The sequence below is a fragment of the Shewanella basaltis genome (assembly GCF_023283885.1).
In the GTDB taxonomy this organism is placed as follows: Bacteria; Pseudomonadota; Gammaproteobacteria; order Enterobacterales; family Shewanellaceae; genus Shewanella; species Shewanella basaltis.
On the sequence record NZ_JAKILA010000007.1, the window covers coordinates 57,672 to 115,342 of the forward strand.

General features: G+C 43.4%; 44 protein-coding genes, 1 tRNA gene and 1 riboswitch (2 of these 46 cut by a window edge). Of the genes, 26 read left to right on the top strand and 19 right to left on the bottom strand.

Annotated elements, in window-relative coordinates:
- The 3 genes from nhaC to purH form a co-directional block, all read right to left on the bottom strand.
- Nucleotides 1-651, bottom strand: partial view of a Na+/H+ antiporter NhaC gene (nhaC, locus tag L2703_RS07295; RefSeq protein WP_238103029.1) — the 5' end (the start) only. It extends 849 nt beyond the left edge of the window; 651 of the gene's 1,500 nt are visible here — the first part of the coding sequence; it begins with the start codon at nt 649-651; the stop codon falls past the left edge of the window.
- Between the two features lie 749 nt (nt 652-1,400).
- On the bottom strand, nt 1,401-2,702 hold the full coding sequence (gene purD / locus L2703_RS07300; RefSeq protein WP_248970458.1) for a phosphoribosylamine--glycine ligase: 1,302 nt from the start codon (nt 2,700-2,702) through the stop codon (nt 1,401-1,403).
- A gap of 86 nt (nt 2,703-2,788) precedes the next feature.
- Nucleotides 2,789-4,378: a bifunctional phosphoribosylaminoimidazolecarboxamide formyltransferase/IMP cyclohydrolase gene (gene purH, locus L2703_RS07305; RefSeq protein WP_248970459.1), complete on the bottom strand. Its 1,590-nt coding sequence runs from the start codon at nt 4,376-4,378 to the stop codon at nt 2,789-2,791.
- 316 nt (nt 4,379-4,694) lie between these two features.
- Between purH and zntR the strand changes: the two genes are divergently transcribed.
- From zntR to L2703_RS07320, 3 genes are all read left to right on the top strand, one after another.
- Complete coding sequence (gene zntR / locus L2703_RS07310) at nt 4,695-5,156, top strand: Zn(2+)-responsive transcriptional regulator (protein ID WP_248970460.1); 462 nt, start codon at nt 4,695-4,697, stop codon at nt 5,154-5,156.
- 2 nt (nt 5,157-5,158) lie between these two features.
- Nucleotides 5,159-6,637, top strand: a complete 1,479-nt coding sequence (locus tag L2703_RS07315) for an SO_0444 family Cu/Zn efflux transporter (protein ID WP_248970461.1) — start codon at nt 5,159-5,161, stop codon at nt 6,635-6,637.
- Nucleotides 6,638-7,069: 432 nt separating this feature from the next.
- Entirely contained in the window at nt 7,070-9,079 is a 2,010-nt protein-coding gene (locus tag L2703_RS07320; RefSeq protein ID WP_248970462.1) for a multiheme c-type cytochrome, read from the top strand.
- A 101-nt stretch (nt 9,080-9,180) separates the two neighbouring features.
- On the opposite strand, the gene L2703_RS07325 is transcribed toward L2703_RS07320, so the two are convergent.
- A complete protein-coding gene (locus L2703_RS07325; RefSeq protein WP_248970463.1) occupies nt 9,181-9,987 on the bottom strand; it encodes a S1/P1 nuclease in 807 nt (268 codons plus the stop codon).
- Nucleotides 9,988-10,239: 252 nt separating this feature from the next.
- On the opposite strand from L2703_RS07325, the gene L2703_RS07330 reads away from it, so the two are divergent.
- Nucleotides 10,240-13,413 (top strand): TonB-dependent receptor, encoded by a 3,174-nt coding sequence (locus L2703_RS07330; RefSeq protein ID WP_248970464.1) that lies wholly within the window; start codon nt 10,240-10,242, stop codon nt 13,411-13,413.
- A gap of 68 nt (nt 13,414-13,481) precedes the next feature.
- Here L2703_RS07330 and L2703_RS18990 read toward each other — a convergent pair whose 3' ends face one another.
- Both L2703_RS18990 and L2703_RS07335 read right to left on the bottom strand, forming a co-directional pair.
- Nucleotides 13,482-13,604, bottom strand: coding sequence for a hypothetical protein (locus L2703_RS18990; protein WP_283107832.1), 123 nt, complete (start codon nt 13,602-13,604; stop codon nt 13,482-13,484).
- Nucleotides 13,605-13,843: 239 nt separating this feature from the next.
- Complete coding sequence (locus tag L2703_RS07335; RefSeq protein ID WP_248970465.1) at nt 13,844-14,779, bottom strand: LysR family transcriptional regulator; 936 nt, start codon at nt 14,777-14,779, stop codon at nt 13,844-13,846.
- 96 nt (nt 14,780-14,875) lie between these two features.
- On the opposite strand from L2703_RS07335, the gene L2703_RS07340 reads away from it, so the two are divergent.
- The 4 genes from L2703_RS07340 to L2703_RS07355 are packed head-to-tail and all read left to right on the top strand — an operon-like array spanning nt 14,876 to nt 18,441.
- Nucleotides 14,876-15,970: an HlyD family secretion protein gene (locus L2703_RS07340; RefSeq protein WP_248970466.1), complete on the top strand. Its 1,095-nt coding sequence runs from the start codon at nt 14,876-14,878 to the stop codon at nt 15,968-15,970.
- A gap of 1 nt (nt 15,971) precedes the next feature.
- Nucleotides 15,972-17,603, top strand: a complete 1,632-nt coding sequence (locus L2703_RS07345) for a DHA2 family efflux MFS transporter permease subunit (RefSeq protein WP_248970467.1) — start codon at nt 15,972-15,974, stop codon at nt 17,601-17,603.
- A 44-nt stretch (nt 17,604-17,647) separates the two neighbouring features.
- A complete protein-coding gene (locus tag L2703_RS07350) occupies nt 17,648-18,109 on the top strand; it encodes a GNAT family N-acetyltransferase (protein ID WP_248970468.1) in 462 nt (153 codons plus the stop codon).
- A gap of 14 nt (nt 18,110-18,123) precedes the next feature.
- Entirely contained in the window at nt 18,124-18,441 is a 318-nt protein-coding gene (locus tag L2703_RS07355; RefSeq protein WP_248970469.1) for a putative quinol monooxygenase, read from the top strand.
- A gap of 102 nt (nt 18,442-18,543) precedes the next feature.
- Here L2703_RS07355 and L2703_RS07360 read toward each other — a convergent pair whose 3' ends face one another.
- Complete coding sequence (locus tag L2703_RS07360; RefSeq protein WP_248970470.1) at nt 18,544-19,569, bottom strand: porin; 1,026 nt, start codon at nt 19,567-19,569, stop codon at nt 18,544-18,546.
- Nucleotides 19,570-20,080: 511 nt separating this feature from the next.
- On the opposite strand from L2703_RS07360, the gene tcdA reads away from it, so the two are divergent.
- Both tcdA and L2703_RS07370 read left to right on the top strand, forming a co-directional pair.
- Nucleotides 20,081-20,878 carry a tRNA cyclic N6-threonylcarbamoyladenosine(37) synthase TcdA gene (gene tcdA / locus L2703_RS07365; protein WP_418357570.1) on the top strand — a complete coding sequence of 266 codons (798 nt, stop codon included), beginning with the start codon at nt 20,081-20,083 and terminating at the stop codon, nt 20,876-20,878.
- Nucleotides 20,879-21,635: 757 nt separating this feature from the next.
- On the top strand, nt 21,636-22,247 hold the full coding sequence (locus tag L2703_RS07370; protein WP_248970471.1) for a superinfection exclusion B family protein: 612 nt from the start codon (nt 21,636-21,638) through the stop codon (nt 22,245-22,247).
- 164 nt (nt 22,248-22,411) lie between these two features.
- On the opposite strand, the gene L2703_RS07375 is transcribed toward L2703_RS07370, so the two are convergent.
- Entirely contained in the window at nt 22,412-22,543 is a 132-nt protein-coding gene (locus L2703_RS07375; protein WP_188738389.1) for a DUF3149 domain-containing protein, read from the bottom strand.
- Between the two features lie 274 nt (nt 22,544-22,817).
- Between L2703_RS07375 and L2703_RS07380 the strand changes: the two genes are divergently transcribed.
- Nucleotides 22,818-22,904, top strand: a tRNA-Leu gene (locus L2703_RS07380).
- Between the two features lie 914 nt (nt 22,905-23,818).
- On the opposite strand, the gene L2703_RS07385 is transcribed toward L2703_RS07380, so the two are convergent.
- The 5 genes from L2703_RS07385 to L2703_RS07405 all read right to left on the bottom strand — a co-directional run bounded on the left by L2703_RS07385 (nt 23,819) and on the right by L2703_RS07405 (nt 29,761).
- On the bottom strand, nt 23,819-27,448 hold the full coding sequence (locus tag L2703_RS07385; RefSeq protein ID WP_248970472.1) for a S8 family serine peptidase: 3,630 nt from the start codon (nt 27,446-27,448) through the stop codon (nt 23,819-23,821).
- 232 nt (nt 27,449-27,680) lie between these two features.
- A complete protein-coding gene (gene asnC, locus L2703_RS07390; RefSeq protein WP_248970473.1) occupies nt 27,681-28,142 on the bottom strand; it encodes a transcriptional regulator AsnC in 462 nt (153 codons plus the stop codon).
- A gap of 111 nt (nt 28,143-28,253) precedes the next feature.
- On the bottom strand, nt 28,254-28,931 hold the full coding sequence (rluA, locus tag L2703_RS07395) for a bifunctional tRNA pseudouridine(32) synthase/23S rRNA pseudouridine(746) synthase RluA (RefSeq protein WP_248970474.1): 678 nt from the start codon (nt 28,929-28,931) through the stop codon (nt 28,254-28,256).
- 104 nt (nt 28,932-29,035) lie between these two features.
- On the bottom strand, nt 29,036-29,326 hold the full coding sequence (locus L2703_RS07400; protein ID WP_248970475.1) for a hypothetical protein: 291 nt from the start codon (nt 29,324-29,326) through the stop codon (nt 29,036-29,038).
- Nucleotides 29,327-29,341: 15 nt separating this feature from the next.
- Entirely contained in the window at nt 29,342-29,761 is a 420-nt protein-coding gene (locus L2703_RS07405; protein ID WP_248970476.1) for a hypothetical protein, read from the bottom strand.
- A gap of 317 nt (nt 29,762-30,078) precedes the next feature.
- On the opposite strand from L2703_RS07405, the gene L2703_RS07410 reads away from it, so the two are divergent.
- Together L2703_RS07410 and L2703_RS07415 are read left to right on the top strand one after the other, a co-directional pair.
- The gene (locus L2703_RS07410) at nt 30,079-31,068 is read left to right on the top strand and encodes a 2-hydroxyacid dehydrogenase (protein ID WP_248970477.1); all 990 of its coding nucleotides are present in this window, start codon (nt 30,079-30,081) and stop codon (nt 31,066-31,068) included.
- Between the two features lie 51 nt (nt 31,069-31,119).
- Nucleotides 31,120-31,857 carry a dienelactone hydrolase family protein gene (locus L2703_RS07415; RefSeq protein ID WP_248970478.1) on the top strand — a complete coding sequence of 246 codons (738 nt, stop codon included), beginning with the start codon at nt 31,120-31,122 and terminating at the stop codon, nt 31,855-31,857.
- Nucleotides 31,858-31,940: 83 nt separating this feature from the next.
- On the opposite strand, the gene L2703_RS07420 is transcribed toward L2703_RS07415, so the two are convergent.
- Complete coding sequence (locus L2703_RS07420; protein ID WP_248970479.1) at nt 31,941-32,480, bottom strand: mechanosensitive ion channel family protein; 540 nt, start codon at nt 32,478-32,480, stop codon at nt 31,941-31,943.
- Between the two features lie 131 nt (nt 32,481-32,611).
- Here L2703_RS07420 and L2703_RS07425 point away from each other — a divergent pair, with 131 nt between their 5' ends.
- The 9 genes from L2703_RS07425 (at nt 32,612) to L2703_RS07465 (ending at nt 46,416) form a co-directional block, all read left to right on the top strand.
- Entirely contained in the window at nt 32,612-33,355 is a 744-nt protein-coding gene (locus tag L2703_RS07425) for a spermidine synthase (RefSeq protein WP_248970480.1), read from the top strand.
- Between the two features lie 214 nt (nt 33,356-33,569).
- Nucleotides 33,570-34,139, top strand: coding sequence for an alkyl hydroperoxide reductase subunit C (gene ahpC, locus L2703_RS07430; RefSeq protein WP_248970481.1), 570 nt, complete (start codon nt 33,570-33,572; stop codon nt 34,137-34,139).
- A gap of 110 nt (nt 34,140-34,249) precedes the next feature.
- Nucleotides 34,250-35,815, top strand: a complete 1,566-nt coding sequence (ahpF, locus tag L2703_RS07435) for an alkyl hydroperoxide reductase subunit F (RefSeq protein ID WP_248970482.1) — start codon at nt 34,250-34,252, stop codon at nt 35,813-35,815.
- Between the two features lie 405 nt (nt 35,816-36,220).
- Nucleotides 36,221-37,840, top strand: coding sequence for a methyl-accepting chemotaxis protein (locus L2703_RS07440; RefSeq protein WP_248970483.1), 1,620 nt, complete (start codon nt 36,221-36,223; stop codon nt 37,838-37,840).
- A 528-nt stretch (nt 37,841-38,368) separates the two neighbouring features.
- The gene (locus tag L2703_RS07445) at nt 38,369-42,067 is read left to right on the top strand and encodes an ATP-binding protein (RefSeq protein ID WP_248970484.1); all 3,699 of its coding nucleotides are present in this window, start codon (nt 38,369-38,371) and stop codon (nt 42,065-42,067) included.
- On the top strand, nt 42,067-42,720 hold the full coding sequence (locus L2703_RS07450) for a condensin complex protein MksE (RefSeq protein WP_160054951.1): 654 nt from the start codon (nt 42,067-42,069) through the stop codon (nt 42,718-42,720). The genes L2703_RS07445 and L2703_RS07450 overlap by 1 nt, the downstream gene beginning before the upstream one ends.
- Nucleotides 42,717-43,937 (top strand): phosphoenolpyruvate carboxylase, encoded by a 1,221-nt coding sequence (locus L2703_RS07455; RefSeq protein ID WP_248970485.1) that lies wholly within the window; start codon nt 42,717-42,719, stop codon nt 43,935-43,937. The genes L2703_RS07450 and L2703_RS07455 overlap by 4 nt, the downstream gene beginning before the upstream one ends.
- The gene (locus L2703_RS07460; RefSeq protein WP_248970486.1) at nt 43,925-44,872 is read left to right on the top strand and encodes a DUF7281 domain-containing protein; all 948 of its coding nucleotides are present in this window, start codon (nt 43,925-43,927) and stop codon (nt 44,870-44,872) included. The genes L2703_RS07455 and L2703_RS07460 overlap by 13 nt, the downstream gene beginning before the upstream one ends.
- 284 nt (nt 44,873-45,156) lie before the next feature.
- The gene (locus L2703_RS07465; RefSeq protein ID WP_248970487.1) at nt 45,157-46,416 is read left to right on the top strand and encodes a dicarboxylate/amino acid:cation symporter; all 1,260 of its coding nucleotides are present in this window, start codon (nt 45,157-45,159) and stop codon (nt 46,414-46,416) included.
- 60 nt (nt 46,417-46,476) lie between these two features.
- On the opposite strand, the gene L2703_RS07470 is transcribed toward L2703_RS07465, so the two are convergent.
- The gene (locus L2703_RS07470) at nt 46,477-47,469 is read right to left on the bottom strand and encodes a class 1 fructose-bisphosphatase (RefSeq protein WP_248970488.1); all 993 of its coding nucleotides are present in this window, start codon (nt 47,467-47,469) and stop codon (nt 46,477-46,479) included.
- 174 nt (nt 47,470-47,643) lie between these two features.
- Here L2703_RS07470 and L2703_RS07475 point away from each other — a divergent pair, with 174 nt between their 5' ends.
- Nucleotides 47,644-49,938 (top strand): S9 family peptidase, encoded by a 2,295-nt coding sequence (locus L2703_RS07475; protein ID WP_428848651.1) that lies wholly within the window; start codon nt 47,644-47,646, stop codon nt 49,936-49,938.
- A 76-nt stretch (nt 49,939-50,014) separates the two neighbouring features.
- Here the strand turns inward: L2703_RS07475 and arcA are convergent, their stop codons facing one another.
- Nucleotides 50,015-50,731, bottom strand: a complete 717-nt coding sequence (gene arcA, locus L2703_RS07480) for a two-component system response regulator ArcA (protein ID WP_238106170.1) — start codon at nt 50,729-50,731, stop codon at nt 50,015-50,017.
- Between the two features lie 684 nt (nt 50,732-51,415).
- Between arcA and L2703_RS07485 the strand changes: the two genes are divergently transcribed.
- The 3 genes from L2703_RS07485 to L2703_RS07495 all read left to right on the top strand — a co-directional run bounded on the left by L2703_RS07485 (nt 51,416) and on the right by L2703_RS07495 (nt 54,944).
- Nucleotides 51,416-51,856 (top strand): DUF3293 domain-containing protein, encoded by a 441-nt coding sequence (locus tag L2703_RS07485; protein ID WP_248970489.1) that lies wholly within the window; start codon nt 51,416-51,418, stop codon nt 51,854-51,856.
- Nucleotides 51,857-52,142: 286 nt separating this feature from the next.
- Nucleotides 52,143-52,317: riboswitch (Lysine riboswitch) on the top strand.
- Nucleotides 52,318-52,451: 134 nt separating this feature from the next.
- Nucleotides 52,452-53,831, top strand: coding sequence for a lysine-sensitive aspartokinase 3 (gene lysC, locus L2703_RS07490; RefSeq protein WP_248970490.1), 1,380 nt, complete (start codon nt 52,452-52,454; stop codon nt 53,829-53,831).
- A 3-nt stretch (nt 53,832-53,834) separates the two neighbouring features.
- Nucleotides 53,835-54,944 carry a succinylglutamate desuccinylase/aspartoacylase family protein gene (locus L2703_RS07495; protein WP_248970491.1) on the top strand — a complete coding sequence of 370 codons (1,110 nt, stop codon included), beginning with the start codon at nt 53,835-53,837 and terminating at the stop codon, nt 54,942-54,944.
- A gap of 71 nt (nt 54,945-55,015) precedes the next feature.
- On the opposite strand, the gene L2703_RS07500 is transcribed toward L2703_RS07495, so the two are convergent.
- From L2703_RS07500 to L2703_RS07510, 3 genes are all read right to left on the bottom strand, one after another.
- Nucleotides 55,016-56,158: a site-2 protease family protein gene (locus tag L2703_RS07500; protein WP_248970492.1), complete on the bottom strand. Its 1,143-nt coding sequence runs from the start codon at nt 56,156-56,158 to the stop codon at nt 55,016-55,018.
- A gap of 89 nt (nt 56,159-56,247) precedes the next feature.
- Nucleotides 56,248-56,622, bottom strand: a complete 375-nt coding sequence (locus L2703_RS07505; RefSeq protein WP_248970493.1) for a DUF4144 domain-containing protein — start codon at nt 56,620-56,622, stop codon at nt 56,248-56,250.
- A gap of 33 nt (nt 56,623-56,655) precedes the next feature.
- Nucleotides 56,656-57,671 carry the 3' portion of a flagellar assembly protein A gene (locus L2703_RS07510; protein ID WP_248970494.1) on the bottom strand. 652 nt of this gene lie beyond the right edge of the window, so the window shows 1,016 of its 1,668 coding nt (coding positions 653-1,668); its start codon lies off the right edge, out of view; the stop codon is at nt 56,656-56,658.

Sequence of the window (57,671 nt, forward strand, 5' to 3'; positions counted from 1 at the left end):
GGCAATAATAATGCTGGGTACTGTGGTCCAGGTCATGTGGCGAATATGGCTAAAAATATCGGTACCAGCCACAGCAGGTGCAAGGTTGGTCGTGTCAGACATGGGCGACATTTTGTCGCCAAAATAGGCGCCACTGATAATAGCTCCCGCAGTAATGTTCACATCTAATCCCATGGCTGAGGATATCCCCACTAATGCGATACCGAGCGTACCGGCAACGGTCCAGGAGCTGCCAATACTTAACGCCACTACCGCGCACAATAAACAGCATGCGGTATAAAAATAATCGGGGTTCAGGATTTGCATGCCGTAGTAAATCATCGTGGGTACTGTGCCGGCTAAAATCCAGGTGCCAATGAGCGAGCCTACGCTGAACAAAATTAACAGCGCGCCAGTGGCAACCCCGATACTTTTAACAATTCCGCGCTCCATTTGGTTCCAGCTGTAGCCATTTTTAAAACCGATGACCATGGCGATACACGCCGCTAACACCAATGCTATTTGGTTGGCACCTGATGAACTGTCAGATGAAAACAAATATACCGCAGCACCAAGCATAATAATGAGCGCGAAAACGGGAATAAGTGCATCGAGTAGGGTGGGTTGCTTGTGGTTGGAGGGCGACGGTTTTGAAGACGCGGCTTGAGACATACGATTTCCTTTATCATTATTATTATGACCAATATCTCATTCTTGTGAGTTGGCTATTGCTATTTTAATCATTTGGTAACGAACCTGTAACAGGCACATCCTGACATAAAAATGCCTATTAAGTCGAATATTGTTATCGCATGGACGTAATTTGAATCACCGTTGCTAAATGGTGTGATATGACGCTGTGCTTGGTTAATTACTTACTTTGGCTAAATATGCGCTTATGCGTTTTTAATGTGTATAAATACCCATAGGCAGGTAGGCTGGTTAATTTATCCTGATGGACATCTTTACCTACATTGAATGTGATTTATGTTTGAACTCAACCTTTGGATTTGCGGTAAATGTTAATGACATACAGTGGAGGATTAATAGGGATTAGCTGCTGGAGTAGAAAATAACCACGTAAGTGAATTGTTTTCTTATTATGTCTAATTTTGTTAATCGAGCGTTAGTTAACCATTTTTACTGCGTTATCGACTTTATATAGCAGCACAACTCCTTCGTGCCTTTGCCATGCTGTTGTATATGTGATTAATGGCCAACAATTAAATTAGCATGCACCTCGTACAACATGGTCTTTGTGATCTTGGTTACGCAAGGTGTTGTCTTTGAGTTGGCTCATAATACAAGAGGTTTTTTGGGGGGCACATGGCATGAAAAAGAGTTGGCTGCCGTAAAATTAATACTCCCTTCGATGTTGCCACCGAAGGGAGTATTTTACGCTAACAATATAAGCGAATGGTTTACGCTTTGCCTTGCTCACGAGCAATGGCGCGGTAAGCAATATCGGTACGGAAGTAAACGTCATCCCAATGGATAGCATCTACTAATGCATAAGCTGCTTGTTGCGCTTCGGTGACGCTGTGACCTAGCGCGGTAGCACACAATACGCGGCCACCATTTGTGACCACATGGCCGTCTTTCATCTCGGTGCCAGCATGAAACACTTTACCGTTGACATCACCAAGGGTTAAGCCGTCAATCACATCGCCTTTGTTGTAGGCATCTGGGTAACCACCTGCAGCCATCACTACACCTACGGCTGCGCGCGAGTCAAACTCTGCACTGACCTTGTCTAATTCACCACGAGTAGCTGCCAGGCAAAGCTCAACAATGTCAGACTGTAAACGCATCATAATGGGCTGGGTTTCTGGGTCGCCAAAGCGGCAGTTGTATTCAAGCACTTTAGCGCTGCCATCAGGTGCAATCATTAAGCCTGCGTATAAAAAGCCAGTGTAAACATTGCCTTCGGCTGCCATACCATCAACGGTTGGGCGGATAACATTGGCAATCGTCCAGTCGTGTACGGCTTGAGTGACCACAGGCGCAGGTGAGTAAGCACCCATGCCGCCAGTATTAGGGCCTTGGTCGGCATTGTCGCGGGCTTTATGGTCCTGGCTGGTGGCCATAGCAAGAATGTTTTTGCCGTCAACCATTACGATAAAGCTGGCTTCTTCACCTGTTAAAAACTCTTCAATCACCACGCGAGAACCGGCATCACCAAATTTATTACCTGCCAGCATGTCGTCAATGGCGGCATCGGCTTGGGCTTGATCGGCGGCGATAATCACGCCTTTACCTGCAGCTAAACCGTCGGCTTTAATCACAACCGGAAAGCCTGTTTTAGCGGTTAATGTAGCCGCGTAAGCTTTAGCGGGTGCAATCTCGGTAAAGTTTGAGTAATTAGCTGTTGGAATATTGTGGCGGGCTAAAAAGTCTTTAGTGAAGGCTTTAGACGATTCAAGCTGTGCCGCGCCTTTTGTTGGGCCAAAAATAGGCAATCCAGCAGTATTAAAAGCATCGACAACGCCTAATGACAATGGCACTTCAGGGCCGACAATGGTTAATTCAATCTTGTTGTCTTGAGCAAATGTGACTAAATCAGCGATGGCTTCAACTTGAATGGCCACGTTTTGTAATTTTGGCTCTAAAGAGGTTCCAGCATTACCAGGTGCAACAAACACTTTTGTGACTTGAGCAGACTGAGCCGCTTTCCAGGCAAGCGCATGTTCACGACCGCCACCACCAATAATAAGTACCTGCATCTTTATTCACCTTTTTAATAAACTAAATAATATGATTCTTTAAACGAAAAAAGCAGCCAAAGAAGGCTGCTTGTTTCAAGTGGAGTTTAGTGGCGGAAGTGACGCATGCCAGTAAATACCATGGCCATACCGTGCTCATCTGCCGCGGCGATGATTTCTTCATCGCGAATTGAACCGCCCGGTTGGATGATACAACTAATGCCTGCCGCTGCTGCTGCGTCGATGCCATCACGGAATGGGAAGAAAGCATCAGATGCCATTACGGAGTTTTCAACCACTAAACCTTCATCGCTTGCTTTAATACCAGCAATTTTAGCGGAGTAAACGCGGCTCATTTGGCCTGCACCCACACCAATTGTCATGCCATCTTTGGCGTACACAATGGCGTTTGATTTAACAAACTTAGCCACTTTCCAGCAGAACATTAAGTCTTTTAATTCATCTGCTGTGGGTTGGCGCTTAGACACCACTTTAATGTCTTCTAGGTTAACCATGCCTTGATCGCGGTCTTGCACTAACAGGCCGCCATTAACACGCTTGTAATCTAGGGTGGTGGTTTTAGTGTTCCAGACGCCACACTCAAGTAAACGCACGTTGGCTTTGGTTGCAACAATGTCGCGTGCTGCTTGGCTGACCGTTGGCGCGATAATTACTTCAACAAACTGACGGTCTACAATCGCTTGGGCTGTTTGTGCATCTAACTCTTGGTTAAAGGCAATAATACCGCCAAAGGCTGATGTCGGGTCGGTTTTAAAGGCGCGGTCGTAGGCTTCTAGTAGGTTAGCGCCTAATGCCACACCGCAAGGGTTAGCGTGTTTAACGATAACGCAGGCTGGGCCTTCAAACTCTTTTACGCATTCAAGTGCGGCGTCAGTGTCGGCAATGTTGTTGTAAGACAAGGCTTTGCCTTGTAACTGAATCGCGCTGGCAACTGAGGCTTCATCAATTTGCGTATCAACATAAAAGGCGGCTTTTTGATGGCTGTTTTCACCGTAGCGCAAATCTTGCTTTTTGATGAGCTGAGTATTGAACGTACGTGGGAACGTTGAGTCGTCGTGGCACTCATCCTTGCTGTGTGCTGGCACCATAGTACCAAAGTAATTGGCGATCATGCCGTCGTAAGCCGCGGTATGTTCAAAGGCTGCAATGGCAAGATCAAAGCGAGTTTCTAGGGTAGTGCTACCGTTGTTGGCTTGCATCTCAGCAATCACGCGCCCGTAGTCTTTTGCGTTAACCACAATTGTGGTGTCTTTGTGGTTTTTGGCGGTTGAGCGCACCATGGTTGGACCGCCAATGTCGATGTTCTCTACAGCGTCGGCTAAGGTGCAACCTGGTTTTGCCACCGTTTCAGCAAATGGGTATAAGTTAACGGCCACTAAATCGATAGGGTTAATGGCGTTTTGTTCCATTACCACTTCGTCAATGCCGCGACGGGCTAAAATGCCGCCGTGAATTTTTGGATGTAAGGTTTTAACACGACCATCCATAATTTCTGGGTGACCTGTGTAGTCAGAAACTTCAATTACCGGGATATTATTGTCTGCAAGTAGCTTTGCAGTCCCACCCGTTGATAAGAGTTCAACACCTTGTGCATGCAGCGCTTGTGCAAACTCAAGGATTCCAGTTTTATCTGATACGCTTAATAGCGCGCGACGAATTGGTCTGACATTATTCATGTAGGTACAGGGTCCACTAGTTTGATTTTAAGGATCTTTCGTAAAGCAGAATTGGCTCAAGTCAGCTTTACCAAAGCCCCTCATGATGTTGCTTTAACACTTCTAGATAACAGTCTGATGATCAGGCGGGCGTATTTTATCGTAAACCGCTTGTATTGGGTGTTTTTTCTGCGTGATTTCACAATATTGAAATAAGAACAAAGAGAGCCAAAATATTCGTCAAATAACCCTTGACCTTAGATTAAACTCTAAGGTTTATACTAAGACTATATTCATAAGCGTTGGCCTGAATAAATGACAGAGTAAGGGGATTATTATGTATCGAATAGGTGAGCTATCTGCCTTATACGACATTAAAGCTGACACGTTACGGTTTTACGAAAAGCATGGCTTGTTGTCACCCTCTAGCCGTTCAGACTCAGGCTATCGATTATATAATCAAGACGATTCTGAAAGGTTGAAGTTTATCCTACGTGCCAAGGCGGTGGGGTTTTCGCTCAATGACATTGCCGATTTATTGTCTATAGAAGTGGATAAATCAAACCGTGCCTGTGCAGAGGTGAAAGGCTTAGTCGACAGTAAGCTTGAGCAGGTTGAAGCAAAACTGGCTGAGCTACAGCATTTTGCCGCGTCGTTAAAGAGTTTATCTAATACCTGTTGTGGTGGTCCTGATAGTGCTGAACATTGCTCGATACTTGAAGCACTTGAGTCGTCAGATCAACATATTATTGCTAAAAAAGAACAGCATCATTTCTCTCATTCAGGTCATAAGGACTAAATATGTTATTGACCAATTTTGTGCATTTATTTTTAGAGTCCGCCCCCTGGCTTTTGCTGGGTTTAGTATTAGCAGGGTTGTTAAAGGTGTTTGTGCCAATGGCATGGATGCAAAAGCAACTGGGTGGTCATGGGGTAAAAACGGTATTTAAAGCGGCATTATTAGGTGCGCCGTTACCTTTATGTTCGTGCGGGGTGATCCCTGCGGCGGTGGGCTTGCGCCGTGCCGGTGCGTCAAAAGCAGCCACGACCTCATTTTTGGTGTCGACACCAGAAACGGGCGTCGATTCGATTACCGTTTCTTACGTGCTACTCGGGCCGTTTATGGCCATAGTGCGCCCTATTGCAGCTATTACTAGCGCGATAGTGGCGGGGCTATTGGTCGGCCGTGATGACGATGATGGTGTGCCAGCAATGACTAAGCCTCAAGCTGACAACACGCCAACTGTAAAAGTGGAGTCGTCTTGCTGTGCAAGCAAAAAGAACGATCCATCAAGCTCGTCTGAAGCGACGTCAACTTTCCATAACGGCAAGGCTGATATTGTGCAGCATGCTGGGGTGAAAATGACCGCAGTTAAGGCCGAGTCTGTGTTAAGCCCTATGGCCTCTGCCAAGGTGTTGAGTGCTGGACCTGCGCCAGCGCAAAGCAGTTGTTGTGCAACTAACGCAGATGCACCATCTCAGTCTAAATCATCTGGGTCATCTTGTAGCATTAATGCAGCAGAGCCTAACAAACCAGACACGGTTAAATCCAGTTGTTGCAGTAGCCTTGCTGAGCCAAAAGTTGAGGCGCAAAGCAGTTGCTGTTCACCTAAGTCAGCGCCAACAAACAAAGATGAAGCGGTAAACGCAGAGCAAGAGAGTTGCTGCGCTTCAACTCAGGACATGGCAACTGAGTTAAAGCAAAACAGTGTATTTAGTCGAGTATTATCCGGCCTGCATTATGCGGCAACGGATTTAGTTAAAGACACTACGCTATGGTTGTTAGTCGGGTTATTTTTTGCCGCTTTAGTGCAAACTTACGTGCCAAGCGATTTTTTAGTGAAGTGGGGCGACGGCATTTTAGCCATGTTAGTGATGGTGCTAGTGTCTATCCCTATGTATATCTGTGCTACGGCTTCAACGCCGATTGCGGCAGGTTTACTGTTAGCGGGAGTGTCTCCTGGTGCGGTATTGGTGTTTATGATGGCAGGCCCTGCAACGAATATCGCAACACTGGGTGTTGTGACTAAAGAGTTAGGCAAGCGTGCGCTTTATGGCTATTTAGGCGGTGTTATTGGCGTCGCGTTAGCCTTTGGTGTTTTGGTTAATTATTTAGTCGACAGCTTTGGCTTTAAAGTAATGCCACAAATTGGTGAAGAGCATGCATTATTGCCCCAAGGAGTGGTTGCGGTGTCTGGCATTGTGCTGGCGATACTAATGGGTAAAGTGTTGTGGGATATGATCCCCAAAGGCAATAAAGAAAAAAGTTGTTGCTCATAATGGTTTATTAGCAAAATAAACAATGCTTAACCTAATCGATTAATACTTAAAAACCAGTGACAAACATCACTGGTTTTTCTATTTTATATGGTTAATGTTGTCTGTAATGGGCAGCAATTCACTTTGTATTGTCACTTTTATTGTCACTTTTATCGTCACTATGTTGGCCGAGTGGCGATACCCACATAACGATTAAATGCCCTCAAACTGAGGTACTAGTAATCATCACCAACCTTAAAAATAACTTAAAATAGAAACAATTTTTGACTATTATGACGCGCCTCAAAATTTAACAATTATTACACACACCTGCACTTTTTTTGCGCATTTATTGTGACCCCTCTCTCCATGTATCCCTTGGATTTACCCTACTATCACTATTGCGATATACCTATAAAGTGATAAGTCGTTTAAGCGACATTGGAGTGAATGATGAAAACAATAAAATTGTGCAAGATAGCGCTGTTAATTGCGCTTTCCATGGGGGTAATAGCCTGTGGTAGTGATGGTAAAGACGGCGCTGATGGCCTAGATGGTCAAGATGGCGCGCCAGGTTTACCAGGTGCAGACGCAACCGCTCCCACAGTGAGTACTTCAACGGCAACCAATATTGAGTTTATTAATCATATTGTTGCAGATGGTGTTGTTACTGTTGAATTTGGTGTAACCAACGAATCAGGTTATGCCATTACTGGTTTAACAGATGCATCGATTTACCTTGCAGCTAAAACCGAAAATGGTATGCAACGCAGCCGAGATGGTAGCGTGGGCGGAAATGCAACTGTGGGTGGTTCATCGCCAACAACGGGAGCATCGTTAACCTTACTTGATAATGGTAACTATCAATTAGTTGCGCCAATGGCTGGGGTGCAAGCTGACACTGAAGCATTAATTCGTTTGCAAGTTGGCGGCGGTGATATTGCCAAGTCACCGTATGTACTAGTTGCAAAACCTGAGATGATGCATACCTCAACAACAGAAACCTGTTATGCATGTCATGTTGATTATGCCGAGTCTGATCTCAAACATGCTGGCTATGTGGCGTTAAATACCGATGGCGAAGTCGACTTTGTGGGTGGTTGTATGGTGTGTCATAACAACGTACCGCGTGATGTCGCAGCAGACGGCGCCTCATTAAACACCGGTGGCTACGCTAAAAACACCATGCAAATGCTTGGACACATTAATCATCAAAACTTTGAAAAAGATTTTGAACCCGCTAACTGTTATACCTGTCATGCTGAGCCTGTAATGAACACCAGCCTTGCAGGTAACGGTTGTGCTGATTGTCATAACACGTCTAGCAGCTCTAGTTATGCCCAAGTCATTAGCAACAGTAATAGCAGTGAGTTTGATGCCAGAGCGTTCCACTTAAATAAAAGTGGCTTAGAAACCTTGCAAGCGATGCGCGTGAGTTACACCGCTGAAACCACAGCTCCGCAAAAAAATGATGCAGGCATTTGGTGTACCACTATGTCGTTATTTGACATTAGCAGTGGCACCAAGACTCAAGTGAATATTGGTGCGTTATACAACAAAGATGGCGATACAACAGGGGCAACCAATGTGGTTGGTAAGCCTATTGTGTATGCTGGTGCTTATTTACATGGTTACTACAACGAGTCTATTGTTGGTCGCTTTGCAGGCCATGGTAGCAATGAAATCAAAACGGATAATGCCGATGGCTCAAGAACGCACTGTTTCCCAACACCATCAAGTGGTTTTGATCAAGCAAGTATTATGGCAACGGCTCGCATTTCATTAAGCTACCCAGGTTGGGTGCAAAATGATGGCGAAACGTCTATGTCATTTACAGCCTATTCTGACGCTGTTGATCAAACAACAGGTGAGATTGTTAAGTATGAGCGTCGCTTAGCTGTGACCAACGATAGCTGTACAACGTGTCATAACAGCGAAACCAACTACCACAAAAATGGTGCTTATAATAATGGTGGTGTTGATTGTGTTGCTTGTCATAACAATGGGCAAGATCGTAGTGCGGCAAACTCAGCCCCTGGTTATGGCCCAATGGTACACAGTATGCACTGGGGTATTGGTAACTCGTTATCTGGCGCTAAAACAGATGCTGATGGCAATAATATCACCAACTCTGCCGCGGCATTAAATGCCATTAATTGTGTCTCTTGTCATGCTGATGGCATTGACTTGAATGCCATACCTAACCAGTACATACGTGCTAAAGCATTCAACAATGGTGACCAAACTAAGATGGCTAGCCCGATCACAGCAAACTGTTTTGCCTGTCATAACGGTGACCAAGCACTAAACCACATGGAGTTAAATGGTGGTGAAATTAGCGCAGAAAAAGGCTTAGGTAACGACGGTACTTGGTTTACTCAACCTACTGGCGAATCTTGTGCAACATGTCATGCGCAAGGTCGTTCATTTGGTATCGAGAAATACCATAAGTTTGAACGCTAATATGCACTATGGCGTTAGCCTTATTGACTAACGATACAGTGTAAATCACAACGGGGAACAATTGATCCCCGTTTTACTTTGTTAACTGTTTTAACGGATGATTAATGAAAGATAGCATTGAGTTTTTCAGCTAAGCGGATGCCTGCTTGTTGCAGTCTTTTTTCAACGATGGGCTTATTCATAAACACATAGTTAAAGCGCAAATCATCCTCACCTTGGTCATTTTTCTCTAAAATATAAGCTTGTTTTCGTAATTCTTTAGACTCTTGTGCCCACTCATAATAACTGTGCCCTGACCATTGCTGGCGCTCAGCCTGACTTATACGGCTCAAAAACTCACTGTATTCGGTGTAGCTTAATTGCTGTTGCTCGATAATTTTGCTGTCCCATACACTGTGCAAATTGGTTTCTTGGCCAAACCATTTAACGTTAATCGTGTTACCACCTTTATCGTGGCGATGACCCACATGTAAAGGCTGATGGATATCACCCACAAAATGCACATAAAAGGCCAGCGCTTGCCATTTATCTTTTTGGCTCGCTTTAGGATTTTTTAACACTTTTTCAAATCGTTGCAACCCTTCGATAATGTCGCCATCGGGATTGCGTGTTACTGACGGCCATGTTTCATCATCTGCAATTGAAATGTAATGCCAGGGCGCAGCGTGATGCCAGTTTTTATCGGAACGAATTTCATCTGCCCATGTAGACATTTGCGCTAGGCTTTCTCCATTTGTCAGCATATTAATCTGTTTTTTTGCGCTGTCGGTTAAATTGTTCTGAGCCAGATCACCAACAATACGATGCCCCAATTGGCCGAAAGCTAATGCAGGCGTTCCTGCGCCAAGTGTTGTTAGTAATGCAATGACTAATATAACGTTTTTGTGTATTGAGATTGAATTGTTCATGTGTAAATCCAATGTATTCCTTGAATGGGCAGTCACTGTAGGCTGTACAAATAAGACGCGAATATACAGTACAGATATGACACTTTTATGTATCAATTGTGTAAAAAATCAGTTGTATATTGATTGTTTTTTGACATTAAATTGCAATAAATTCTGCCTAAACTTCGCCCCTGCAGTTTTGGCTGCATTGACATACTAAGTCCAATTAATTGGACAAAACATTAAAATATAAGAATTATTCAGGGGTTTGATATGTTATTTAGTCACAAGATGAGCCGCTTAGCGTTAGCGACGTGTTTTGCTATGGGGGTTGCGTTACCCGCATCTGCAGCAGACACTGCGTCTGATATTCGTGGTCAAATTACAGGGCCAGCAGGAAATGCTGTTTCTGATGCCAAAGTCACCATTATTCACCAACCTACGGGCACAGTTACCGAGGTGCCTGTTACTGCTAACGGTCAATTTTCTGCCCGCGGATTACGTGTTGGTGGCCCATACATTATTAAAGTGGATTCTGACCAGTTTGCCGACACGGTTGAAGAAGATGTTTACTTACAACTGGGCGAAACCTTCCGCTTTAACCGTACTTTACAAGACGCAGCAGCAATGGAGCGTATTGGAGTTGTTGGCAGTGCAGGTTACTACCGCACCGCGGGCAGTAACAGCGACTTTGGTGAGCAAGACATTGCCAAAGCTCCTGGGGTGAGCCGTGATTTAAAAGATGTATTGCGTCAAAACCCAATGGCGGTTATCGGCACAGATGGTGTGTCAATGAGCGTGGCAGGTATGAACCCGCGTTTTAACACTTTTGTGGTTGATGGTATATCTCAAAATGATGATTTTGGTCTTAACTCAAATGGTTACCCAACCCAGCGCTCTCCAATTTCAATTGATGCAGTTGAAAGTGTCGCATTAAATGTGTCGCCTTACACCGCCAGAAACGGCGGCTTTACGGGGGCACAAATAAATGCGGTGACTAAGTCGGGTACTAATGATTTATCTGGTTCAGTTTTTTGGGAAACCACTAACGACAGCATGGCAGGTGACGGTAAAAACCAAGACACCGGTGAGAAAATTGAGCAAGATTTTGAAGACACGACCTTTGGCGGAACGCTGGGCTTTCCGTTAATTGAAGATACCTTGTTTTTCTTTGGTTCTTACGAAAATTTTGATGCGCCTCAGTCTGCTGAGTGGGGGCCTTCAGGTGCTGGTTATGCAAATGATTCTGACGTGACGGCGCAAGAGCTAGCACAAATTGAACAAATTGCTCAGACGGTTTACGGCCTAGATGACATTGGTGGTTATACCACGACTCCACAAGAAAAAGATGAAAAAATCTTAGCTAAAATTGACTGGAATATTAACGACCAGCACCGTGCGAGTTTTACTTACCAATCTACAGTCGGTAACTTAACTAATAATATGAGCTCAAGCTCATCGTCTTTAAAATTATCAAGCACTTGGTACGACAAAGAAGAAACATTAGAAACCTATGCTGCTAACTTATACAGCGATTGGAATGATGATTTTAGTACCGAAATTAAAGTCGCCTATAAAGATACCACCACAAAATCAAAAACTATTGATGATCTAGGCATTGGTATGGTGTCGGTTCAAACCTATGATCGTGCAAGTGATTATGTGATTTTTGGTACCGATAAATCCCGTCAGGCCAATGAATTAAATAATCAAAATCTTGAGCTACGTTTTGTGGGCGACTATTACCTTGGCGATCATGAAATTGGTTTTGGTGCTCAGTACAACAATGTTGAAGTGTTTAACTTGTTTGCTCAAAACGTGATGGGTAACTGGTCGTTTAATACCATTGAAGATTTTGAAAATGGCGACGTAGACCAGTTCTTTTATGCCAATGCTATGACCGGTAATCCTGACGATGTTGGCGCAGCGTTTAATATGGATACGTTGGCATTATTTGTTGAGGATGCCTGGGCTATTACCCCTGATCTTACGCTGACTTATGGCATGCGCTATGAAACTATTAGCATGTCTGACTCGCCAGCGCTGAACCAAAACTTCGTCGAACGCTATGGTTTTGCCAATAACGAAACCTTAGATGGCCAAGATATTTGGTTACCGCGAGTGGGTGTGAAATATGCGCTCACAGAAGACATGAGTTTACATGGCGGAGTCGGTCGTTATAGTGGTGGCTCACCGACGGTATGGATTTCAAACAGCTTTTCAAATGATGGCAACAGCCTGCTTAGCTACAACGATGGTTGGAACGCGGCATGGGGCACACCTGACTTTGCCAATGTGCCATCACAAGCACAAGCAGGTTTAGTGGGCGGTGATGGTAATGTGAATGCTATTGACCCTCACTTTGAATTACCATCAGATTGGCGTGCCAGCATTGGATTTGACAGCACATGGGATTTTGGTGCATTGGGTGATGACTGGTTTCTTGGTGCTGAATTTTTATATGTTAAAAAAGAAAACGACCTTGCTTGGGTAGATTTGGCTCGTCGCCAAGTCACTACCGATAATACTGGCCGTGTGGTTTATGAAACTTGGGACCCACTCGCTAACAATGGTGCTGGTGGTAACACTGAGCGTTATGACATTATGCTCACTAATGCAGACAAAGATGGTTCAAGTAAAACCCTTAGTTTGTCGTTAGCCAAAAACTGGGATATGGGCTTAAGCATGCGTGCGGGCTACGCTTATAACTCAGTTAAAGAAGGTAACCAAGGGTCGTCTTCAACTGCTACGTCAAATTACCAGTATACTCCAGTGCAATATGACCGCAATGGCACTACTTTGGGGACAGGTTATTATGAAACACCACACCGCTTTACGTTTAGCTTAGGTTATGACGTTGAGTTTGTGGCGGGCTATAACTCTAGCTTTAACCTCTTTTACGAAGCTCGTGAAGGTAACCCAATGACGTGGGTGCTAGGCTCTTATAAAGACGGTAACTTAGGTGATCAGTCAAGTTTTGCTAATGCATCATACTATCTGCCTTATATTCCAACTGGAGCCGATGATGCCAATGTTGAGTATGCAGATGGATTAACCTATGAAGCGCTTAAAGCAGCTCTTGATGATATTGGTCTGAGCCAATATGCCGGCGGGATTGCACCAAAAGGTACAGACAATCAACCTTGGATACACCAGCTTGATTTCCGCTTTACTCAGGAACTGCCGGGCTTTAGTGCTGATCACAAAGGTATCTTGTATTTTGATATTAAGAACGTACTTAATCTTGTAAATGATGATTGGGGCGTCGTTGAATACCAAAGCTATGGTACAGCCACACTAGTTGATCATGCTTACAATGCAACTACGGGGGTTTACACTTACTCGGTACCTTATGGCCAAGATGGGGTCGAAACTGATAACCAAAACAGTTACGACATCAATAAGTCTGCTTGGCAGTTAAAAATTGGTGTGAAATACCAATTTTAATGAGTGATAATAGATAAAAAAATACCGAGCGCATTGCTCGGTATTTTTTTGTCTCGCTCAGGCTGAGATTATTTGCCTTTTACAACAGACGTAGCAGGGGCTTTTTTTGCTTGTTTCACTGCTCGTTTTTCTTTTAACGTTAATTGCGGCTGTTTCTTTGATTCTTTAGCGTTATTACGTTCTTTGCTCATGTTATTTACTCCGTGTATGCGCTGGGCTTAGTTCACTCTGTAAAAATTTTAAACAATTATTTGAATCACAATTATGGGTCAGATATGCAAATATCGCGTTGAAATTAACGTCCTGTAGGTTGAAGGCTTAACTCGATACTAGCACCAAGTAGGCTAAAAATATCTATCACCCCGGTAGATTATTTAGCACTAAACCTAGATTACAAAAGTATAAAGATACATCGATAGCCCAGTGCTTTTTAGCGTAATTTACCTTCAATAAAATCTGGAATTTCCAATACGTTATCTCCCCAATTATCAATCAGGGCTTTATAAAGAAACTCAATAAAAACGAGGTATTTACGAGGCATGTACACTCGCTGTGGAAAACTTAATGTGACTTTGGTTTGAGCCATTGGAAAGTCTTCTAAAATTGGGGTAAGTCGCTGACTTGTAATGGCTTCTTGGGCAATAATATAGGGCACAGCTGTGATGCCTAATCCTTCAATAGCGGCTTCTCGCGCAAAGGTGACATTATTTACTTTAAGTTGTGCGGGCGGATCAAGGTCGAGCCATTGTTGGCCATCAAATATTCGCCACCCCCCATTGATATGCGCCGACTGTAATTTTATGGCGGTGTGCGCCATTAAATCTTGTGGGACTTTTGGCGTACCATAACGTTTAAGGTAACTGGGGCTGGCCATCAATTGTCTACTGGCAATCACCAGTGAGTAACTTTGTAGTTTAGGATCGTGGATCTCTGTAATTTGGAATAAAAAGTCTACGCCTTCTTCAATGACATCGACTTTACGGTTAGTTAATTCTGCATCAATTGTGATGTTTGGGTAAGCAGCAAGAAAGCGTGCAAATAGACGCCCAAGAAATAACTGCCCTAATTCGATTGGGCAGATGATTTTTAAATTGCCTTTAATGTCTTGCTGGCTAGCACTGAGTAAGTCTTCTGCACTTTGCAAATCTTGCAATATTTTGCTGATGCGATGGTAATAACTCGATCCTGCCTCGGTTAGCTTTAATGCCCGCGTAGTGCGAAATAATAGTTGTACGCCTACATTTGCTTCTAACTCGGCCACTTTACGGCTGACAGTTGCTTTGGTGATCCCAAGCGCGTTAGCCGCGCCAGTAAAACTACCTTGTTCTACCACTTGCGAGAAAATCTGAACACGATTGAGATCCATATTGTTACACCTGTGAAACAGTGGGTTGATTTTTAGCTATCTAATAAACTACACGAAACAGTAGTAAACTAGAAGATAATAAATTAGGAGTTCAGCATGTCGATTAATAAACGTTTTATCTTTGTGGCAAGTTTTATACTGGCGGTTGTTATCGCAGGCGTTTATTGGTGGTTACAAGTGCGCTTTGTTGAGTCTACCGATAATGCGTATGTAGAAACCGATATTTCAAGTATTAGCGTTAAAGTGCCTGGGTATATTGTGCAATCTGCCGTGAGCGACAACCAGCACGTTAATCAAGGTGATGTTCTTGCTCAATTAGAAGACAGCCAGTTTGTTGCACGTGTTGCTCAAAGCCAGGCTGTGCTTGCCAGTGCACAGGCTAATTTACAAACGTTAGCGGCGAAAGTTGATTTGCAACATGCGTTAATTAATCAGGCCAAAGCCGCCGTGGTGGCATCGCAATCAGAACGGCTAATTGCCAAGCAACAATTGGCGCGATCGCAAAAATTGAAAGTGAGTAATTACAGTTCGCAAAATGATGTTGATCAATTGCAAGCCAGTTTTGATTCGGCATCGGCACATGTTGATGAAGCACAGGCAGCGCTTGTGGCGAAACAACGTGAACTGTCGGTTTTTAATGCCCAACTATTACAGGCGCAAGCAGACGTAGATCAGGCGCAAGCGAGTGTTGAGTTAGCCAATATTCAATTAGCAGATACTCGAATTACCGCGCCGTTTCCTGGCATTATTGGTAAGCGTGGTGCTTTGGTGGGCCAGTACGTGCAACCGGGACAGGCACTGTTTAGCTTAGTGCCGGATGCTCAGGTATGGATAACGGCCAACTTTAAAGAAACTCAAATACAGCACATGCAACCAGGCCAAGCGGTTAAGGTTAAATTAGATGCCTATCCTGACCAAGAGTTTACAGGCTTTATTGACAGTTTAGCACCTGCTTCAGGCTCTCAATTTAGCTTGTTGCCTGCAGAAAATGCCACTGGCAATTTTACCAAAATTGTTCAGCGTATTCCGGTGCGGATCCGTCTTGATACCTCGAGCGATGCGGTAGGCTCTGCGCGAATTTTTCCGGGCCTTAGTGCTGTCGTAAAAGTCGATACTGCAAAGGCCAGTCGGTCTTCTGCTTTGGCTAAATCATCTGCAGGCCAAGCCACGACTGCCACCGCGAGCCGATAGTATGAGCCAGTCAGCTGTTGAGACAGACGCTTCTCATCTCTCTGCTGTGAGCAGTGCAAGCACCAAACCCACTGGTTATCAACGCGGCAGTAAGCGCTCTTGGATTGCTGTTGCAGGTGGGTTAATTGGGGCATTTATGGCGATTTTAGATATTCAAATCACCAATGCTTCGATGAAAGAGATCCAAGGCAGTTTAGGCGCAACACTAGAAGAAAGCAGTTGGATTGCGACCGCATATCTGGTGGCCGAAATGATTGCCATTCCGTTGTCGGGATGGCTCAGTACTGGCTTGTCAACTCGTCGATATTTGCTGTGGACCACAGCCGCATTTATTGTGGCGTCAATATTGTGTTCAATGTCTTGGAATCTTGAGTCGATGATTGCCTTTCGTGCTTTACAAGGCTTTTTTGGTGGCGCACTTATTCCTCTGGCATTTAGGTTAATCCTTGAGTTTTTACCCGATAACAAACGAGCCATGGGCATGGCATTGTTTGGTGTGACGGCAACGTTTGCCCCTTCTATTGGCCCAACTCTTGGGGGGTGGTTAACTGAGCAATTTAGCTGGCATTATTTATTTTATATCAATGTACCGCCTGGCATAGTCGTGATGATGATGTTGGCATACGGCCTAGAGCGAAAACCGATTATTTGGGACAAACTAAAAAACGCAGATTACTCCGGTATTGTCACCATGGCATTGGGTATGGGGTGTTTAGAGGTGGTGCTTGAAGAAGGAAATCGTAAAGACTGGTTTGGTTCGGACTTAATTCGTAACCTTGCCATCATTGCGGTGATCAATATTGGACTTTTTATCTGGATCCAATTACGCAAGTCTCAACCTTTAGTGAACATCAGGTTGCTGGGGCAGCGTGATTTTGCTTTATCGACCGTGGCGTATTTTTTATTGGGTATGGCGTTATTTGGCGCTATTTATTTAATTCCGTTGTACCTGTCGCAAATTCATGACTACACCCCGCTCGAAATTGGTGAAGTGATCATGTGGATGGGCTTCCCGCAGTTATTGGTGTTACCACTGGTGCCAAAATTAATGCAGCGTTTTGATCCGCGATATTTGGCAGGTATTGGCTTTGCTTTGTTCTCAATCAGTTATTACATGAACAGCCACATGACCGCTGATTATGCAGGTACACAAATGATTGCTTCACAAGTTGTTAGGGCCTTGGGTCAGCCTTTTATTCTCGTCCCTATTGGTATTTTAGCTACCATGCACCTACAGGCGCATGAAAACCCATCAGCATCGACAGTATTGAACGTTATGCGTAATTTAGGGGGAGCTTTTGGCATTGCCTTAGTGGCCACATTAAGTGATAACCTCGCCCGAGTTCACCTTGCACATATTAAAGAAACGTTACCCGCGGTAAGCGCACAAGCTTATCAACACATTAATGACACCAGTTTGTTATTACAAAGTGCAGGTTCAGACGCCGTTAGTGCAGGCAATCAGGCGTATGCGTTGTTGGCAAAAAGTATGACGCAACAGGCGTATATTCAAGCATATAACGATGTGTTTTTTATTATGTCGTGTTTGCTGTTTATCGCCGTAATTGCGGTGTTATTAATTAGAAAACCTGCCGAAAAAAGTGGTTCAGATCAGCCTAATGAAATGCATTAATCATGTTAGTATCATTTGAAAGTACAACAGATTAAGGTAGAAAAATGTCGTTAACGTGGTTAGATGTTGGCTTTTCAGAATTGTCTCTAGAACAGTTATATGGCGTGTTACAACTGCGAGTTGATGTATTTGTGGTTGAGCAAAATTGTCCTTATCCAGAGTTAGATGGTAAAGATAAAGGCTTGCAAACAAGGCACTTACTTGGCATCAACCCTCAAAAAGAGATTGTGGCTTACTGCCGGATACTTGCACCACAGATCAGTTATCCTCAAGCCAGTATTGGCCGGGTTGCTGTCGCTAAATCAGCGCGAGGTCAGGGTTTGGCAAATCAGTTGATGCAGCGTGCAATAGCCATTGCAAAACAGCGTTGGCCAGATGATCATATTCAAATTGGCGCACAAGATTACTTACGTCATTTTTATCAACAGCTTGGGTTTGTGGTTAATTCAGACGTGTATCTTGAAGACGGAATACCACACCTGGATATGTTGCTTACCTATTCATGATTTAAGGAAGATAGATGTCTGATTATTTGATCAATACTCAACAAATTGTTTGTGTTGCGCAGTTTGTTGCTAAAGAAGGTAAACGTGATGCTTTGGTTGCGGCATTAGCCAGCTTAGTGCCAGATACTCGTCGCGAATTGGGCTGTATTCGTTATGAGCTTAATGTGAGTGTGGATGATGAAAATAAAGTCGCCTTTGTAGAAAAGTTTGTCGACAGAGCGGCATTTGATAAACATTGTGCTAAAGATGCCATTGAGCACTATTTCCATCATGTGATGCCAGATCTGGTCGCGTCGCATCATGTCGAAGTATTTAATGAAGTGATTGCCTAAAGCGGCTTGACGTGAGTGATTAACAGAAATCACAATGCCAGTCTGTGTAGACTGGCATTGTTGTATTATCAATGATGCCAATATTTGCTGGCAGCAAGATGATTAGAAGTCGTAACGAGCACCTAGGGTAAAGATATTGTCATCTTCTAAATCGACAGTTGCAGTACCTACTTTATGGTCGCCTTCATACATTGCATAGTGGCCATAAATTAGCGTTGACTTAGAAATGCGGTAATCTGCACCCACAGTAATGTTTGTTACGCTAATATCAGTACCAGTCGCGTCTTTAATTGATTTGTAATATTTACCAAACCCTGCGTCATCTTGACCGTATTCGGCTTTTAAGTTCACGCCATTTAAGTCATATGAGACGTTAACGAAGAAAGAGTCACCTTCTTGATCAGTGGTTTGGCTTTCGGTGTTTTGATATAAACCACCGACTTTGAAATCGCCTAGTTTTACTTGAGCAACACCACGGTACGCATCAATACCACCAATGGTGTTATAAGCTGCTGCTAGGTAGTAGTTTTGCGCTTTAAGGCCTTTGTCACCTAAGGTTGCGCTTAATGCATATTGATCTTCGTCAGAGCCTTCGTAGTTGTCGTCCATTAAATACGTTGCATTTAATGTCAATAAACCGCCAATCGTTGGAGAATGGTACCAAATACCATCTGCTTTACGATCTTGGCCACCGATCATTCTGTCGATATCTGCGTTGAAGTTACCGAACAAGTCGATACCACCTTCAGACTGTTTAAATACAGTGTCATTACGGCCCACTAATACGGTACCAGCATTGGTTTTTAAACCAAGGAAAGTGTTACGTGATTTGAAGGTGACATCATCACCGCTGCTATCTTCGGTTTGAGTTGTGTTTTCAACTTGAAATTCCATTTGGTAAAGAATTTCAACACCGTCACTGATTTTTTCGCTACCTTTTACCCCTAGGTTCGAAAAGTTATTTTCTAGCACTGTACCTTCTTTACCATTTTGCGTCGTCGAACCTTTATCAGAGTTAGTGACTGATAGATCTAAACGACCATAGAAACTTGGGCCTTCAGCAAGTGTAGCAAAAGAAACTAGTGTAAGTACTGAGGCTACTGATGCAGAGATTAAGGTCTTTTTCATCTTTCATGCTCCCTAGAACGTAATGTTCTATATTCCATTTTTCATGGTTTTAGTTAGTGAAGTCGTTGCAGATACCATCCTGTAACAATCTGGTGCAGATTTTTACAGATTTAGCATCATCATAGTGTGGGCTAGATCAAATAAACTGGTCCTACTTGACATTTTGAGCAAAAATCTGTGACAACAGCGATAAATTATCAATTAATGTCATTTTTTTAGCAGATATACCTCTTAAGAGATGTTTCTATTTACGAACAAATAGACTAGCGACAAATCAAAAACAGTCGACATTGCTTTAGTTTAGTGCATGTTAATTTACTTGCTGAGATTATTGAATATTTGGATCACTAGACCTTAGTCTAGCAAGGCTAAAATTTGGTCTAATTGAAATGCCAATGCCTTCTTAGCCGCAAAATGGAGCTTGCTGGATTTTACTTAAACAAACGTTTAGCTTTGGCGCTAAATCGGCTAGAATCCCTGCGAAATTTAGTGGTTAATTGAGGCGTTATCTATGTTGTCTGAATCTTATACTCATCGTTTTGCGGGGGTGGGGCGTTTATATGGTCAAGCGGCATTGACGACTTTTTCACAAGCACATGTGGTGGTTGTGGGGATTGGCGGCGTTGGCACCTGGGTTGCTGAAGCATTGGCGCGCAGTGGCATTGGGCAAATCACCTTGATTGATTTAGATGATATTTGTGTAACCAATACTAATCGTCAAATTCATGCATTAACCTCAACCATTGGTCAGTCTAAAGTTGAGGTGATGGCAAAGCGGATTAACGAAATTAACCCTGAATGTGTGGTTAATGAAGTCGAAGATTTCGTCACCCTCGATAATTTGGACCAGTATTTTGTGCCTGCCACACAAGGCGGCACCATTGATTATGTTATCGACTGTATTGATGCCGTTAAGCAAAAGGCCGGATTAATTGCTTGGTGCAAGCGCAACAAAATTCCACTGGTGACCATCGGAGGCGCTGGAGGACAGACCGACCCAACCTTAATTCAAGTGACCGATTTGGCTAAAACCATTCAAGATCCTTTATTGGCTAAAGTGCGCAATATACTTCGTAAAGAATATCATTTTAGTAAAAACGTCCAACGTCGATTTGCCGTAGATGCGGTGTTTTCAACTCAGCATTTAGTCTATCCACAAGCCGATGGCAGTGTGTGCAATACCAAAGCGACGGCAGAAGGGAGTATGCGTATGGATTGTGCTTCTGGTTTTGGGGCGATCACTATGGTAACGGGCACTTTTGCGTTTGTGGCCGTGAGCCGAGTATTGTCTAAATTAGCCGCAAGGTAAACCTGCGGTTGCGATACTAATCAGCACCAAAAGGCGTTCATGCTTACTGGTTAACATCACTTATTACCTCGTTAGAAATGTTGATGTTAGCACAATTACCTCGCAGCAATTCCTGCCTGTACTAAGCGATTTTCCTACGCAAACTTTGATCGCTTATTTATCCTGATCGGTATAATACCATTGCGCGTTAGTAAGTGATCTCTCAGCGAGAATTTAAAAGGGCTTAAACAAGGCGAATGACTGAATGAATAGTTATTCTCTTTCGAAGTCATGCAACGCAGTGTAAGCCCTTTTAAAACTCGCCTGAAAGGAATGCCCCAGCCGCTTTTGCTTTACGTTCTCGCTATTTGAAAGGGAACAACCATTACTGCATAGCGACGCCTTAATCAAAAACCGCTGGACGCATTCTGAGTGGTCACTTATTAATGCGCAATGGTATAACTATAAGGACGTTTAATTATGGTGGTATATTGGCGAGTGCCACTTGTCGCTATTGACACTAAGTCCGCTTAGTGTTCATTTGCCTCTTTTTTTGTCGCACTTGAGTCAACGTCGTCATGTCACACTCCCCCCCTAGCTATTTACCCGTCACGTGATTAATACCATTTTGCTTGTGTACACGGGTAGATAATGATGAAAAGGTAAATATATTCTTAATAAAATGAGTTGGTTAGCCTTTTAGTAAATAGTTAAATTCATTGGCACTATTTTTGCTTTGTTTAAGTGATGTTCAAAAATCTGACACTGCGGGTAGGCTATGATGAAAATGAAAATAAGTTCGATGAATTTACTGAACGGCAAACGTGTGTTCGTAAGTGTAATGGCGTGGGGAGTTGTGACCTGTGCAGCCTTGCTCTTTGCACCTAAGGATATTTTGGCCAGTTTAGCGTTAGCAGATCTGGTTAGTCATTACGGCCAGTTTATTGGATTGGGTTTAATCATAGGTGTAGCGTATTTTCTCAGCCAGTTGTTTGCTTTTTTGGTTGATGAAGCGATTGTTCACTTACGTAAAAAGCGCACAGTTGAAACGATCGAGGCAAAAGTAAAGCTGCTTGATCCTGCGGAAAGGGCGTTATTACGGGAATTCTTTTTGCAAGGGCAAACTATTTTGACGCTGCCGCAAAATGAGCTAGCGGTGAGAAATTTAGTCAGTACTAATATTTTAGAAATGTTGGGGAATGAGCGTCATTACGCCATACAGGGGCCAACAGCCGACTACAAAATTTCAATGCAGGCGCGAGTTTATCTTAATCGTGAAGTGCTACGTTTACCTGCTGGTGAGCCTAGTCCTGAAGAGATGAGTTACCTTATTAAAACCAGACCACATTTTATTAATGGGCTGGTTCAAGCGAGAAAACACGCAGCGTAAAGCAATACCAATCAGCACAAAAATGTGATCATGCTTACTGGTTAACATTATTTATCATGATAGGTATAAAACAGATAACCATGGGGGCCAAGGCCCCCAAATGGTATTTTGCATGGACGTGTTTGGCTTACGTCAGCAGTAAAATCACAAGCGGTGAAGTGGAGTTACTTAACCGGAGCTGATTTTACAACAAACATCCACAGCAAATAAGAAATGATCCCAAATGTACTGAAAATAACAATCATTGATAGTAAGCCAATAGGGTTACCAAACATTAAATCTAACCAAAATGCCATAATTCTTATCCTCTGATATGTGAACTTACGATCATGTTAATAACAAAGGTCATTAAGGATAATGATCTCGATCAATTATCTGGGCGTAAGTTTTGTCGATGACTTCATTTTGCTAGATAGCTCACATAACGCTTGGTTGATATCGATTAGGTGGCACGGATGAGTTTTGAGCAATCAAGTGATTTTGATAGAAAATAATCGGTAAACCTCTTGCCATTATCAAATGCAAAGGTATAATCGCCAACACTTAATTGTGACAGTTAAGCGATGTTGTGCCAGTGTGGTGAAATTGGTAGACACACGGGATTCAAAATCCCGCGCCCTTAAAAGCGTGCCGGTTCGAGTCCGGCCACTGGTACCAATACTTTAAAACCGACTTAAGAGTCGGTTTTTTGTTTTTAAGGTATTGGCTAAAAGCTAAAAGCGAAGCGATAGAGAGATATTGAGCGCCTCACGGGATTCGCTTATTGCAAAAGATGCCGCGCCCTTAAAAGCGTGCCGGTTCGAGTCCGGCCACTGGTACCAATACTTTAAATCAGCCTAGTGCTGATTTTTTGTTTTTAGGGTATTGGCTAAAAGCTAAAAGCTAAAAGCTAAAAGCTAAAAGCGATAGAGGGCCATTGAACGGTCGACGGTATTATGCCTTGTCAATTAATGATATGACCAATCACAGCCACTTAAACCGTTCAGTTTGAAGTGTATTGTTACACAATTATGATGATTCTCTTTTTAAGGCTATGTCACAAAGCTCTTGACGGTCAGAGCGTCTCTAGCAAGGCAGGGGCGTGTGCCTTTTATGCTCTTAATTGCTGAGCTATATGCCCATAAACTCATTTTTGCCTATAACAAACAGCACTTTTAAGAAATGACAAAATAATCGGTTGGACCGGTATTTTAGAACGCTGAGTTTTTAGCGACTTAACCTCCATTTGTGCAGCAATGTTTGATCACTTATTTATTCTGATTAACCTGATCTCGGGATAAGGGATGAACTTATACTGTTTGAAATCAACACGTTACCCATTCTCACTTTCAAGCTTGTCATTTGTTCTGCTAACAAGGCGAATTGACGAGTCAATAGCTAGCCTATTGTAAGTCGATTCAACGCAATGAGCAGGGCAAAGGACTGTTTGAAAGGCATTTATTATCCCGAGCTCAGGTTGATTAATATCATCCTTCCTAGTTTCAATGATATTTTGCGCATAAAAAAACCAGCTACTGAATGTAGCTGGTTTTTGAGGTTAACCTAGCTCTACTAGGTTGCAAGCATTGCGATTAGTCTTTACGACGACGTAATGCTGCTAGTGGTAGTAATAGTGCAGTTAACCAACCCATAGAACCGCCAGAAGATTTCTCTTTTTCTTTTTCTGTTACCGTTACGATCATTGAGCCTTTTTCACTCTCTAAACGGGTATCAGAAGCAGTTACTGAGAACTTGATAATGTTGTATCCAGCAGGCGCAGTAAAGCTAATTTCAGAACCACCATTTTCAAAAGTAACAGCGGTGCCGCTAGTTTGTACCCAATTGTATGTTAGGGTATCTCCATCAGCGTCAGTACCGTTTGCTTTAACAGTAATGGTACTGCCTTCCTCACCAGATACATTGGTCGGTGCGACCATTGGCATGGTGTTGTTTATTGCTACTGAAACCGTTGCTGGTTCTGAACGATTACCCATAGTATCTAATGCAACAACTTGAGCTTCCATGGTTTCACTGGTTTGATCAATGACAGCCATGTCACTTAGGCTAACTTCACCTTTTGCATTAATTGCTAACATGCTTGAATTAGAGCTAATCACGATAAATTCTGAGACTGGGCTCGTTAACATGTCTGGATCAGTTGCCATGATTTGGCCTAAAACAGTTCCTGGTGCTGCGCCTTTATCGACAGTTAGCATCAAGTCTTCAACTGTAGGAGCAACGTTGCCTTCATCGGTAGTGTTTGCAACAACTGACATTGAACCACTATCAGAAAGTAACATGTAGCCTAGTGAATTGCTGCCCACTTCGGTAACTAGCATTGCGCTTTCGCCTGGTTTTAGTTCGGTAACAGCTTCGCCGTCAGCATCAACTAAACCGGCGGTCACGTCAGTACCATCAAGTAGCAATGTGGCTTCGACTTCATCTCCAGTGCCCGTAGATACCGGTGCCCAATCGTCTTCTTCAACACGGAAACGTACGCCAATAGAAGCACCTAAATCAGCAACAGTTAGCCCCATATCCTCAAAACAAGCTACAGTAGTGAGGAAGTCATTACCTGTCACATGGAAGGCTGGTTCTAATGTACCACTGCTAGTGCCATACGTTGTCACGAATGAGTATAGAGAACGTGGGTATGCATCATTAAACCATTGTAAATTTACAGTTTTTGATGTGTAGTCATAGGTGCCGTCATTGTCTAAGTCGTAGTCAACGTTATAGCTTGCTACAAGGCCATGTACAATTGGATCGCGCATTTGGAAGGTGTTGAAAATTCCAATTCCTTCACTACAACTTCCTGTCGCAGCTAATTCGCTTGATGCATTAAGTAAGTCATGACGTTTTGTCATGTCTTTAGGGCTAGTGGCCGTTAATGGTGCGCTAAATGGGTCGGTAATTGAGGTTGCACCCACGTTAGTGAATGTTTTTACAATACCGTCTGCCGTCACTTCAGTTGACACAGATGCCGCAGCAGCTGCTTTTGGCAGGATGTGATAGACAACATGTAACGCTTGTTCTTCACCCTCCATGAACTTAATTGCACCGTCATATTCTGACAATGTTAAGGCTTCAGAGGCTTCTGCTGCTTCACCATCAAGTTCATACGAAGATGTGAGCGTCCATTCAGGTAATTTTGTTGGATCAACAGTAATCGTTACGTCAAATGATTTGGTTTGGCCCGCAGGGATCATGATGCTTGTTGGCATTTCAAAAGAAACAGCACCAGATTCAATATCATCAGCAAAACGTTGCTCAGCCATTAATGTGTAAGTTTTCGCTTCAGCAGAGAAGTTTTTCACAGAAATAGTCTTAGTCATTGATGTTGTTTCAGTTAACGAAACAAGACCAAACGCTAAAGCAGCTTGCATGGTGTCTTTGTCGTATGCAGCAACAGGCAAGTTAATTGATTTCTCAATATCAACAAGACCTGCACCGATGTAACTAATTGGCGCTAGTGCAGCATCTTCATTTAATGATTTTGGCTCAACAGTTACATTTAGGTTTGCCGCATTCATCATAGTGGCTTTGATTTCAAGCGCACTGCGATTTGGTAATGCTTCTTTAATGATACTCATAGCGCCAGCGGTAATTGGGCTAGAGAAAGATGTACCACTGATTGGCGTTAAACCATCACCTAAGCCTGGGTGAGCAGTCATGATTGAAGTACCAGGCGCAGTAATCTCTGGCTTTAACGTACCCGCAATTGAAGGGCCACGTGATGTAAATGTTGCAATAGCACCAGCAGTTGTCACTTCAACAGAGGCAATAGAGAATTCTACATCACCTTCTGCAAGCGCTGCTTTAATGGCATCGCCTTCTTCTTTAGAAATCATCACGGATGGGATGGTCACAAGTGGATCACTACCGCCCATGCTAAATGCACCATCACCTGCTACGTTGTTAGCAATAATAACGAAAGAGGCACCCTTATTTTGAGCATTAAGTACTTTGGCTGTAAAGGCACAGCCACCACGGTCAATAATGACTGTTTTACCAGTGAAGTCAGTACCATCAGCAAAAGCAACACAACCATTTAAATTTTCAGTCGGTAGCACTAATGGCGCTGTCGTGTTGTTAAAGTCAAATGCATTGCTGGTGTTAAATCCCGCGCCGTATGCATCTAACTCCATGCCAGCAGCTGAAGCTGTGATTTTGCCAATAGGCGTAGTTGGGTGAGTCATTGCCCCAACAGATAATGCATTTACAGAGGTACTTGGTCCGCCGACGACAAATGGCGTGGCACCGTCGTTACCTGCTGAAATTACAAGGTTAACACCTAACTCAACCATTTCATCAATCAGCTCTTGCACTGCGCCACCAGCAGTATCACCAAAATCACCACCTAATGACATATTGACAGTATCAACACGGTCAGAAATGTCGCCATCACCATTTGGATCCATTGCAGCTTCTAACGCGTAAAGCTGAGCAAGACCGGGACAGCCAGAGTTACAAACTGAGTAAACATATAATTCGACATCTGGTGCAACACCAACAACAGAATGGCTCACATGGGTACCGTGGTTGGTGCTGACATCGATTGGGTTGGGATCATCGTTCATAAAGTCGTAACCACCTACAACTTTACCTTGTGGCCAGTTTGGCATTTCAGATTGTGCCGCAACCGCTGCTTGGTAATCTGCAACTTCGCCCGAGCCACCTAATGCCGCGTGAGTGTAATCAACGCCAGTGTCTAATACGGCAACTCTTTGACCTTTACCTGAGGCTACTCCCGCTTCGATTACCGCAGTGGCGCCAATGTAATCAGCACTGTCAGCAACATCTAATTCGTAATCGTAAATCGGTAAAATATCAGCAACATCAGAATTTTTCAGTAAAGCGGCTAATTGCTTTTTATCTGCTTTAACTAAAATAGAGTTCACTAATTTTGAGGTTTGACCTACCACTTCAATGTCTGCACCTAGGCTTTGAATTGCGTTAAGCACACGGGCCTGAGATGCTTGTACAGAAGTAGATGCTTGAGTAGATGAAACATTTGACAAGCGAGCTTGTTGCGATACTGACTGGGTATTAAGCTTAATCATCCAAGCAGTAACGGTTGATTGTTTGTCGGTTTTAGTTACTTGTAAACCAGCAAACTCATTATTTTTTTGGTTTGTTGTATTGTACTTATTTGCAGGCTCTGCATAGCAAGCGCCTGAAATGAGTGCTGCAGAAATGGCAATGGCTAGTTTTGTCTTCACAACGTCTTCCTTGTTATTAGACATCACTTAATAGTGAGGGATATCGCTTTAGCACGATGAAAATTAAGTGATGTTATTTATAATGCTTAACGGTTTATGTTGCATTCTGTGATGCATCAACAGCATTTGTAACACAAAAACTTAACACAAGTCACACGCTCAATTAAAAAAATAGAAATTAATTGTTAACATGTGTAACAGGAAGATGTTTAAAAGATATGAATGGGGCTGGTTAGGGTTTAACCGCCCTTACAATGGGGTTTTGCAGGCTAATTAATGTTTCTGTAGATTGGATTTCATCTATCGATTGAATACGGTTTATCAGTACATGTTGTAACCCATCAATAGATTGGCACATTACCTTTACAAAAACCGAGTAATTTCCGGTGGTATAATAGGCTTCGACAACCTCTTCTAGCGCATTGAGTTTTGCGATGGCTGCAGGGTAGTCGCCTGCACTTTTCAAGTTAATACCAATAAAACAACACACATCATAACCCAATGCTTTTGGATTAACGGTAATTTGTGCCCCGGTTATAATGCCAGCATGCTTCATTTTTTCAACACGAACGTGGATGGTACCTGCGCTAACGTTAAAACGTTTTGCCAGTTCAGCAAAGGGGGTACGTGCATCCTCCATTAGTGCAGTGAGGATTTGGTTGTCTAAATCGTCGCGTTGAAATGAGCTATCCACAGTATCGAGCCTACTAAATCAATAATTGGGCATAAATCTACGTCTTTCATTGCATAATAGCCAGTAAAATTAGTGACCATGTTAACAATGTTTAATTTTGATGTTATTGGGCTACTGTTCAGGTGTTGGCTCAATAAACTCTGCTGGCGATTCAAAATGTATTGGCTGCTCGGTATAAGGATGGCTAATGCTCAGTGCTGCAGCATGAAGTAACAATCTTGGTGACATACGTTTAGCCATTAGATCAGCATAAAAACCATCGCCTAAAATCGGGTGACCAAGTGCCATCATGTGTACCCGTAATTGATGTGAGCGTCCGGTAATGGGGGTTAGTTTCACCAATGTAGATTTTGCAGCATAACTGACGACTTCAACCAAGGTGGTAGACGGTTTACCTGCCTTGTGATCCACTTTTTGTTTAGGGCGGTTTGGCCAATCACAAATTAGCGGTAAATCAACTTGAGTGACTTGTTTGCTGACATGGCCAGCTACTCGTGCGTAATAGGTTTTGGTGGTTTCACGTTCTCTAAACTGCCTTTTAAGCTCACGCTCTGCACTGCGACGCAGCGCAACCACAATAATACCCGATGTGGCCATGTCGAGCCGATGGACTATTTGTGCATTAGGGTGTGCCGCCAACACGCGAGAATAGACACTGTCATGATAAATCGCTTCTCTGCCCGGTACGGACAATAACCCAGATGGCTTATCGACAACGATAATGTCTTTATCCTCATGAAGTATGTTAAGCCATGGCGTAGTCGGTGGGTTATATATAAAGTGAGCCATTTGGAGTCTCGTCAAGCCAGATATAATCGGGGGGTGCAGTTAATTCGTGGCAACGATACCGTTATGCCCCATGATCCGCAAGTGCTGCTTGTAATAATAAACGCTTAAGAAAAGGCATGGCCATTGACGTGCATAATCGTAAATGTCCATACAACAAAAGACAGCGGAATATGAACGAGTGCGTAAAAGCATTGGTCGAGTCGCTGCATGCCTTTTGACAGTAAAATAAGGTATAAATGCGCGCCAATAGCAACAGGGAAGAGCATAAACAATGGGTATAAAGCAAATGGGCTCGCATCAGCAAAAATGGCATGGCTCAAAATAGCCCAAAAAACCATAACCCCCGTTGTGATGGGCGGAAATGCAGTACGATATTGTTCTGGGTAAGGGAACATCCCATGTCCTTTTGGTTAACCTTTAATTTCTTTGCGACTCTGGATCACCTTGCGATGCACGATTGAATAATGGCGCAATCCCGCAGGACCATGAGATACAATAACAGATAATAAAATAATAAAGATGACTAATTCAGATTTACACTGACTTATTTGAATAAAAAAGCCAAGCAGTACAACCTTTAATAACGTCAACACTCCTTTTAATTGAATAAGCCAGCGCCAGTCGCGGATTATTTCCCAACTCATCAACAATACCCCAGAACAAATCGCGGCAACCCAGTAGTTAAACCATAACGACAGGTCTAGGCCAAACATGATGCCCCCACCACTGCCGACAACGCCAACAATATGAATGGCTCTGAGTGTTGTTTTAGTGATCCGCTCAACCCAAAACCGTCCTTCAGGTACTGGCGAATTATGTTTGTGTTTCATTGGTTGCCGTCTTAGTTGCAAAATATGACAATGTTAACAACTCTAGCAATTTAAAACAGTGATGTAAGAGCCAGTTTTGAGCTCTACTTTTTATGACCGAATCCCTTATCCGCTCGCTGAACTGAGCAGGTGTAATGAGTATCTTGATGTACTTGCGTTTTGATGTTGCAATCTGCAACGTCAGTTGGATCACAATTTGATGCTTATCTAATGTGAGATTGACGACAATAACTTTCAATTCACATACAATTCACTTATCAGTTGGACTGAGCCACTGGCTTAAACCACACCTCCACGACGAGTAAAACTGGATACTTATGAGAATTGGATTTTTTAGCGCAAAGCCTTATGACATCGTTCATTTCAATCGTACCAACCAACAGTTTGATGTTGATATTGAGTATTTTGATTATCGATTATGTATGCAAAACGTCAAACTCGCTGAAGGTTATGAAGTGGTTTGCGCCTTTGTGAACGACTCGCTATGCGAGGAAGTACTCGTTGAACTAGCAAAAGGAGGCACAAAAGTGATAGCCATGCGCTGTGCTGGCTTTAATAATGTTGATTTAGTGGCCGCTAAACGCTTAGGTATGCAAGTTGTAAATGTACCGGCATATTCTCCTGAGTCGGTTGCTGAGCACTCTGTTGCATTAATGTTGACATTAAATCGCAAAATCCATAAAGCCTACCAACGCACACGTGATGCCAATTTTGCATTAACGGGGTTAGTGGGTTTCAACATGTTTGGAAAAACAGTTGGCGTTATTGGCACGGGCAAAATCGGTGTCGCGACGATTAAGATTTTACTGGGTTTTGGTTGTAAGGTTATTGCATTCGACCCGTACCCGAATCAAGCGGTGATTGACCTTGGTGTTGAGTATGTTGACCTAGATACATTATATCCGCAGTGCGACATCATTAGTTTGCATTGCCCATTAACTAAAGATAACCATCATTTACTCAATAAAACCTCATTTCATAAAATGAAGCCAGGTGTCATGGTAATTAATACTAGCCGTGGTGGTTTGCTCAATGCATTCGATGCCATGGAGGCATTAAAAGAGGGTCATATCGGTTCACTTGGACTCGACGTTTACGAAAATGAGAAAGGGCTGTTCTTTGAAGACAAGTCGAGCGAGATTATTCAAGATGATGTATTCCGTCGTTTATCGGCGTGTCATAATGTGATTTTTACTGGTCACCAAGCATTTTTAACTGACGAAGCACTTAATGCGATAGCCACAACCACACTCACTAACGTAACCAAGTTAATGTCTGGTCAGGTTTGTGGTAACGAATTGTTTTAATATAGTGAATCAGGCATCCACATGGCCAACAATGAGTGAAAATTAAATAATATGATAACTAAAACTGAAGTGCATGATATTAAAACACCAACAGGCGTAATGCGCACCACCCTGTATCGCCCTGACAGTAAAGGTCAATTCGCAACGATTATTTTTTACTCAGAAATATTTCAACAAACGGCTCCTATTGCACGCTCAGCAGCCATTCTTGCTGGCCATGGTTTTGTGGTCCTCGTGCCAGAAGTGTTCCATGAATTAAATCCTATTGGCACTGTACTTGCGTACGATGACGCAGGTAAAGATAAGGGAAATGCTGACAAATGGGCTAAACCGCTTGAGCAGCACGACACAGATACTCAAGCATTGGTCGACTTTGCGCGATCGCAATCATTTTGCAGTGATAAAGTAGGCGCTATGGGGGTGTGTATTGGTGGTCATTTAGCCTATCGTGCAGCGTTAAATCCAGACATTAGCGGTGCTTTTTGTTTATACCCTACCGACATACATTCAAACACTTTACCTTGCCAAACTGGTAATGATTCACTGAGCCGCACAGGCGATATAAAGGGCGAGTTAGTGATGGTGTTTGGTAAACAAGACCCTCATGTGAGCAGTGAAGGGCGTAAACTGATTTACCAAAAACTTGAGCACGTTAATGCCAACTTTACCTGGCTAGAAGTTAATGCACAACATGCCTTTATGCGCGATGAAGGTGAGCGATATGATGCCGCATTAGCATTGCAAATGTATTTGCAGTCGGTGGCGTTTTTTCAGCGAGTGTTGAACTAGATCATCAATGGCTTTGACACAAATGAAAAAAGACGCATTCGTGTCTTTTTTCATTTGTGTCGGTAAACACTTACTGCGATGGGTCATTTACGCTTTGGGATCACTCGCCTTGTTACTGGCGGTTTTTTCATTGGTTCATCATTTGAGAGCTTAACCACCCCTTTTTGTAGCAATAAGCTATTAGGGTAAGTCATTACATCACCTGAATCGCGTTTAAGCAAAATATGAAACAGTGCTATTTCGACAATCACCCCAGACATGTCTTCATCTTTTTCAACAATGCGGATACGATCGCCTATACGATAAGGGAAAACAAAAAATATCAGTACACCAGCGGTGATGTTACTCAAAATTGACCATTGTGCAAATAAGGCCACACCTAGCACAGCAAACGCCGACGACACAAAAAGAGACACTTCTTGGTAGCCTAAACCCAACGATATAGCCATCACCGATAAAGTAACAAAAAACATAAAGTAGGATATTAGCCGGGTGACCATCCTGCTGCGCACTTCATTAACTTGTTTTTTCTTTGCTTGCTGACGGATCCAATGGCTCACCTGACGCTGAGCAAAAGTAAATACAGCCAAATATGCAATACACATCAATAACTGGTTAAACATCTTGGTTTCCTGCTAGAAAAAATTCACACTTATAAATGGCCATAAGCCACGGACTTGTGGCATTAACCTAGGGTACAATATGGCTTTGTTGCTGGCGAAACCCATTAGCCAAGCCTGCCATAGAGTGAAGTATGTCCGATTATAAAGTATTGCATGTCGACAGTGATAGTTTTGGTGATTTTTGTGTGCTCGATGATGGCGATTATCGGGTATTATCCTTTGGCGATAATGACGAACAAAGTAAAATGAACAAAGCATCACCTCATGTACCACAGCATACTTATGTGCAAGCAATGTTGTCAGTATTGTTATTCACGCAGCCTAAAAGTGTGATTATTTTGGGGTTAGGGGGGGGCGCATTAGTCCATTCGCTTCGCCATGTTGATGCTGCCATAAAAATAACGGCAGTAGAATTACGACAAAGGGTCATTGAGGTTGCCAAACGATTTTTTCAATTACCACTGAGTAAAAAGATCACACTTATACATCAAGACGCCAATCAGTTTCTCGCGCAAGCTGAACATAAAAAAGTTGATGTGATTTTTGCTGATATTTACAGTAATAAAGGTGTAGATAAGCAACAATTAACCGATGTGTTTATCGGTCAAACCAAACAGCTGCTAAAAGCCGATGGTTTTTTAGTGCTTAACTGCTGGAAAGAACATAGCCGTGATATTCAATTGCGCGACACGCTTTATCACCACTTCACTTATGTATACGCTTGCTTAACCGGTGGCGGTAACTGGGTTATCTATGCCACAAACGGGCTTGGAAACTTCACGGAGGCTACGAATAAACAAGCGTTACAAAGTTTATCGCAAAAGCTCGATACCAATATTAGCCGAGTATTAACCCGCTTTGGCCCATGGCAATAAAGTGGATTTACACTATTAAGCGCAGCCTTCGGTTTTGTCGATTAACAATAAGTTCAATATAAAAAATCGATTAAGGCGATAGTTTTTATCCGTTATACTAAATCATTCTCCATCGCTATTATGATTCACATCAGATGACGAGCAAGGTGTTCATCATCTCCGGCACCATAAGGTTGTCGGGTAAATGTAAATCTTAATTCTAATGGAGCATGACATGACACAATCTATCATCAACAGCACAATCAAGCCATTTAAAGCCACCGCATTTCATAATGGTGCGTTTGTTGACGTGACCGAGCAAGACCTATTAGGTAAGTGGTCTGTAGTCTTTTTCTACCCAGCTGACTTCACTTTCGTTTGTCCTACAGAATTAGGTGACATGGCTGACCATTACGAAAAACTACAAGCAATGGGCGTAGAAGTTTACTCAGTGTCAACTGACACTCACTTCACTCACAAAGCATGGCATGCAAGTTCAGAGACTATCGGTAAAATCACTTACCCAATGATCGGTGACCCAACAGGCACTATCACTCGCAACTTTGGTGTGATGATTGAAGAAGACGGTTTAGCACTTCGTGGTACTTTTGTTATCAACCCAGAAGGCCAAGTTAAAGTGGCTGAAATTCACGACCTAGGTATTGGCCGTAGCGCTTCAGAACTTGTGCGTAAAATTCAAGCTGCACAATATGTTGCTTCACACGACGGCGAAGTATGTCCAGCTAAATGGCAACCAGGTGAAGAAACTCTAGCTCCTTCAATTGACCTAGTAGGCAAAATCTAACCACTGATTCACCCTTAGGTTAGAAATATCATCTCCAGTTAGTCGGTGCTCCCCCGGTGCCGACTAACACTCTCCCACTTTTTTCAAATTTCCAGTAATTAGGAGTTGTTATGTTAGATGCGAATGTAAAAAATCAACTGAAAACCTATCTGCAAAACCTCAAGCGCCCAGTTGAACTTGTCGTGTCTGCAGATGACTCAAACAAAGCAAAAGAATTAATCAGCTTAGCGCAAGATATTGTAGATTCATCTGAACTTGTATCAGTGACCTATAAAGACGGTAAGCGCACACCTAGCATGAGTGTGATCAACCCAGAAAATGGCAGTAACATTACGTTTGCTGGTTTGCCTATGGGTCACGAATTTACTTCACTTGTCCTTGCACTTTTACACAGTGGCGGACACCCAATTAAATTAGATGCGCAAATCATTGAACAAATACGCCAGTTGCCAGGTGAGTTTCATTTTGAAACCTATGTGTCATTAAGTTGCCAAACCTGTCCTGAAGTGATCCAAGCACTGAACATGATGGCGGCAATTAACCCAAATATTACTAACGTGATGATCGACGGTGCACTGTTCCAAGAGGAAGTCACTGAGCGCAACATCCTGTCAGTACCATCAGTATTTTTAAACGGCGAGGCCTTCTCAGTTGGTGCCATCAGTGTCGTTGAAGTACTTAATAAATTAGACAAAAATGCAGCCGGTAGACAAGCTGAGCTACTCAACAAAAAGTCAGCATTTGACGTGTTAGTTGTCGGCGGTGGCCCTGCAGGTGCAGCAGCTGCTATTTATTCTGCTCGTAAAGGTTTAAACACGGGTATCGTCGCTGACAAATTCGGTGGCCAAGTGGCAGAAACGGTTGGCATTGAAAACTTTATCTCTGTGTCGAAAACAGAAGGTCCAAAACTGGTTGCCAATTTAGAGGCACACGTTCGCGATTATGATGTCGATATTATGAGCAATCAACGCGCACTGAGCCTCGCTAAAAATGGTCTGTTTAATGTGACCCTAGAAAGCGGCGCAACCTTGAGCAGTAAAACCGTATTGCTAGCAACCGGTGCTCGTTGGAGAGAAATGAATGTTCCGGGCGAGAAAGAATATCGTGGTAAAGGTGTTGCATACTGCCCACATTGTGACGGCCCACTATTTAAAGGCAAGCGTGTTGCCGTAATTGGTGGTGGTAACTCAGGTATTGAAGCCGCCATTGACCTAGCTAACATTGTTGAGCATGTTACCGTGCTTGAGTTTGACAGTAAGTTACGTGCCGATGAAGTGTTACAGCGTAAAGCTAAATCAATGGGTAATATTACTATTATTACTCAAGCACAAACCACAGAAGTCAAAGGCGATGGCACTCGTGTAAGCAGCTTGGTTTATACCGACCGCGCAACAGGCGAAAGCAAAGAAGTCATCTTAGCCGGTATTTTTGTGCAAATTGGTTTAGTGCCAAACACTGAATGGTTAAAAGGTGTTGTTGATATGACACCTCGCGGCGAGATTATCGTTGATGAACGTGGGCAAACATCGATTCCGGGCGTATTTGCCGCCGGTGATGTCACCAACACACCATACAAGCAAATTATTATTGCTATGGGTAGCGGCGCAACAGCATCTCTTGGCGCGTTTGATTACTTAATCAGACACTCTGAAGAAACCGACACAAAAGCGGCTTAGCCAGTATGCGAGTTTAATAAAAAAGAGTCAGCCTAGCTGGCTCTTTTTTATTTTCAGTTTCTGCACCATACACAGGTGTTTTTAGTCATTTAAGGGAGAAATACTGCTTGTATTGGCGGTGATTGTGTTGCATTAGATAAATTTCAAGTATATTTAAGTTAGGCCGATATTGAGTTGGTAGTCTGATTTTGACGTAATAATCAATTTCATTACTGTTAAATGAATAACCATAATAAGTATTGCTATAGTTAAGCCTATGAATACCGATGCACATTGTCCAATATGCACGATATCACTTCAGGGATTGAACCCGGTGACACTCTTCGCAATAGCGCTTTTGATGTTGTCCTGTTGGCAACGTTAAGTCTAATTTTTGTACATTGAAGAACGCTTTGGGGGCGGAATATGAGTTGGTTTAGTAACTTGTCAATTTTTAAAAAAGTAGGGCTGATATTTGTTTTGTCAGTGATTATTTTTGCTGTCAACTTGGCGATCAGTACCGTGGCGATTAATAAAAACCGTGACACGTTATCATTCATGGAAACCAAAGTTGCGCAACGAGTCGAGCTTGCAAACCAAAACGTGATTTTTGTACAGCGTTTAGATGAGTTATACACGCAGGCCGTGTCGTTTGCGGATGAAGACTTACTTGAAAATGCCAACAAAATCTTTACATCGCTCAAGAGTAACCTGAGTAATTTATCCGCTACCGATCCTCAAGAGTCAGTAACTCTAGGGCAGCTTTCTCAACAGTTAAATGACTATAACAGTATGACCTTGTCTTTAGCTCAAGGTATGCTCGATGGCACTATCGATATGGCTAATGTCGGACAAATTAGCCAAAATAAAGCCAAAGTGTTTGAAGGGTTAACTAAGGGCATTACGGCTTATAAAGCCAATAAGGTCGATGAATTTAGTTTAACCATTAAAGAAGCCAGTGATCGTTCAGAACACAGTTTATACCTTACGTTGAGTATTGGGCTTGCTTTGTTGGTATTAATGGCAATTGCAACTATTTCAATAGCTAAGGCTATTAGCGGTTCTGCTGGTGATGTGGCACAGTCTTTAGGTGAGCTTGCTGACGGCAAAGGAAACTTGCGTCATCAATTAACGGTTGCTGGCACCGATGAACTTGGCCAAGTGTCGAGTAATTTTAACCGTTTTTTACGTTTGCTCGCGCAGTCGATTGAGCGTGTAGTGAATGTAACTAGCCCGCTTTTAAACAGTGCATCATCATTAAAAGAGCGCATGACGGTTGCAACCAAAGCAACTAAAAAACAAAGCCAGGATGCTAAAACTGTCCACATGTCGATGGAAGAAATGCGTCATTCGGTTAATGACATTTCTCACAGTGCCCAGCAAGCGGCAGAGGCCGCACAGGTGGCAGAACAAGAAGCAACAGACGGTTTAGCCGTTGTGCAGCGCACCGTGAGAATTTCTCAAGAGCTTAACGCAGGGATTGAACTGGCTTCTAAATCCATCAATGAATTAGCCAAAGATACCGAAAGTGTTGGCTCAATTTTAAACGTGATCACTTCTATTGCAGAGCAAACCAACTTGTTAGCGCTAAATGCTGCCATTGAGGCGGCTCGTGCAGGCGAACAGGGAAGGGGTTTTGCGGTTGTTGCCGACGAGGTGCGCGCGCTGGCATCTAAAACCGCCGATGCAACCAAAGAAATTCGCAATGTCTTAGACAAGCTTAAGGTTGCCGCGGAGTCATCTGTCAGCACTATGGGTGGGGCTATTGCTAAGTCATCTGAAAACGAACGTTTTGCAAAAGACACCGGCGAGGCCCTTAGCTCAATTCAGTCTAAAATTGTTAGCATCAATAGCATGAACACCCACATAGCCTCAGCAACAGAACAACAGTCGCTGGTTGCCGCGCAGGTGGCGAACAATGTTGTTGAAATGAATGCCTCATTTGAGCAAACCTTGGGTATTTTGGCCGAAGTACAAGACATTTCTCAAGGGCTAGACGGTTTTGCTAATGAACTGAGTAACGCCACTTCACAGTTTAAGTTGTAACATTGATTGCAAAAATGACAAACGCAGAGCGAAATCTCTGCGTTTTTTATTATTTGTGATAATAGCTCTCTTTATAAACAAGAGACACTCGCACAGTCCATTCCTTGTTGTTTTGCCCCAAAAGAATCACCATTGTTTGAGCCATTCGCTACAAACTGAACCGTCTGAGCGACTCTGATTGGTTATGCCATTGCGCATTAATAAGTGGCCACTGTGAATGCGTTCAGCGGTTTTTGTTTAAGCCCTTTTAAATTCTCGCTGAGACATCACTTACTAACGTGCAATGGTATTACATAATTGACTGAAATGGTAAAATTGCGCACTAACGCAGCAATTGCGCTTAATTGTTGTTATGTAAAGCGTCACTTTTTATTGAAATAGCGTATTATCAAGGCAATTTTTTAGCTGCAAATTGCCTCATGACGGTGTTTGTTTTAGTTTAACCAGATTGCAAAAGTGGTTGTCGGTTATTCAGCATTATGTTGCTTATTGTTCACTATAATGTGAGCTGTTTGGAAAAGGATTATCATGCCAAGCTTGATTAGAATCGTGTTAATTAATACGCACCTGCCAGGTGTGGTCGAATTATTATTAAATGGCCACACCAACATCTGTGGTACCAACGCGTCAGGTAAAACAACCTTACAACGCCTAGTGCCAGTATTTTATGGTGAATACCCAAGTCGCGTCGTGCCATCAACCCGTGACAGTTTTGAACGTTGGTACTTACCGCACGATTCGAGCTACATCATTTACGAATATCAAAAAGATGATGGCTTATTATATCAAGCGGTATTAGCGTCAGCAGGCGACGGTAAAGGGGTTAATTATCGCTTTATTGCACGTGGTTTTGAGCTTGAGGATTACATAAAATCCCGCAATGGCGACACCATTATTTGCCATTCGATGGCCGAGCTTGGCCGCGAAGTTAAACGCGAAGGCATCGCGCACACTAACTTGCTTAATACGCGTGAGTTTCGTGCCATAATCCAAAACGATCGCAGCTTATTGAACACTGGCAGTAACCGCAATGAGTTGCGTACTTATGCGCGTCAATTCTCACTATGTGACGGCGAACACAGCCTGCGCCACATTGAAAAACTCGCCAAAGCCGTGCATTCCAAAGAAGGCAAAATGGAAACGGTTAAATCCATGATCGCCGCCATTTTAGAAGAAGACGGAGTAAACCCGCCAACCTCACGCCTTAACCCTCAGCGAGTAGAAACCTGGATCCGCGAAAGCCAGCTAGTACAAGGTTTTGAGCAAATTCGTCCAGAATACGACAAACTTGAACAAGAGTTTAACCAACTACTGAGCGCCGAATTACGCCTGTCTAGTTTGTCGCGCGGCTACCGTAACGACGAAACCTTAGAGGCCGAACGCCAAGACCGCAATCAAACCTTAGGTAAAGAATTAAACCTAAAACTGCGCTTACTAGACGATGAGTGGAAAGATGTCCGTGACGAGCTCAACCAAGAATTGTCCGCAGCCAAAGGTGATGTGGGCAAATTTGAATATGAGTTAGATGCCATAGAAGACCAACACGCTGCCTTTTTAGATGCCGACATTGAACAGGCCAAAGCGGATTTAGACAATTTACCTAACTGGCGAAGTGACCTTGAAAACCTTAACGAACGCCATAAGCTGCAAACCGAAAAACACCAAGATATTGAAGCGGCATTTAACGCTCGTCGCAGTAAAATTGCTGAACAATTACACCGTGAACTTGAGGCATTACACACAGAGCAAGACACACTGCGTGAGGCGCGAGATAAACAACGTGAGTTAGCAAACGACGATTTAGCGCAGCTTGAGCAACAATGGCGTGAGCAAACTGACGCGGGTAAAGCCAAATTCAGCGAACAAGAATACCAACTTAAATTGCAGGCAGCAGAGCTTAAGCATCAAGTGGATGGCGTGACCTACACCGAAGATGAAAAAATGCGCTTGGCGATTTTTGATGAGCGCATCAGCCTTGCCGATGAAGAACAAGAAACCTGTAATGCCAAGGTTGAACGCTTAACTACCGAAGAGCGTAAGCAGCGCGCTAAGCGTGATCAGGCTAACGAAGCGCTGCGCATTGCCAGTATTCGTGTGAGCGAGCGCGAAAACGCCAAAGAAGAATTGCATCACATGTTATTCCCACAGTCGCACACACTGTTGGAGTTTTTACGTAAAGAGGCTCAAGGTTGGGAGCAATCATTTGGTAAAGTGATAGCCCCAGAGTTGTTGCACCGTAGCGACTTACACCCAAGTTTCACTCAAGACAGCAGCGACAGCTTATTTGGCGTGCATTTAGATCTTAAAGCCATCGACGTGCCAGAATATGCGACTTCTGAGCAAGACCTGCGTATTCGCTTCGCCAAAGCCGAAGAAGCACTGCAAAGCGCGCAAGACATTCATGCCGAAGCTGAAGATCAGCTCGTTGCAATGAATGCGGCATTAGATGCTGTTACCCGCGAACTCACTTTTGCCCGTACTGCATACAAAAATAGCCGTGAAGATTTACGCCGACTGTTTGATGAAAAGCGCAGCGAGCAACAAAAGATCAACCAAGCCGTCGCCGATCGCAAAGCCGAATCGAGTAAGCGTCTTGTGCAACTCGATAACGAATTAAAGCAGTTGCATAACCAGCATCTTGAGTGGCTAGCTGAACAAAAAGACCAGGCGCTTGAGGCGCGGATGGACAAAAATGCTTACTGGCAAGAAGTGGTTGGCGCAATTGACAATCAACTTGGGCAAGTTAAAGCCAATATTGAGCAGCGCCGTACTAACGCTAAAACAGAACAAAAAGCCTGCGAAACCTGGTATAAAAATGAGCTTAAATCCCGCGGAGTCGATGAAGGCACCATTTTAGCGCTTAAAAAGCAAATTCGTGAGCTTGAGGCGCAAATAAGCAAGGCAGAGCAGCGTCGTAGCGAGGTGCTACGTTATGACGATTGGTACCAACATACTTGGTTAGTGCGCAAGCCTAAACTGCAAGCACAGTTGGCTGATGTTAAACGCGCCGCCTTAGAGCTTGAACAACAATTAACAGCCAAAACCGCCGAGATTAAACAGCGCCGTGCCCAATTAGAAACAGAGCGTAAAGCCTGCGATGCAGCCCAGGTTGAAGCGTCTGAAAACCTGACTAAACTGCGTGCGGTAATGCGTAAGTTGGCCGAGCTTAAATTGCCGCCCAATAACGACGAAGCCATCGGCAGCATTGGCGAGCGTCTGCGCCAAGGCGAAGACTTATTGCTAAAGCGTGACTATTTAATGGGGTCGGTGAAGCAATATGTTGAGCATTTCGACTCTGTGATTGCCAGTAAATCCGGTTCAAGTTTGGCCGAATTTTGGGAGCGCGCGCGTGACGAGTCTAGCTTTGTTAATGACAAAGGCATTCGCTTACTCGACTACCGTAAATTAGTGCCGCAGCTTGAGCAGTTACTCAATGTGATGGTGCCGCAATCGTTAATGGCTATTCGCGAGCAAGGGCGTATTTTTGGTATCGACTTAACCGCGTTTTACGACGTATTAACCGATATCGACCGCCGCATTGCCAGCCAAAGTGCGCGTATTACCCGTGAAGTCGGTGAAGAGTTGTTTCTGGACGGCGTATCAGAGTCGGCCGTGCGCATTCGCTCGCGCATCAGTGAACTCGAGTTCTGGCCAGAGCTTGAAGTGTTTGTTAAAGCCTTTAAAGCCTGGAAAGCCGATGGCTTTAGCCAGTTACCAGACGAGCACTACACTAACTCAATGCGCCGCGCATTAGACATTATTGGCCGCGCCGCATTAACCGGTGGTATCGCCAAACTATTAGAAATTGAATTGCGCCTAAAAGAGGGCAATAGCGATTTGATTATTCGTACCGACCGCCAGCTAAACGAATCGTCTAGCCACGGTATGGCGTACCTGATTTTATGTAAGTTCTTGCTGGCATTTACCCGCTTATTGCGCGGTAAAGCCCATGTGACCATCCATTGGCCTATTGATGAGCTCGGCACCTTACATCACACCAACGTGAAGAAGATTTTTGACGCCTGTGAAAACAATAACATTAGCGTGTTAGGGGCATTTCCAAATCCAGAATCTGAAGTGCTTAACTTATTTGCTAACCGCTACATTATTAACAAACAAACCAAAAAATTGCAGGTGGTTAAACCTAAAACTAACCCACTTGCAGAGCGATTGTCGCAACGAAATGCTGAAACGACTCATCCCACAACGGCTAAGGAGCACAGTTAATGTCTGATTCAAATGAAACAACCTTAGTGGGAACCAGTGCGTTAATTGAACAGCTACTGCGGGGCGAGTTTATTTGCCGAGTGACCAACGAAGACGGCTGGCGCGCACTAAAAAACAACAGCACCCGTGAGCGGATAGAAACGTACTTAAATCAAATTAACCGCACCTTGGCCAGCGCAGGTGAAGGTGAAGTGTTTTTTTGTGGTTATCTACAGCTTGGCGATGCCGAGCGCAAAGTGATTTCATCGCAGTTTAAAGACATTTGCTCGGCGTTAATTCCGCTGGTGGAATGGTTAGTGTTAGTGCAAGAGGCTAGCGGTCAGGATGCGCCATTAAGTGAAGGAGCACCGATACGCTTAACCGACTTACAAGCACGCATAGAAGACACCCCGGCCTTTAGGGAGCAGTTAACCAAACTTAGCCAGTATCGCCTATTTGGCTCCAGCAGCAGTAATGTCGACGGCCAAATTAAGTTGGTGTTTAAACGCCTCGTTGAACTGGGTTATTTAACTAAACCCAACAGCGAGAAACAAATTTATATTGCCACCGGCAAGCTTGATTATTTGTATGAAGTCATTCGCTTTATTGACGAAACTGAAGGCCTAAGTCTTGAGGCACAAGCTGAAACGGCGACCCAAAGGGAGTTAATATGAGCAGCAACTTACACCAAGCTGGGGTAAAGCTGCTCAAACAACTCGGGCGGCATGCCGATGTGATCATGGATGCCTATTTAGCGGGGTCGATTAACGACACCGCCCATGATGCAGGCGTAATTGAAAAACTTAAAAAAAGCGGCATTTTATGGCGACCAGAGCCAGATCAGGAGCTGCGTTTAAAGCGTTCTGTTAGGGCGTTACTTGAAGAGGCCTTAAGCGATGAACGTAACCGCCAAATTGACTCTAATGTTGGCTCATCTTTAGCCACCATAAAAACCCTGGCCGATCACTATAAAGAGGCGCGTCACAATGTTGATTACAGCGCTGCAGAAGCTTATTTGGCCGACTTAAACGAGCACGTTTACAGCTTTACCGACAGCTTACGTTATTCGATTAGGGTGTTGTGGGGGCGCATTAATAACGAGTTTGGTTATGTCGGGACCATCAGTGCCAAAATTCGCGAAAACGAATTGGCCCAAAGCCAAGTGTCTGACTTACTCAACGGCCTGGACATGTTCCAGTTTAGTGAGCTTGGTGAGATTGCCGGCGACATTCGTGAATTGCGCCGCTTATTAATGACCAGCCTGCAAGAAACCCTAAGCCAGTGCACTCAAGAGCTGAGTATTGTACAGAGTCGGTTATATGAGTTATTAGGCCGCTTTAGGCAAATTCAAGGCCGCACTCGGTTACTTAAAGGCTGGTTACTGCACACCGACATGCACCCAGATTATCAAGTCGATAACCATGTGGGCCATAAAAAAATACCAAACTTATTTAATTGCGCTGAAGCGTTGCTCGCCCCTGCCAGTGTCGATGTGAGTAATCCGCATCACGAGCTGGAGCTCATGAGTTTAGTGGCACAAGTGAAAGCCATTAGCCGTGATACGCTGCCATCAATTGCACGTGAGCAAAATGTCACTTTTGAGATGAGCGACAGCGAAGATTTTGATATCCCAGAAAATCCACTCAAAATTGCCGTGGATGAGTATTTCTGTGAGGTGATTGATTCAGGTTTGCGCCAATCAGCATTGAGCTATTTAACCGACAAGCAATTACAGTGGGATGCAGAAAGTTGGCTCTACCAAGTGATTGGTGGCTACGAAGGCTTGGCTGATGAGCATAAAAATTACTTTGAGTTAGAACCAATTGGCAAACCCGATCCTGTCTATAACGGTAATTTTATCATTCATGATGTTGAGTTATGGCTAGCCTAACTCAGAGCCAATTACAGTTATTGGCCCGCGCGGCAAAGCAACAATTGCCGCGCGTGGCTTTTAATGCCAATTGGAAAAAACTGTATCAGATATGGCAAATCGGTGAGCCCGATGGCGCTGAAAAATACCTGTATTTAACTGCTAAAGATTACGCATTATTGCGAGAAATGGCGCAGATTGACTCAGGTCTAGACATTCTCTCGCTCGATTTTGATGTACCTCGCCAGCAAATGGCGCAGCAAAGTGCGAATGAGAAATACGCAAATATTCGCCCAGATGCCGACCATGTATTAATTAAACTTGCGCCTAATATTACTCAGTCTCTACTCTCTCAATCTGCTGTAGCCGGTGTTTTGCACTTCTTAAGTGGCTCGCTGCGCTTAAAAGTCGATGCCGCCGTTGCCCTTTGTCAGCAACTTAACATTAAGCAGCTCATCGTGGTCGAAAACCTCGACAGCTTTGACAATCTATTTGCTTATTCATTTACCCCCGCGTTACAGCCAATCATCGACAACAGCATGGTGTTGTATCGTGGCAGCCATGATTATTCACCGGCAGGGCGCAAACGTTTTTTACATCTGATTGCCGCACGTGAAGTAGATGTCATCGCTTTTACCGACCTTGATCCCGCAGGGTTGATGATTGCGAATACGCTTGAGCATTGCCGTAGCATGATAGTGCCGCAATGGGTGCTTGAGGCGCCAGATGAGTTGCTCGCTATCGGGCAAATTAACTCGGCCAGTGACTTTAATAAACAACATAAGCAATTAACTTATCTTAACAATATGCTGTTGCAAGCCTCTTGCAACACGGCTCCCCAGGCATCCCAATGGCTTAAGTTAATTCAGTGGATTGCTCGCCACCATGTCAGTATTAAGCAGCAACATATGCTGGCAAATGCATTACGCCTCGATCGCATCGGTATCGACCGTTAAGGGCTATTTTTTGCTGCGACTCCGTTGTGACCTCTTTTAAAATAGTTTTTGTGACGGGTTATACCAAGATTACAATATTTTTAATTACCATAATGCATTGTTATTTATATATTTTTTGTAACTTTTGTTATGAGTGGTGTTTTTGTGTGCGCTTTTGTTTATCAAGGTGATTGAAATATTGCGCACAATGTCTCAGTATTTCAGCGCTCGAAAAGAATAAGCACCAGGATTGGTATAACAATAATCAGCAACATTAAGTTGCCATTTCGAATGGGAAAGAACAGATGACAAAATCACTTTCAGCACGGATCTTTATTGGTCTATTTTTAGGTGTGCTACTTGGCAGTATTGTGCAATTTGCACTCGCCGATAACGCCTTTTTTGGTGGTACACTTGTGACGTTAGCAGGTGGTATCGGTACCATGTTTGTTAATATGATCATGATGTTAGTTGTACCGTTAGTGTTTGTCAGTATTGTGTGTGGCGTGTGCGAGTTACAAGATTTAAAAAGCTTTGGCCGCTTAGGTGGTAAAACCTTTGGTTTTTACATTATTAATACCGTTGTTGCGATCTTAGCTGCATTTACCGTCGCCATGATATTTGAACCAGGCAAAGGCGTTGATATGTCGAGCAATGGCTCAGTGGATATTACCGCGACAGAATTGCCAGATTTAATGTCACTTATTGTGAGCATTGTGCCTAATAATCCATTTTCAGCGTTTACTTCTGGCAACATGTTGCAAGTGATTTTTATGGCGCTACTGATGGGCGGCGTGATTAAATCGATGGGCGCGTCGGTTGAGGGTGCTGTAAAGGGCTTTCAAACGGCCAATAAAATCATGATGCGCTTAATTGGATTGGTAATGAGCCTTGCGCCATACGGTGTATTTGCCTTGATGTTTAAACTAGGCGCCACATTAGAGCCTGAAATTTTTGTCAGTGTGGTTGAATACCTGGTATTGATTTTAGCGCTATTATTGATTTGGATTTTCATCGTTTACCCTATCGCTGTTAGCGCATTTACCCCTGTTTCGGCTAAAACGTTTCGCGATAAAATCCAAGAGCAAATCTTGTTTTCACTTTCAACGGCAAGTTCTAATGCCACCATCCCTGTCACCATGCGCACCTTGACCGACAAACTGGGCGTAAGCCAAGCTGTTGCCGGTTTTGGCGTGCCATTAGGCGCTACGATGAACATGGGTGGGGTATCGATTTATATCACCATCGCCATATTCTTTGTTGCTAATGCGTTTGGTATGCCGATAAGCAATGATCAAATTCCTTCTCTATTATTTAGCGTGTTTTTGCTTTCAGTGGGTGCAGGTGGTGTACCAGGTGGTGGCATGGTCATGATTGGGGTATTGATTTATCAAATGGGCTTGCCGGTAGAAGCGTTTGTGATTGTGGCCGCACTTGACCGAATTATTGATATGGTACTGACTTCTTGTAACGTAGTGGGTGACACTGCGGTACTGACTATTGTTGACCAGACCGAGAAAAAGCATCAAGTGACTGAAGAGAGCTTAGTGACAGCGAAAGAATAAGTGATTTTTGCATGATATAAAAAGCCGCTCAATGATCTATTGAGCGGCGTTACAACCCATTTAGTCAATCGATGGTTCTTCGCTGTAATCGATACCGTGATAGCTTAAGCAGATATCAACTTCATTCGCGCTGCCTAGAATGACTGCAACACGCTGGTGGATTTCAGTGGGTTGAATATCCAAAATGGTTTGGTAACCAGTTGAGGCTTTACCGCCAGCTTGCTCCACAAGCAATGCCATGGGATTGGCTTCATACATTAGGCGTAATTTAAAGGGTTTAGCCGGGTTTTTATTGTCTGTTGGGTAGGTAAAAATACCGCCACGGCATAATACGCGGTGCACATCACCCACCATAGCGGCAATCCAACGCATGTTAAAAGACTGCTCACGCGGACCTATTTTACCTAGTAATAAGTCGGCAATGTAAGTTTGCATTGGCGCTTCCCAAAAGCGCTGGTTAGACATGTTAATCGCAAACTCAGCAGTATCTGGCGTGATTTGCACATTGTCGTTAGTCAATAAAAAGGTTTGGCTGTCTGGGTCTAGGGTATAAAACTGCGTACCTTGACCAGTGGTTAAGGCCATCATGGTTGATGGGCCATAAAGCACGTAACCCGCTGCAACTTGGTTACGTCCAGCCTGTAAAAAGCTTTGTTCGTTAAACTCGCCTGCAGGGGCCGGTAATACCGAAAAAATTGTGCCAACGAGTGAGTTAATGTCGATGTTAGATGAGCCATCTAAGGGATCAAAACTCACTAGGTATTGACCTTGTGCGTTGGCTTCTACAACGTAATCCTCTTCTTCTGAGGCGATGCCGCGCACTGTACTGTCAGCCTTTAAGGTATCTTTAAGCATGTCGTTTGTGATGACATCCAGTTTTTTCTGGGTTTCACCTTGAACGTTTTCTTGCTCTGTTGCGCCTAATACCCCCGCTAACGCGCCGTGACGAACAGCACCGCTAATGGCGATTGAGGTTTCTGCTAAGGTAACGAGTAATTGCGTTAATGACGCATTGACTGCTTGAGCGCTAAGGGTTTGGGCCAAAGTCTGCATGATTTTTCCTATGAGATTTTGCGAGGTTAAGGTCGATGTTGTTCATTTTTATCAGTTATCTGTAAATCATACCCCACAATGATGTTAATTTCAGCGATTGTTATCCAAGGTTTTGGTTTTGCCGTAAATTCAGGCAAAATGTTGACTGATTGTTTGCCCCAAGGATTCATTATAATGACAACAACATGGAAGCAGCATGCTTTAGCAGCAATGACTGTCGCGCCATTATTTTTTATTAGCCAGATTTCTCAAGCCGCACAAGGCAATACCATGACTTCATTAACGACCGCGCCGTTAACGGCAATAAAAGGTAATAGCACGCCACTGACGATAGAACGTATTCATGCATCTCCTGCATTGGCGGGGGCGAGCCCGCGCGGCTTAGCCTTGTCACCTGACGGTAAGCGAGTGACCTATTTATCAAGCCGTGCCGATAATCAACATTTTTATGATTTATGGCAAATGAACATTGCCACGGGTGAGCGCAGCATCTTGATAAATGCAGAGCTGCTAGCCAGCGGTGAGCTGTCTGATGAAGAAAAAGCCCGCCGCGAACGCCAACGTATCTATGGCGAAGGGATCATGGAATACTTTTGGTCTGAAAACAGCCAAAGTATTTTAATTCCTGCAGCAGGGCAATTGTATTTATATGATGTTGCCAGCAATAAGGTGACTGAGCTTAATACAGGAGAGGGCTTTGCCACCGATGCGCGTTTGTCGCCTAAAGGCCACTATGTGTCGTTTGTGCGCGATCAAAACCTGTATGTGCTAGCTCTCGATACCCAAAAAGTCAGCGCATTAACCACAGATGGTAAAGGCCCTATCAAAAATGCCATGGCAGAGTTTGTTGCCCAGGAAGAAATGGATCGTATGACAGGTTATTGGTGGGCGCCCGATGAGTCGGCAATTGCCTTTACCCGTATTGATGAATCGGGTGTGGAGTTAGTGACTCGCAATGAAATTTACGCCGATGGCATTAAACTCACCGAGCAACGTTACCCCTATGCAGGCAAAGCGAACGTTGAAATTGCCCTTGGTGTGGTGAGCTTGCAAGATAAAAGCATTAATTGGATTGATTTAGGCAAACAAAAAGACATGTATTTACCGCGTGTTGATTGGCTACCCGACAGCAAGTATGTGTCTTTTCAATGGCAAAGTCGTGATCAACAAGCATTAGACTTGCGGATTGCCGCGGTGAGTCAACCAGAACAAGCTAACACAGTGATTGAAGAGCGCAGTAAGGCGTGGGTAAACCTCAACAATGACCTGCATTTTTTAAAACAGCAATCAGCATTCATTTGGGGCTCAGAGCGCGACGGTTTTAATCATCTGTACTTGTTTGACCTACAAGGTAAGCTGCTTAAACAATTAACCCAAGGTGATTGGGCTGTTGATGTGCTTGAATTTGTCGATGAGGCCAGTGGTTGGGTGTATTTTAGTGGCCGTAAAGACAGTGTGATAGAGCGTCATTTATATCGAGTTAATATGAACATAGGCGTTGAGTCAATTGAGCGTATTAGCCAAACCGCTGGCATGCATGATGCTGTTTTTGCCGATAAAAGCCCGGTGTATTTAGACTACTTTAATAGCCTACAACAACCGCCACAGATCAGTTTACACAATGACTCGGGTAAATTATTAGCCTGGGTTGAGCAAAACGAAATCAATGAGACGCATCCACTCTATGATGTGGCTGGTTTATGGCAAATGCCTGAATTTGGCCAATTAAAAGCAGAAGATGGCCAGCCATTAATGTACCGTTTATTTAAACCTGTGCCGTTTGATGCCAATAAAAAGTATCCAGTGGTGGTGCGCGTTTATGGCGGTCCACACGCCCAGTTAGTGGTTAACAGCTGGAGCGAAGCAGACTATTTTACTCAGTATTTACTGCAACAAGGCTATGCGGTATTTCAGCTAGATAATCGTGGCTCGGCTCACCGTGGAACTGAATTTGAATATGTGATTTATCAAAACATGGGTGATGCTGAAGTTAATGACCAAAAAGTGGGTGTGGATTATTTACGCAGCCTGCCTTTTATTGATGCTGAAAACGTGGCGATTTATGGTCACAGCTACGGCGGCTACATGGCATTGATGAGTCAGTTTAAGGCGCCAGATTATTTTAAAGCGGCTATTTCAGGTGCACCGGTAACCGACTGGCGTTTATACGATACCCATTATACCGAGCGTTACATGGGCAACCCAGACACCAATAAACAAGGCTATGATGCCAGCAGCATTTTACCTTATGTAAAAAATTACCAGTCAGGTTTGCTGATGTACCATGGTATGGCAGATGATAACGTGTTGTTTGAAAACAGCACACGCGTTTATAAAGCATTGCAAGATGAGGGGAAATTATTCCAGATGATGGATTACCCAGGGTCTAAGCATTCTATGCGCGGCGAGAAAGTACGTAATCATTTATATAAATCGTTAGCGGCATTTTTAGACCAGCAATTGAAATAATCATAAACTAATCGCTAAAAGCGGACATAAAAAAACCAGGTTAATCACCTGGTTTTTTATTGGGTAACAGCCAAGATTAGTCTTCTAGATCACCACAAAAACGATAGCCTTCACCGTGGATAGTGGCGATGATTTCTGGCGTATCAGCTAAGCTTTCAAAATGCTTACGGATACGACGAATTGTGACGTCAACGGTGCGATCATGCGGCTTTAACTCACGGCCAGTCATTTTTAATAATAAATCAGCACGGGTTAAAATCTTACCTGGGTTTTCAACAAAGTGAAGCATCGCACGGAACTCACTGCGTGGTAGCTTATAAGACTCACCTTGTGGGTTAACTAAAGAACGGCTGTTAATTTCTAAACTCCAGCCATTGAAACGGTAATATTCAACTGAGCCTTTTTCTTCGCTTTCAGCGACAGCACTGTTAACACGCGTTAGTAGGTTACGCGCACGGATTGTTAATTCACGTGGGTTGAACGGCTTAGTGATGTAGTCATCAGCGCCAATTTCAAGGCCAAGAATTTTATCAACTTCGTTGTCGCGTCCTGTTAAGAAAATAAGGCCGATGTTATTGATTTCACGTAATTCGCGAGCAAGTAACAAGCCATTTTTACCGGGTAAGTTAATGTCCATCACCACGAGGTTAATCTTGTTATCTTGCATCGCTTTGTGCATTTCTGCGCCGTCGTTAGCTTCTGTAACGACATAGCCTTCGGCTTCAAAAATACTGCGTAATGTATTACGGGTTACTGCTTCGTCTTCAACAATCAGAATGTGCGGGTTTTGCATGATATTTACCTAATTTAATAAAATTTGACTCTAGCGATAGGCTAGTTAAGTTGTAATCGCGTATTCAATTAACGCTAATACTCCAGTATTTTTTGTGGTGTTTATCTATGTCTGCCCTGAATAAAACACTCTTATGAACTCGTATAATGTAACGCTAATAGATGGTTACTGAGTTGTCTTGCGTATATTTAACGCTCATTACGCAGTGCAATGTATCGCTGCATAATAAGAAAAAGTTTTGCCAACTGGCTTACTACTATGAATACGTTTTATTGAGATAGTTCCATTTGTTGCAAACTTATTTATACGTATTCGGATTTACCCCTTAGTTTTATCAAATGTAGAACATAAAACGTTCAGGTGTAAACTAAGTACACAAAATTGTGATTAATTACCAATAAAAGCGTTTTAAACACTAACGCTTAATACATTGAGTGAGCAATGTTATCGGTTTCACTACAGTGCTTTAATAGTAGGTGATGTTATTGTACTCGTTTTAGGCATTTGTTAACAAATTAAATGTTAAAAAATTAATATAACAGTCAGGCATATGAAAGATTGATGTACTTAACAGTATAATGTTAAAAGAAAAATAAATATTATACTTGCGACTGATATCACAAACCTTTAAGAATCCATAAGGCTCTGCTAAACTGATTTTGGCTTAATTGACGAATTAAAACTATGGAAAATGTTATAGATACATTGTGGCATGAGTATCAAAGTACTCAATTTTTATTCACTCAGCGTCTTTCATGTGATTTCCCGTTTGCTATTATTACCGCCCACAACCCCAGTGGCTTATTGCTCTCTCCTAGCCAAAATCGATTACTTGACCGCCAACTTCAATCTAAAATCCAGCAATATAATAGTCCATACCGTGCACTGGTTGGTGCGGCCCCCGATTTGTCGCACATGGAAAAAAGCTGGGCAGTATTTATTGATAAAGAACAGGCGCTTGAGCTCGGGCGTGAGTTTAACCAACATGCGATCTACTACGTAAAACAGGGGATGCTATCACTGGTTGCCTGTAACGATGCGATAATGCCAGAGGTGGATATGGGGGTCTTTAATCATCGTTTACATCTAGTGAATGAGTTACCCGATATTTCTTCTCCAAAATAAACATTACATTGCCTGGGTTGTCTTACTAATCATTGATCAAAATTGTGCGACAATTATTGTTTATTGTCTCATTTTTTGTTGTGATTTTAATTGTAATGGCATGTTTGCCACTATTTTTCATGATATCGAACATTGCCTAAGCTTAAATTGAGCCCAGTGTGCAACCTTGGTATTGAAGACAATTATCCTTATTAAGATGAATAAATTTAAAATAGTGTATTTTTACAACGATTGTTGATTGACTTGTTAGTAGGTTTGTTGCTATTTTTCAGGTCCCTCCTTCGGGAGGCACAGAAGAGGAGCGCTAACTAGGTAGTAAGTTTGAGGATGCCAGTCCAATGACAGCTTACGAGGGAGATTAGCGCCGAGGTATCACATTGTGCGGCACACATTGATATCGGTCGATTAGGCTGAATCCTAACGATTGTCACCTGTTTTTTTGGTGGAGAGCTTCTGGTGATGATTGCTGTTTCCCTTCTTTAAGGGTGCGTTATCTTAGCACCAGGCTCTTCGAACGTAGTGTGTTCGGAGCGTATATCATGTTAGTAAATCACGTTTTATTTTATTGTCTTTCGCAAAGCGCGGAGGCACTTGTATGAGCCTAGTTTCTCAAAATACCCATTCTGACTTAGTCGTTGCCAAATTTGGCGGTACTTCAGTTGCTGATTATGCATCTATGAGCCGTTGTGCTGACATTGTGTTAGCCAATCCTGCAACGCGTTTAGTTGTGGTTAGCGCTTCAAGTGGTGTGACTAATCTATTGGTGGAATTGACCCAGGCTAATGTCAATGATGAGCGCCGTTTGACACTGTTAAAGCAAATCGCGCAAATACAATACGCTATTTTAGATGAGCTGGGTCGTCCGCAAGATGTGGCAGCAAGCATTGATAAAATTCTTAGCCGTATGTCAGTGTTAAGTGAGTCGTTAGAACTTGATCGTAGCAAGGCCATCATGGATGAATTGCTCTCTACCGGTGAGCAATGTTCCTCGATTTTATTTTCTGCGGTTATCCGCGAAAAAGGCACTGCGTCAGATCATTTTGATGTGCGCCAGGTTTTGCGTACCGACAGTCATTTTGGCCGAGCTGAACCACACGTTGAAGCCATTGCTTCATTGTCGGGTGATTTTTTAAAGCCACTGTTAACTAAGTATATTATTGTGACTCAAGGTTTTATAGGTGCAGACCAAGATGGCCGTACGACAACACTTGGGCGTGGTGGTAGTGACTATTCAGCAGCCTTGCTTGCAGAAGCATTGAATGCCAGCGCAGTAGAAATTTGGACTGACGTTGCTGGTATCTATACTACCGATCCAAGATTGGCCCCTAACGCACGCCCAATTGCTGAAATCAGTTTTAACGAAGCCGCTGAAATGGCAACCTTTGGCGCTAAAGTGTTACACCCTGCAACTATTTTACCTGCGGTAAGGCAAAAAATTCAGGTGTTTGTGGGCTCAAGTAAAGCCCCTGAAATGGGCGGAACTTGGATCCGTCATCAAGTTGAAGACACCCCTGTTTATCGTGCTGTTGCCCTGCGTCGTGATCAAACATTATTAAATTTACACAGTTTGCAAATGCTCCATGCCCAAGGCTTTTTAGCCGAAACCTTTGCAACCCTGGCACGTCATAAAATATCAGTTGATTTAATCACGACATCAGAAGTGAACGTGTCGCTGACTTTAGATAAAACCGGTTCAGATTCAAGTGGACAGGGCTTATTGAGCGAGTCATTACTGCAAGAGTTATCGCAACATTGTCGCGTACGAGTTGAAGATAACTTAGCCCTTATTGCGATTATTGGTAATCGCATTGCATCTACAGCCGGTATTTGTAGCCGGGTATTTAAAGTGCTTGAAAACCATAACGTACGCATGATTTGCCAGGGTGCCAGCCCACACAATTTATGCGTGTTGGTGTCAGAGTCAGAAGCGGCGCAAGTGGTGAATGCTTTGCATCAAAATCTGTTTGAGTCGTAATTGATGAGCAAAGTAACACAATCCACTATTCAAGTAGGTGAGCTTGCCACGGGGCAAGCTCTCACCATTCCGCTTTATGATATTAAAGGCACTGATAGTGCGGCACCAAGCGTGTATATTCAGGCTAATGTGCATGGCGCAGAGGTGCAAGGTAACGCAGTGATTTATCAGCTGATGAACCTGCTTGAAGGTTACGATGTCCTTGGTGATATTCGCTTTGCTCCTTTGGCTAATCCTCTGGGGATTAATCAAAAAAGTGGCGAATTTACTTTAGGGCGATTCGATCCTATCACTGGCGTAAATTGGAACCGTGAATACTTTGACCACAATATCGATTTAGCCACCTGGTATGCCGAGCATCAACATTTAGCAGATGATGTTTTGTTTCAAGCATACCGAGCGACGTTAATTGAGTCTTGCCAAGCAAGGTTAAAGCAACCTTTTGGCATCACCACAGGGCATAGGCTAGCAGTTAGCTTGCAGTCTATGGCTCATAAGGCAGACATTGTACTGGATTTACATACCGGCCCTAAGTCGTGTAAGCATTTATATTGCCCTGAGTATGACATTGATGCTGCGCGTTTTTTCTCTATTCCTTACACCTTAGTTATACCTAATAGCTTTGGCGGGGCAATGGACGAGGCGGCATTTTGTCCTTGGTGGCAATTGTCTGATTTTGCGGCAAAACAAGGGCGGGTATTTGCTGTGCCGGTGTCAGCTTTTACGCTGGAGTTAGCGAGCCAAGAGCGGATTGATTTGGCTGATGCGTTAATCGATGCAAAAGGCATTTTGGCCTATTTAAGCCACCGAGGTGTGATCCGTGAAAAAGTCGAGCCAGCTGATATGGCGCGCTTTGGTTGTTATTTGAAAGATTATAAAAAGTTTCATGCACCTAAAGCGGGGTTAATTGAATATTGCGCAGCGGTTGGCCAGCCACTTAATGCCGGTCAGCCGTTAGTGAATATATTGCGTATGGACTTATATGGCACAGATGATGCGCATCAAGTGATTAGCTTACCAATGGATTGCGTGCCTATTTTGCATTTTGCCTCGGCATCGGTACACCAAGGCACTGAGTTGTATAAGGTCATGACCAATGTGTTTAGGTTATAGACGAGCCCAATAAAAACGCCTGCAAGTTTGCAGGCGTTTTTATGTGTGGTGGCATGGCCTTGAATAGCAGTTTAACTACCAAGGATCTGCAGCGGGATCGCTAACATGTCATCACCAGAACTTGCAAAGTACCAAATAATCCCGACCAAACCAGCAACGGTTAATAAATACCACACAGTTGAGAAAATTTGCCCATATCGGTCCAGCGGCAGTAAGTGGCTTTGATGGCGACTGCGCCATTCAAAAACGATTTCAACACTGCCTATCAGCAATAAAAATCCGAGTAAAGCAAGGCCTAGACTGTAGCTAATAAACACCCCAGCAGCGGCACCTAAAATACAGGCAACTAGGCCGACCATGCTGTTCATTGAAAAACTGATGCTCTTTAAAATGTGCCCACCATCAAGTGGTAGAATGGGCAATAAATTAAACAGGTTGAGCAGCGCGTTAAAGCTTGCAAGGCCAGCAAAAAAGACATTACCGGTAATCCAGTACAGACCTAAGCTGATGATAGATAAAATCAGCCCAAATGAGGGCCCCATAATGGAGATATAGACATCTTGCCAACGGGTGTTAATTCGTTCATCGCTCAAGGCCAAGCCGCCCACAAAGGGGATGAGATAAATGCCTTTGGTCTTCATACCAAAGTGTTTCATTGCTCTAATATGGCCATATTCATGGAAAACTAAACAACCGATAAGTGCCAAAGCAAACTCTAACGAGAATAGCCATGAGTATGCGGCAACGCTGGCACCAGCAAACAACACTTTAATGACTTTAGCACTTTTAAGTAGTTTAAAACCTAGCGAGGCTAAGCCAACAATACTGATTTTTTGTGTTTTGGCGACAGGCACTTCGGGGGTTTGTTGCTCAATGTCACGCACAGTGCGATGGCCTTGAGTAATTTGCTCGTCATCAATTAGCAAACAATAGTCGAGTTGAAAGGGTTGCCAATTAACATCTACCTCTAGGCGAATGGGGATAGATTGGGTTAATGGGTGTTCAGCTATGTCTACATTATCGGAATCCTGCTTAATGGGTGAGTGAACCGATTGTTGTGTGAGTGTGAACGAGTGTATATGAAAGGCTTGGTCGCTCACACTGGCTGACTTTTGCGACACGAGTTGATTGTCCCAATATAACTGCTGCCACCCGGCAATCGAGCCTTCTAGGCGTAAACGTTTACCAAGACATTCAATATTAAGTAATTCCATTAAGGATTCTCAGAGCTTATAGACGGTGAGTATGGGGGCATTTTGCCAGAGCGCTGTTTGATGCTCAATGGGGGAGGTGGTTTTATTGACTAATAAAGCTGTTCTAATTCAGCGACAGTGGCGATACCTTGCTCAATTGTGGTAAAGACGATTTTAGCACTGCAACAATGCCCTTGTAATTGACCATACTGACGAACTAACGGCAGCAGTTGCAATACGTTGATGGGCTGAGGTTGTTTAATAAGTTGTGGCAAGTGTGCAACGCTGTTTTCGATTGTGGTTGTTTCTGCTATTGGTTTTTCTATTAGGTAGACATCCCCGCTGCTGTCTATCAACTGGTCTTGTACACATACGGTATACTGGTTGGCACAAATAAAACTCAGCCAGTCTTGGTGATTGGCCAAATACATGAGCTCATCGTCTTGCTCGAACTTAATGATTGCTGGCCAATGTATTTGTTGCATCGTTTATGTGTATCTCTATATCGAGGGTGCAAATTAGCGGTGGCTGTAATCGAATGAAATTTCTTGATTTACATTTTTTACAACACAAGGACCATGTTCGCGTTGGGTACGATTAAAGGCATTACCAATGTGGATTTCAACATTGGTAAAAATGTGCTTTTCTGCTTTGATAAAGTAATTATCAAAATAGCCCTCAACTTCATGTTGATGTTGAGTATATTCAATTTCTTCTTTAATTCGCTCTTCGGCCATTTTATTTTTTTGATCTAACATCATTTTGACTTGTTCAATCATGCCAGCATCATTTTGCCATTCTGTTTTTGGGGGCAATTTTCGTAGTCTTGCTTCCAGTTCTAGACCTGCAACGACCATGTCTTTGATACTGCCATCGAGCTCTTTTAATTGTTGTTTTAACTCACCTTGATGCATAGCACAGTAAAGTTCGGTTTTTGTACTGGCGGTGGCACCAAAGGCAATTGCTCGAATGCCTTTTTCGGCGGTGGCTATCCCACCCACTAAATCCCCACGCCTAGCTTGTGCATCACTAACGGTAATGGTATCGCCAGAGGTCGTATGACTGTGGAGTAATTGCTTGGTGACAAGTACATTACCTTGTGCCTCGAGTCGAGAGTATTGGACAAATTGTGCACAGATTTGACCATGTGCTTTAATGTGAGTACTGAGTTCTTGATCTTTAATCAGTCGTCCTATTACCCCTTTACTCACAATGACGTCACCATGGGCCTCTAAGGTTGCAGATTCAACAAACCCCATTACCGTAATGTCGCCGGTTGCTTTGACTTCCATGCCTTCGTGTACGTCACCGGTGATTAAAACACTGCCTTTAAAGTTTACGTGACCAAAACGCACATCGACATCTTTTATTTGCAGTATGTCATCAACTTGCATGCCTTTGCGGTTTTCGACCGGTTGACCCGACACAGTTGCAATGAGTTTATTAGGGTCTTTGGGGTGTAAACTTGTGCCAGCACCAGGCTCCATGGGTTTGTCTTTTCCGGGGATTTGCTGTAGCACATCTCCATGGACAT

What these genes read in the sequence shown, in the direction of transcription:
- L2703_RS07445 (WP_248970484.1), top strand. Translation starts at nt 38,369, where the DNA reads ATGCCAAGCTTGATTAGAATCGTGTTAATTAATACGCACCTGCCAGGT.
- L2703_RS07505 (WP_248970493.1), bottom strand. Translation starts at nt 56,622, where the DNA reads ATGCAACAAATACATTGGCCAGCAATCATTAAGTTCGAGCAAGACGAT.
- zntR (WP_248970460.1), top strand. Translation starts at nt 4,695, where the DNA reads ATGTATCGAATAGGTGAGCTATCTGCCTTATACGACATTAAAGCTGAC.
- ahpF (WP_248970482.1), top strand. Translation starts at nt 34,250, where the DNA reads ATGTTAGATGCGAATGTAAAAAATCAACTGAAAACCTATCTGCAAAAC.
- L2703_RS07500 (WP_248970492.1), bottom strand. Translation starts at nt 56,158, where the DNA reads ATGGAATTACTTAATATTGAATGTCTTGGTAAACGTTTACGCCTAGAA.
- L2703_RS07455 (WP_248970485.1), top strand. Translation starts at nt 42,717, where the DNA reads ATGAGCAGCAACTTACACCAAGCTGGGGTAAAGCTGCTCAAACAACTC.
- L2703_RS07355 (WP_248970469.1), top strand. Translation starts at nt 18,124, where the DNA reads ATGTCTGATTATTTGATCAATACTCAACAAATTGTTTGTGTTGCGCAG.
- L2703_RS07425 (WP_248970480.1), top strand. Translation starts at nt 32,612, where the DNA reads ATGTCCGATTATAAAGTATTGCATGTCGACAGTGATAGTTTTGGTGAT.
- L2703_RS07485 (WP_248970489.1), top strand. Translation starts at nt 51,416, where the DNA reads ATGGAAAATGTTATAGATACATTGTGGCATGAGTATCAAAGTACTCAA.
- L2703_RS07325 (WP_248970463.1), bottom strand. Translation starts at nt 9,987, where the DNA reads ATGAACAATTCAATCTCAATACACAAAAACGTTATATTAGTCATTGCA.
- lysC (WP_248970490.1), top strand. Translation starts at nt 52,452, where the DNA reads ATGAGCCTAGTTTCTCAAAATACCCATTCTGACTTAGTCGTTGCCAAA.
- purD (WP_248970458.1), bottom strand. Translation starts at nt 2,702, where the DNA reads ATGCAGGTACTTATTATTGGTGGTGGCGGTCGTGAACATGCGCTTGCC.
- L2703_RS07315 (WP_248970461.1), top strand. Translation starts at nt 5,159, where the DNA reads ATGTTATTGACCAATTTTGTGCATTTATTTTTAGAGTCCGCCCCCTGG.
- L2703_RS07415 (WP_248970478.1), top strand. Translation starts at nt 31,120, where the DNA reads ATGATAACTAAAACTGAAGTGCATGATATTAAAACACCAACAGGCGTA.
- L2703_RS18990 (WP_283107832.1), bottom strand. Translation starts at nt 13,604, where the DNA reads ATGAGCAAAGAACGTAATAACGCTAAAGAATCAAAGAAACAGCCGCAA.
- L2703_RS07475 (WP_428848651.1), top strand. Translation starts at nt 47,644, where the DNA reads ATGACAACAACATGGAAGCAGCATGCTTTAGCAGCAATGACTGTCGCG.
- L2703_RS07440 (WP_248970483.1), top strand. Translation starts at nt 36,221, where the DNA reads ATGAGTTGGTTTAGTAACTTGTCAATTTTTAAAAAAGTAGGGCTGATA.
- tcdA (WP_418357570.1), top strand. Translation starts at nt 20,081, where the DNA reads ATGTTGTCTGAATCTTATACTCATCGTTTTGCGGGGGTGGGGCGTTTA.
- L2703_RS07345 (WP_248970467.1), top strand. Translation starts at nt 15,972, where the DNA reads ATGAGCCAGTCAGCTGTTGAGACAGACGCTTCTCATCTCTCTGCTGTG.
- L2703_RS07420 (WP_248970479.1), bottom strand. Translation starts at nt 32,480, where the DNA reads ATGTTTAACCAGTTATTGATGTGTATTGCATATTTGGCTGTATTTACT.
- L2703_RS07335 (WP_248970465.1), bottom strand. Translation starts at nt 14,779, where the DNA reads ATGGATCTCAATCGTGTTCAGATTTTCTCGCAAGTGGTAGAACAAGGT.
- rluA (WP_248970474.1), bottom strand. Translation starts at nt 28,931, where the DNA reads ATGGCTCACTTTATATATAACCCACCGACTACGCCATGGCTTAACATA.
- L2703_RS07360 (WP_248970470.1), bottom strand. Translation starts at nt 19,569, where the DNA reads ATGAAAAAGACCTTAATCTCTGCATCAGTAGCCTCAGTACTTACACTA.
- purH (WP_248970459.1), bottom strand. Translation starts at nt 4,378, where the DNA reads ATGAATAATGTCAGACCAATTCGTCGCGCGCTATTAAGCGTATCAGAT.
- L2703_RS07320 (WP_248970462.1), top strand. Translation starts at nt 7,070, where the DNA reads ATGAAAACAATAAAATTGTGCAAGATAGCGCTGTTAATTGCGCTTTCC.
- L2703_RS07410 (WP_248970477.1), top strand. Translation starts at nt 30,079, where the DNA reads ATGAGAATTGGATTTTTTAGCGCAAAGCCTTATGACATCGTTCATTTC.
- L2703_RS07405 (WP_248970476.1), bottom strand. Translation starts at nt 29,761, where the DNA reads ATGAAACACAAACATAATTCGCCAGTACCTGAAGGACGGTTTTGGGTT.
- L2703_RS07470 (WP_248970488.1), bottom strand. Translation starts at nt 47,469, where the DNA reads ATGCAGACTTTGGCCCAAACCCTTAGCGCTCAAGCAGTCAATGCGTCA.
- L2703_RS07460 (WP_248970486.1), top strand. Translation starts at nt 43,925, where the DNA reads ATGGCTAGCCTAACTCAGAGCCAATTACAGTTATTGGCCCGCGCGGCA.
- L2703_RS07370 (WP_248970471.1), top strand. Translation starts at nt 21,636, where the DNA reads ATGATGAAAATGAAAATAAGTTCGATGAATTTACTGAACGGCAAACGT.
- L2703_RS07330 (WP_248970464.1), top strand. Translation starts at nt 10,240, where the DNA reads ATGTTATTTAGTCACAAGATGAGCCGCTTAGCGTTAGCGACGTGTTTT.
- ahpC (WP_248970481.1), top strand. Translation starts at nt 33,570, where the DNA reads ATGACACAATCTATCATCAACAGCACAATCAAGCCATTTAAAGCCACC.
- L2703_RS07465 (WP_248970487.1), top strand. Translation starts at nt 45,157, where the DNA reads ATGACAAAATCACTTTCAGCACGGATCTTTATTGGTCTATTTTTAGGT.
- arcA (WP_238106170.1), bottom strand. Translation starts at nt 50,731, where the DNA reads ATGCAAAACCCGCACATTCTGATTGTTGAAGACGAAGCAGTAACCCGT.
- L2703_RS07350 (WP_248970468.1), top strand. Translation starts at nt 17,648, where the DNA reads ATGTCGTTAACGTGGTTAGATGTTGGCTTTTCAGAATTGTCTCTAGAA.
- L2703_RS07340 (WP_248970466.1), top strand. Translation starts at nt 14,876, where the DNA reads ATGTCGATTAATAAACGTTTTATCTTTGTGGCAAGTTTTATACTGGCG.
- L2703_RS07495 (WP_248970491.1), top strand. Translation starts at nt 53,835, where the DNA reads ATGAGCAAAGTAACACAATCCACTATTCAAGTAGGTGAGCTTGCCACG.
- L2703_RS07450 (WP_160054951.1), top strand. Translation starts at nt 42,067, where the DNA reads ATGTCTGATTCAAATGAAACAACCTTAGTGGGAACCAGTGCGTTAATT.
- L2703_RS07375 (WP_188738389.1), bottom strand. Translation starts at nt 22,543, where the DNA reads ATGGCATTTTGGTTAGATTTAATGTTTGGTAACCCTATTGGCTTACTA.
- L2703_RS07400 (WP_248970475.1), bottom strand. Translation starts at nt 29,326, where the DNA reads ATGTTCCCTTACCCAGAACAATATCGTACTGCATTTCCGCCCATCACA.